This is a genomic window from Fibrobacter sp. UWT3, from assembly GCF_900230125.1.
Classification (GTDB): domain Bacteria; phylum Fibrobacterota; class Fibrobacteria; order Fibrobacterales; family Fibrobacteraceae; genus Fibrobacter.
Window position 1 is genome coordinate 57,672 of the sequence record NZ_OCSS01000003.1, and the last position, 57,671, is coordinate 115,342.

At 55.5% G+C, this 57,671-nt stretch carries 42 protein-coding genes, 1 tRNA gene, 1 other RNA gene and 1 pseudogene (1 of these 45 only partly in view); 24 read left to right on the top strand and 21 right to left on the bottom strand.

Features of this window, described 5'->3' with window-relative positions:
- Nucleotides 1-480: the 5' end (the start) of an ABC transporter ATP-binding protein gene (locus CRO08_RS11855; protein ID WP_255252348.1), read on the bottom strand. Its footprint begins 741 nt before the window's first position; only the first 480 of its 1,221 coding nucleotides appear in the window; it begins with the start codon at nucleotides 478-480; the stop codon falls past the left edge of the window.
- The gene (locus CRO08_RS11860; RefSeq protein ID WP_097036374.1) at nucleotides 473-1,552 is read right to left on the bottom strand and encodes an ABC transporter permease; all 1,080 of its coding nucleotides are present in this window, start codon (nucleotides 1,550-1,552) and stop codon (nucleotides 473-475) included. The genes CRO08_RS11855 and CRO08_RS11860 overlap by 8 nt, the downstream gene beginning before the upstream one ends.
- Nucleotides 1,553-1,608: 56 nt before the next feature.
- On the opposite strand from CRO08_RS11860, the gene CRO08_RS11865 reads away from it, so the two are divergent.
- On the top strand, nucleotides 1,609-2,241 hold the full coding sequence (locus CRO08_RS11865) for a hypothetical protein (protein ID WP_097036375.1): 633 nt from the start codon (nucleotides 1,609-1,611) through the stop codon (nucleotides 2,239-2,241).
- Between the two features lie 223 nt (nucleotides 2,242-2,464).
- Nucleotides 2,465-6,034, top strand: a complete 3,570-nt coding sequence (nifJ, locus tag CRO08_RS11870) for a pyruvate:ferredoxin (flavodoxin) oxidoreductase (protein ID WP_097036376.1) — start codon at nucleotides 2,465-2,467, stop codon at nucleotides 6,032-6,034.
- A gap of 158 nt (nucleotides 6,035-6,192) precedes the next feature.
- On the opposite strand, the gene CRO08_RS11875 is transcribed toward nifJ, so the two are convergent.
- The 3 genes from CRO08_RS11875 to CRO08_RS11885 form a co-directional block, all read right to left on the bottom strand.
- The gene (locus CRO08_RS11875; protein WP_072810333.1) at nucleotides 6,193-6,699 is read right to left on the bottom strand and encodes a PAS domain-containing protein; all 507 of its coding nucleotides are present in this window, start codon (nucleotides 6,697-6,699) and stop codon (nucleotides 6,193-6,195) included.
- A gap of 33 nt (nucleotides 6,700-6,732) precedes the next feature.
- Nucleotides 6,733-7,572, bottom strand: a complete 840-nt coding sequence (locus CRO08_RS11880; RefSeq protein ID WP_097036377.1) for a TIGR02147 family protein — start codon at nucleotides 7,570-7,572, stop codon at nucleotides 6,733-6,735.
- Nucleotides 7,573-7,863: 291 nt separating this feature from the next.
- A complete protein-coding gene (locus tag CRO08_RS11885) occupies nucleotides 7,864-9,489 on the bottom strand; it encodes a cellulase family glycosylhydrolase (protein WP_255252349.1) in 1,626 nt (541 codons plus the stop codon).
- Between the two features lie 686 nt (nucleotides 9,490-10,175).
- On the opposite strand from CRO08_RS11885, the gene ssrA reads away from it, so the two are divergent.
- Nucleotides 10,176-10,535: a transfer-messenger RNA gene (ssrA, locus tag CRO08_RS11890) on the top strand.
- A 117-nt stretch (nucleotides 10,536-10,652) separates the two neighbouring features.
- Here the strand turns inward: ssrA and rpmA are convergent.
- Entirely contained in the window at nucleotides 10,653-10,916 is a 264-nt protein-coding gene (gene rpmA, locus CRO08_RS11895; RefSeq protein ID WP_072810326.1) for a 50S ribosomal protein L27, read from the bottom strand.
- Nucleotides 10,917-10,919: 3 nt separating this feature from the next.
- The gene (rplU, locus tag CRO08_RS11900; RefSeq protein ID WP_097036378.1) at nucleotides 10,920-11,405 is read right to left on the bottom strand and encodes a 50S ribosomal protein L21; all 486 of its coding nucleotides are present in this window, start codon (nucleotides 11,403-11,405) and stop codon (nucleotides 10,920-10,922) included.
- 170 nt (nucleotides 11,406-11,575) lie between these two features.
- On the opposite strand from rplU, the gene CRO08_RS11905 reads away from it, so the two are divergent.
- From CRO08_RS11905 to ruvB, 9 genes are all read left to right on the top strand, one after another.
- A complete protein-coding gene (locus CRO08_RS11905; RefSeq protein ID WP_097036379.1) occupies nucleotides 11,576-14,407 on the top strand; it encodes a glycoside hydrolase family 2 protein in 2,832 nt (943 codons plus the stop codon).
- An 814-nt stretch (nucleotides 14,408-15,221) separates the two neighbouring features.
- Complete coding sequence (locus CRO08_RS11915) at nucleotides 15,222-16,502, top strand: glutamate-5-semialdehyde dehydrogenase (RefSeq protein WP_097036381.1); 1,281 nt, start codon at nucleotides 15,222-15,224, stop codon at nucleotides 16,500-16,502.
- A gap of 46 nt (nucleotides 16,503-16,548) precedes the next feature.
- Complete coding sequence (hisI, locus tag CRO08_RS11920; RefSeq protein WP_097036382.1) at nucleotides 16,549-16,899, top strand: phosphoribosyl-AMP cyclohydrolase; 351 nt, start codon at nucleotides 16,549-16,551, stop codon at nucleotides 16,897-16,899.
- A 92-nt stretch (nucleotides 16,900-16,991) separates the two neighbouring features.
- Complete coding sequence (locus tag CRO08_RS11925; protein ID WP_097036383.1) at nucleotides 16,992-18,320, top strand: histidine-type phosphatase; 1,329 nt, start codon at nucleotides 16,992-16,994, stop codon at nucleotides 18,318-18,320.
- Nucleotides 18,321-18,361: 41 nt separating this feature from the next.
- Complete coding sequence (locus CRO08_RS11930; protein WP_097036384.1) at nucleotides 18,362-19,027, top strand: hypothetical protein; 666 nt, start codon at nucleotides 18,362-18,364, stop codon at nucleotides 19,025-19,027.
- Nucleotides 19,028-19,036: 9 nt separating this feature from the next.
- On the top strand, nucleotides 19,037-19,936 hold the full coding sequence (locus CRO08_RS11935; protein ID WP_097036385.1) for a hypothetical protein: 900 nt from the start codon (nucleotides 19,037-19,039) through the stop codon (nucleotides 19,934-19,936).
- Between the two features lie 9 nt (nucleotides 19,937-19,945).
- The gene (locus tag CRO08_RS17045) at nucleotides 19,946-20,809 is read left to right on the top strand and encodes a hypothetical protein (protein WP_176495142.1); all 864 of its coding nucleotides are present in this window, start codon (nucleotides 19,946-19,948) and stop codon (nucleotides 20,807-20,809) included.
- A gap of 97 nt (nucleotides 20,810-20,906) precedes the next feature.
- Nucleotides 20,907-21,515, top strand: coding sequence for a Holliday junction branch migration protein RuvA (gene ruvA / locus CRO08_RS11945; protein WP_073116259.1), 609 nt, complete (start codon nucleotides 20,907-20,909; stop codon nucleotides 21,513-21,515).
- 80 nt (nucleotides 21,516-21,595) lie between these two features.
- On the top strand, nucleotides 21,596-22,636 hold the full coding sequence (gene ruvB / locus CRO08_RS11950; RefSeq protein WP_097036387.1) for a Holliday junction branch migration DNA helicase RuvB: 1,041 nt from the start codon (nucleotides 21,596-21,598) through the stop codon (nucleotides 22,634-22,636).
- A 70-nt stretch (nucleotides 22,637-22,706) separates the two neighbouring features.
- Here ruvB and CRO08_RS11955 read toward each other — a convergent pair whose 3' ends face one another.
- On the bottom strand, nucleotides 22,707-24,335 hold the full coding sequence (locus CRO08_RS11955; protein ID WP_176495143.1) for a BamA/TamA family outer membrane protein: 1,629 nt from the start codon (nucleotides 24,333-24,335) through the stop codon (nucleotides 22,707-22,709).
- A 28-nt stretch (nucleotides 24,336-24,363) separates the two neighbouring features.
- Between CRO08_RS11955 and CRO08_RS11960 the strand changes: the two genes are divergently transcribed.
- From CRO08_RS11960 to CRO08_RS11980, 5 genes are all read left to right on the top strand, one after another.
- Nucleotides 24,364-26,781, top strand: coding sequence for an MMPL family transporter (locus CRO08_RS11960; protein ID WP_176495144.1), 2,418 nt, complete (start codon nucleotides 24,364-24,366; stop codon nucleotides 26,779-26,781).
- Nucleotides 26,778-27,977: a pyridoxal phosphate-dependent aminotransferase gene (locus CRO08_RS11965; RefSeq protein ID WP_097036390.1), complete on the top strand. Its 1,200-nt coding sequence runs from the start codon at nucleotides 26,778-26,780 to the stop codon at nucleotides 27,975-27,977. The genes CRO08_RS11960 and CRO08_RS11965 overlap by 4 nt, the downstream gene beginning before the upstream one ends.
- A 23-nt stretch (nucleotides 27,978-28,000) precedes the next feature.
- The gene (locus CRO08_RS11970) at nucleotides 28,001-30,076 is read left to right on the top strand and encodes an ATP-binding cassette domain-containing protein (RefSeq protein WP_176495145.1); all 2,076 of its coding nucleotides are present in this window, start codon (nucleotides 28,001-28,003) and stop codon (nucleotides 30,074-30,076) included.
- Nucleotides 30,073-31,575 (top strand): serine/threonine-protein kinase, encoded by a 1,503-nt coding sequence (locus CRO08_RS11975; protein ID WP_097036392.1) that lies wholly within the window; start codon nucleotides 30,073-30,075, stop codon nucleotides 31,573-31,575. Before CRO08_RS11970 ends, CRO08_RS11975 begins: the two co-directional genes overlap by 4 nt.
- Nucleotides 31,576-31,678: 103 nt before the next feature.
- Nucleotides 31,679-32,143, top strand: a complete 465-nt coding sequence (locus tag CRO08_RS11980; RefSeq protein ID WP_097036393.1) for a YraN family protein — start codon at nucleotides 31,679-31,681, stop codon at nucleotides 32,141-32,143.
- Between the two features lie 2 nt (nucleotides 32,144-32,145).
- Here the strand turns inward: CRO08_RS11980 and CRO08_RS11985 are convergent, their stop codons facing one another.
- Nucleotides 32,146-35,385 (bottom strand): FISUMP domain-containing protein, encoded by a 3,240-nt coding sequence (locus tag CRO08_RS11985; protein WP_097036394.1) that lies wholly within the window; start codon nucleotides 35,383-35,385, stop codon nucleotides 32,146-32,148.
- 57 nt (nucleotides 35,386-35,442) lie between these two features.
- Here CRO08_RS11985 and CRO08_RS11990 point away from each other — a divergent pair, with 57 nt between their 5' ends.
- The gene (locus CRO08_RS11990) at nucleotides 35,443-36,036 is read left to right on the top strand and encodes an L-threonylcarbamoyladenylate synthase (protein WP_097036395.1); all 594 of its coding nucleotides are present in this window, start codon (nucleotides 35,443-35,445) and stop codon (nucleotides 36,034-36,036) included.
- A gap of 250 nt (nucleotides 36,037-36,286) precedes the next feature.
- Here the strand turns inward: CRO08_RS11990 and CRO08_RS11995 are convergent.
- The 7 genes from CRO08_RS11995 to CRO08_RS12025 all read right to left on the bottom strand — a co-directional run bounded on the left by CRO08_RS11995 (nucleotide 36,287) and on the right by CRO08_RS12025 (nucleotide 41,857).
- A tRNA-Pro gene (locus tag CRO08_RS11995) sits at nucleotides 36,287-36,360 on the bottom strand.
- 92 nt (nucleotides 36,361-36,452) lie between these two features.
- Nucleotides 36,453-37,475 carry an FISUMP domain-containing protein gene (locus CRO08_RS12000; protein ID WP_097036396.1) on the bottom strand — a complete coding sequence of 341 codons (1,023 nt, stop codon included), beginning with the start codon at nucleotides 37,473-37,475 and terminating at the stop codon, nucleotides 36,453-36,455.
- Nucleotides 37,476-37,530: 55 nt separating this feature from the next.
- Nucleotides 37,531-38,379: an IS3 family transposase gene (locus CRO08_RS12005; protein ID WP_176495014.1), complete on the bottom strand. Its 849-nt coding sequence runs from the start codon at nucleotides 38,377-38,379 to the stop codon at nucleotides 37,531-37,533.
- A gap of 17 nt (nucleotides 38,380-38,396) precedes the next feature.
- Entirely contained in the window at nucleotides 38,397-38,726 is a 330-nt protein-coding gene (locus tag CRO08_RS12010) for a transposase (protein WP_097034692.1), read from the bottom strand.
- 55 nt (nucleotides 38,727-38,781) lie between these two features.
- Nucleotides 38,782-39,261 (bottom strand): hypothetical protein, encoded by a 480-nt coding sequence (locus CRO08_RS12015; protein ID WP_097036397.1) that lies wholly within the window; start codon nucleotides 39,259-39,261, stop codon nucleotides 38,782-38,784.
- A gap of 149 nt (nucleotides 39,262-39,410) precedes the next feature.
- Nucleotides 39,411-40,820 carry a sodium-dependent transporter gene (locus CRO08_RS12020; protein ID WP_097036398.1) on the bottom strand — a complete coding sequence of 470 codons (1,410 nt, stop codon included), beginning with the start codon at nucleotides 40,818-40,820 and terminating at the stop codon, nucleotides 39,411-39,413.
- The gene (locus CRO08_RS12025) at nucleotides 40,817-41,857 is read right to left on the bottom strand and encodes a histidine phosphatase family protein (RefSeq protein WP_097036399.1); all 1,041 of its coding nucleotides are present in this window, start codon (nucleotides 41,855-41,857) and stop codon (nucleotides 40,817-40,819) included. The genes CRO08_RS12020 and CRO08_RS12025 overlap by 4 nt, the downstream gene beginning before the upstream one ends.
- Nucleotides 41,858-41,977: 120 nt before the next feature.
- Here CRO08_RS12025 and sufB point away from each other — a divergent pair.
- The 4 genes and pseudogenes from sufB to CRO08_RS12045 form a co-directional block, all read left to right on the top strand.
- Nucleotides 41,978-43,408: pseudogene (gene sufB / locus CRO08_RS12030) on the top strand (Fe-S cluster assembly protein SufB); the annotation flags it as partial.
- A gap of 129 nt (nucleotides 43,409-43,537) precedes the next feature.
- Nucleotides 43,538-44,974 carry an aldehyde dehydrogenase family protein gene (locus tag CRO08_RS12035; RefSeq protein WP_255252350.1) on the top strand — a complete coding sequence of 479 codons (1,437 nt, stop codon included), beginning with the start codon at nucleotides 43,538-43,540 and terminating at the stop codon, nucleotides 44,972-44,974.
- Nucleotides 44,975-45,024: 50 nt separating this feature from the next.
- Complete coding sequence (locus CRO08_RS12040; RefSeq protein ID WP_255252351.1) at nucleotides 45,025-46,821, top strand: homoserine O-acetyltransferase; 1,797 nt, start codon at nucleotides 45,025-45,027, stop codon at nucleotides 46,819-46,821.
- A 2-nt stretch (nucleotides 46,822-46,823) separates the two neighbouring features.
- Complete coding sequence (locus tag CRO08_RS12045; RefSeq protein WP_097036402.1) at nucleotides 46,824-47,705, top strand: YicC/YloC family endoribonuclease; 882 nt, start codon at nucleotides 46,824-46,826, stop codon at nucleotides 47,703-47,705.
- A gap of 50 nt (nucleotides 47,706-47,755) precedes the next feature.
- On the opposite strand, the gene CRO08_RS12050 is transcribed toward CRO08_RS12045, so the two are convergent.
- The 5 genes from CRO08_RS12050 to CRO08_RS12070 form a co-directional block, all read right to left on the bottom strand.
- Nucleotides 47,756-48,721 carry an IS110 family transposase gene (locus CRO08_RS12050; RefSeq protein WP_097034697.1) on the bottom strand — a complete coding sequence of 322 codons (966 nt, stop codon included), beginning with the start codon at nucleotides 48,719-48,721 and terminating at the stop codon, nucleotides 47,756-47,758.
- Nucleotides 48,722-49,087: 366 nt separating this feature from the next.
- The gene (locus CRO08_RS12055; protein WP_097036403.1) at nucleotides 49,088-49,945 is read right to left on the bottom strand and encodes a hypothetical protein; all 858 of its coding nucleotides are present in this window, start codon (nucleotides 49,943-49,945) and stop codon (nucleotides 49,088-49,090) included.
- A 3-nt stretch (nucleotides 49,946-49,948) separates the two neighbouring features.
- The gene (locus CRO08_RS12060; protein WP_255252352.1) at nucleotides 49,949-54,031 is read right to left on the bottom strand and encodes a C25 family cysteine peptidase; all 4,083 of its coding nucleotides are present in this window, start codon (nucleotides 54,029-54,031) and stop codon (nucleotides 49,949-49,951) included.
- Between the two features lie 32 nt (nucleotides 54,032-54,063).
- Nucleotides 54,064-54,903: a hypothetical protein gene (locus tag CRO08_RS12065; RefSeq protein ID WP_141398360.1), complete on the bottom strand. Its 840-nt coding sequence runs from the start codon at nucleotides 54,901-54,903 to the stop codon at nucleotides 54,064-54,066.
- Nucleotides 54,904-55,641 carry a hypothetical protein gene (locus tag CRO08_RS12070; protein WP_072811171.1) on the bottom strand — a complete coding sequence of 246 codons (738 nt, stop codon included), beginning with the start codon at nucleotides 55,639-55,641 and terminating at the stop codon, nucleotides 54,904-54,906.
- On the opposite strand from CRO08_RS12070, the gene CRO08_RS12075 reads away from it, so the two are divergent.
- Both CRO08_RS12075 and CRO08_RS12080 read left to right on the top strand, forming a co-directional pair.
- Entirely contained in the window at nucleotides 55,636-56,127 is a 492-nt protein-coding gene (locus CRO08_RS12075; protein WP_097036405.1) for a peptide chain release factor-like protein, read from the top strand. The two genes, CRO08_RS12070 and CRO08_RS12075, sit on opposite strands and share 6 nt — an antisense overlap.
- Before the next feature lie 216 nt (nucleotides 56,128-56,343).
- Nucleotides 56,344-57,585: a hypothetical protein gene (locus CRO08_RS12080; RefSeq protein WP_097036406.1), complete on the top strand. Its 1,242-nt coding sequence runs from the start codon at nucleotides 56,344-56,346 to the stop codon at nucleotides 57,583-57,585.
- Nucleotides 57,586-57,671: the final 86 nt, after the last annotated feature.

Sequence of the window (57,671 nt, forward strand, 5' to 3'; positions counted from 1 at the left end):
TCCACCGCAGAACTTGAACACTTCCAGCAACTGCTTCTTGATGGTCACGACCGGGTTCAGGGCCTGCATCGGCTCCTGGAATATGCACGCAATCTCGGACCCGCGGATTTTCTGCAGTTCAGGGAGCGGGAGCTTCGCCAAATCAATCGGCGCGCAGTCTTTTTCCACAAGGCAATCCTCAGCGCCAGCCTTGCCTGCATCTAAATCGCCCGCGGCATCGCGTCCCGCATGGAACAGCACCGAGCCCTCGACAATCTGCGCGCCCGGCCACGGGAGCAGCCGCAGGATTCCCATCGCGGTCACGCTCTTGCCGCAGCCCGACTCGCCCACCAGCGCAAAGAACTCGCCCGCGTTGATTTCGAACGAGACACGGTCCGTCACTTGCAACGGCTTGCGGCCTTCCACCGGCAAGCCTTTCTTATTGAACCCGAAGGCCACCGAGAGGCCGCGCACCTGCAGAACCGGAGAAGTATTAGACATATCTGTCTCCCGATTTTGGATCCATGGCATCCCGAACGCCCTCGCCCACGAACGTGGTCAAAAGCAGCGTCACAAAGAGGGCGGCGACCGTGCTCACCGAAATCCACGGCGCATAAAGGTTGTTGAGTCCCTGGCTCATGAGTTCGCCCCAGCTGGGTGTGGGCGGCTGCAGGCCGAATCCCAGAAAATCGAGCGAAGTAAGGCTCCCGATACCGCCAATCAGCGTGAACGGGAACAGTGTCACCACGGGCGTCATCGCATTCGGCAAAATTTCCTTGAAGAAGATATGCCTGTGCCCCATGCCCAGAACCTTCGCCGACTGCACGTACGTCATGCCGCGAAGCTTGAGGAACTCCGCACGCATATAGTAGCTGAGCGAAATCCAGTTGAACGCCGCCATAATCAAGATGAGCAGCCAGAAACTGCGCCCGTAGATGCTTCCAATCAAAATCACCACGTAGAGCATCGGGAGCGACGACCAAATTTCAATCATGCGCTGCATGCCGATATCCCAGAACTTGCCGAGGTAGCCCTGGATACCGCCGATGACAATCCCGAGGAAAGTCCCGAGCACCGTCAAGAGCAGGCTAAAACTGATACAAATCCTAAACCCGTGAATCAGGCGCGCCAAAACGTCGCGGCCGTTGCTATCCGTCCCGAGCCAATGCCTTGCACTCGGCGCAAACGGAGGCGCACCATCCTCGCTCAAGTCCGCCTTCAAAGGATCATGCGCAATCGGGGGCATAATGGCCCAAACCTCGGGGCATCCGCCCGCGCGGGTAAAGCCCTCGGCAGCATCTTCCTCGCATTCGCGAACCGCCTCGAAAAGCTTGCCATAGTCGGCTTCCGTCTGGTATTCCCCGCCAAAATCCGCATCGCTGTACCGCACGAACGCCGGGAAATACGTCTTGCCCTCGTAACGCAGCACGAGCGGTTCGTCGTTCACCGTCCACGGGCTCGTGAGAGAAAGCAGGTACGCCACCACGAGCACCACCAGCGACCAGAACGCACGCTTGTTCTTGCGGAAGCGCTTCAGGCGGTTCAAGGTCTCTGTCGAAAGGCGAAATTTCATCGGAAGGCAATATAGAAAAAACTCCCTGCAACAGAAAAATTTATTACTTTAGTTCCATGCGCAAAGGAATAAACACCTTAAAATGCCTGGTCACGGCAGCCTTCGTCGCCCTATGCGGGTGTAGCGACCCCAATGAGCTGAAAACTGCGAGCAAAGACTTTATCCCCTCCCAAAACCTACTCCTGGAAGACTATATCGCCGCGGCGGATTCCATGGCCTTTTTCTCATGCACCGAAAGCACACCCCTGCTCGATGAGCAGGCATCCACGCCCCTCGCCTTCGCAGTGTACCAAACCCGACTAAAGAGGGACTTCGACGACTTGACGAAAGCCTTAGAATACAAGGAAACAAAACGTGCAAAAGGTGGCGGCAAATACTTTGACAGGCAATGGACCGCCTACTACGTAGAACTCTATAGGCAAGGCAAGCCCATCGATTCCACTCATATCTATGCAACCCATAAAACACAGGGATTCAGAAAAAACGGGTATATCTACTATTTCGCCGACAACGCCAAGGTTGCAGAATTCTTCGAGTCCCGCAATATCAAGAAAATGCCCTGGGGGTGCTGGCCCGACAAGCGCGGAAACCCGCTAAAGGTTTTTAAGCGCGCGAAGCGCAAGGAGCCAATTCCAGTACTACAGCCAAAACAACCAAAGATTTCCGATTACCGGGGCTACAAACGTTAAAATTTATTTACACCTTTTCCGGCAGTACTTTACATTCTCCGACAACACTGTTTCACCACCCCCACAGATTCCCCGTTTAACGCAATTTTTCAAAAAAAATCCGTTCATTTCCCCTCAATCTTTATATTTTTTCCATTGGATTTTTGCGCCACGGGTGTGCGCCACATGCCCGAGGTGTATATGATCAGATTTTTTCGAAAAAACCTAAAAATTGGAGACACACATGGCAAAAAAGATGATTGCGTGTGACGGTAACGAGGCCACCGCTAACGTAGCGTTTGCTGTTAGCGAAGTTGCGGCTATTTACCCGATTACACCGTCTAGTCCTATGGCTGAGCACGCCGACAACTGGAGTGCTGCAGGCAAGAAGAATATCTGGGGTCAGATTCCCCGCGTTTTTGAAATGCAGTCCGAAGGTGGCGCTGCCGGTACCGTTCACGGAGCGCTCCAGGCCGGTGCTTTGACCACGACCTTCACCGCTTCCCAGGGTCTTCTCTTGATGATCCCGAACATGTACAAGATTGCGGGCGAACTGACCCCCACGGTCTTCCATGTGACTGCCCGTGCCCTTGCCATGCAGGGCCTTTCTATTTTCGGTGACCATTCCGACGTGATGGCCTGCCGCCAGACCGGCTTTGCCATGCTCGCCTCCAGCTGCGTGCAGGAATGCCAGGACCTCGCTCTCGTGGCCCACGCTTCCACTCTCGAAAGCCGCGTTCCGTTTATGCACTTCTTCGACGGTTTCCGCACCTCCCACGAAGTGATGAAGATCGAAGCTCTCGAAGACGGCGTTATCCGTAACGTCATCGACGAAAAGTACGTGAAGGCTTGCCGGCAGCGCTGCCTCACTCCGGACCGCCCGACCATGCGCGGTACCGCCCAGAACCCGGACGTCTACTTCCAGGGCCGCGAAACGGTGAACCCGTTCTACGCCAAGGTTCCGGAAATTGTCCAGAAGTACATGGACAAGGTCGCAAGCTACACTGGCCGTCAGTACCACATCGTGGATTACGTCGGTGCACCCGACGCTGACCGCGTAATCATTTCTATGGGTTCTTCGACCTGCACCATCGGTGACACCGTCAAGTACCTCAATTCCAAGGGCGAAAAGGTCGGTCTCGTGAACATCCGCCTGTACCGTCCGTTCCCGATGGAAGCCGTGGTTGCTGCCCTCCCGAAGACTGTCAAGAAGATTGCCGTCCTCGACCGCTGCAAGGAACCGGGTTCCGCTGGCGAACCGCTCTTCCAGGACGCCCTGACCGCAATCTCCGAAGCCGTGATGGCTGGCAAGATGGCTATGCCGAAGATGATCGGCGGCCGCTACGGTCTCTCTTCCAAGGAATTCACGCCGGCCATGGTCAAGGCCATCTTCGACGAACTCGCCAAGGCCGACCCGAAGGCACGCTTCACCGTCGGTATCAACGACGACGTCTGCCACACGAGCCTCACCATCGACCCGAACTTCAAGCTGGAAAGCGACTTCTTCCAGGCCATGTTCTTCGGTCTGGGTTCCGACGGTACCGTGGGTGCCAACAAGAACTCCATCAAGATTATCGGTAACGAAACCGACAACTACGCACAGGGCTACTTCGTTTACGACTCCAAGAAGTCCGGCTCCATGACCACCTCTCACCTCCGCTTTGGTAAGAGCATCATCGACGCCCCGTACCTGATTGGCGAAAACGAAGCCGACTTCGTGGCATGCCACCACACTCCGCACCTGGAATCCGTGAACATGCTGAAGTACGCGAAGGATGGCGCAACCTTCCTCGTGAATACTCCGCACTCCGCCGACACCGTGTGGGATACCTTCCCGCGTCCGGTGCAGGAAGCCATCATCAAGAAGCACCTCAAGGTGTACGTGATCGATGCTTACGCCGTTGCCGCAAAGACCGGCATGGGCCGCCGCATCAACACCGTGATGCAGACCTGCTTCTTCTCCAAGCTCGGTAACGTGCTCGATGCCGAAACCGCCATCAAGTACATCAAGAAGTACGCCGAAAAGACTTACGCCAAGAAGGGCCAGGAAGTGGTCCAGAAGAACTGGGACGCTATCGACGCCTCTCTTGCTAACCTGTTCGAAGTCAAGGTTCCTGCTACTGTCACCAGCACCAAGGAATTCCGCGCTCCGATCCACGGCAACGCTCCGAAGTTCGTGAACGAAGTCACCGCAGAAATCATCAAGGGCAACGGCGAACTCCTCCCCGTTTCCAAGATGCCTTGCGACGGCGTGTTCCCGACCGGTACCACCAAGTACGAAAAGCGCGACCTCGCCCTCAACATCCCGTCCTGGAATCCGGACGCTTGCGTGCAGTGCGGCAAGTGCGCCATGGTCTGCCCGCATGCAGCCATCCGCGTGAAGGTCGTTGACGAATCCGCCGTGAAGAACGCTCCGGAAGGCTTCAAGTACACCCCGGCCAAGGGCTTCAAGCTCGAAGGTTCCGACAAGCCGGTGTTCGCGATTTCCGTGTCCAGCTACGACTGTACGGGTTGCGGCGTCTGTACGCAGGCCTGTATCGGTAAGGACAAGACCGACGAAACCAAGAAGGCCATCAACATGGTGCCGCAGGAACCCATCAAGGTCCAGGAAGGCAAGTGCTGGGACTTCTTCGTCGATCTCCCGGAATTCGACCGCACCAAGATCAACAAGAACCTCGTCAAGCAGGCCATGCTCCTCGAACCGCTGTTCGAATTCTCTGGCTCCTGCGCAGGCTGCGGCGAAACCGCTTACGTGCGTCTCGTTTCTCAGCTCTTCGGTGACCGCATGGTTGTCGCCAACGCTACGGGTTGCTCCTCCATTTACGGCGGTAACCTCCCGACCACTCCGTGGGCAAAGAACAAGGAAGGCCGTGGCCCCGCTTGGGCAAACAGCCTGTTCGAAGACAACGCCGAATTCGGTCTCGGTATGCGCCTCGCTATCACGAAGCATGCCAAGCAGGCTCTGAGCCTCCTCGAAGCCGTGAACGTTCCTGCCGAACTCAAGGAAAAGCTCACGACCCAGAAGCAGGACGACGAAGCCGGCATCAAGGCCCAGCGTGAAAACGTCGCCGCCCTGAAGGCAGCCCTCGCCGGTGCAACCGACGAAGCTTCTGTAAGCCTCCGCGACGAATTCGCCGACTACCTCGTGAAGAAGTCCGTGTGGATCTTCGGTGGTGACGGTTGGGCATACGACATCGGCTACGGTGGTCTCGACCACGTGATGGCAACCGGTGAAAACGTGAACATCTGCGTCCTCGATACCGAAGTGTACTCCAACACCGGTGGACAGGCTTCCAAGGCCACGAACCGTGGCGCCGTCGCCCTCTTCGCTGCCGCTGGTAAGCGCGCCGGCAAGAAGGACCTCGGCCTCATCGCCATGAGCTACAAGAACGTTTACGTCGGTCGCATTGCTCTCGGCGCAAACGACGCTCAGGCCCTGAAGGTTCTTCAGGAAGCGGAAGCACACAATGGTCCGTCGCTGATCATCTGCTACTGCCCCTGCATCAACCACGGTTTCGATCTCAACAGCCAGCTCAATCACCAGAAGATGGCGGTGGATTCCGGCTACTGGACTCTGCTCCGTTACAACCCGGCTCTCGCCGCCGAAGGAAAGGCTCCGCTTATCCTCGACTCCAAGAAGCCGACGATCCCGGTTGCAGAATACATCTACACCGAAAACCGCTACAAGCAGCTCACCCGTAACAATCCGGAAGTGGCCAAGAAGCTCGCCGACGACCTCCAGAAGGAAGTTGACGCCCGCTACGCATTCTATGACGCCATGTCTAAAGATACGGAAGGGCTGATCAGCCTGTAATCGGTTGACGATTGATTAAAACGCCCCGTCACGATGAGTGGCGGGGTGTTTTGTTATTTACTCACGGAAGCATCTTCTAACGAAAAAAATCCGGAAGTGCGCGTGCACCTCCGGACTTTGCATTGTTCTATGAATAAGTTCGGCGCAATATTACAGTATTAGACCTGGGCGGTAATGTTGAACGCTTCGGGATAGGCCTTCGCGGCACATGCATCGCAGAGCACGCGCATGCGGGTCTCGGCGAGCGTGTTCACGCGCACCTGGTCGCCGCAGTGGGCACAGCGGGTAATGAACACCACGGAGCGGTTCTCGGCAACAGGTGCAGCCGCCTGTGCAATCTCGGGTTCGCCGAGCCTGCAGATGGTATTGCGGAAGGTAATCTTGCCTTCGGCATCCTGCACGATTTCGCGGGTAAGGCAGCACTTGAAACTGCGCCCCTTGCGGTTACGCATGCGGAACACGAACTTGTTCTGCGAAAGGTCGCTGCAGTTGCTGAACAGTTCCCAATCCCTGGGGTAACGGTAGCAGTCGGTAATGTAATGCCAGGTCACCTCGGATTCGTTGAACCCGAACATGCGGCAGAACCGCTTGTTGCCCGACAGGATACGGCCGCTCTGATTGACTTCAAAGCAAGCGATGTCAAGAGAATTTTCGTTTTCGGTCATATTGCGCCTCCCTTGATATAGTTAGCGTAAGTACTAAACATTGTCCCCTCCCTTCTTCAAGTCCTTCGTAAGCGGGAAGAGTTGCACATTCAAGCGGTAAATGCGGTTCTCGTTCGTATCCTGCATGGCAATCGCAGTAATGCGGCGGCGGAAATCCGCAATTTCCTTTATAATGCGCTGGTACGCTTCTTCGGAAACACCGAAGGTCATACCCGAAACGTTACGTTCGTCCACCGGCACCTCATCGAGCGAGCGGATAGCAAGTTCGCCCATCTGGCGGTGCATCTCGCGGACGGAAAGGCTTGTGAACTCGAGATTACCGGTCGTAATCGCCTTGGACGCCTGCTCGTACTTGCCATCGGCAGTCTTGTTCAGGAGCCCGACCTTCTGGAGCAGCTGCAGGGCCTTCTTGACTTCTGCCGCCTGCGCACCGAAGGTAAGTTTGTCCGCCATCTGCGCGGGTGTCGAGTCCGAGACATACGGAGCCATTTCACGAAGCACCGGGTTCACCCAGGATTCGTAGTAGTCGTACTGGTCCTCGCCCACGAGCGTAATCTCGTTTTCCTTTGTGATGGCACGGAGTTCCTTGAAAATTTCGCGCTTCTTTGCGGCGTCCTTTTCTTGGTTGAAACGTACCAGGGTGCGGAAATACTGGAGGTCCACACCCACGAGACCCATGGCCTCAGCGACGCGTTCCATCCCTGCGTCGCTGAGGTTTGCGGTCCCATCACACACCAACTTCAAGAATACCGGCGAGGAATACCCGGCCTCCCTGGCGAACTCTCGCCAGGGAAACCCGGACCGCACTTTGCGTTCCGTATAGAAGTCGCGTATAAAAACGCGAAAATTCTGGTATTCCGTCACGGGTTTCATACAACAAAGAATATAATCATTTTTAGAGCGGAATGCAACTATTTTATGATACAATAGTGCCTAAATTTGTTTAAAATCACACTTTAAACAGCCTTTTTTGACATTTTGTTCCATTTTTTATGATACAAGCGTGTTAAAAAACGTTGACATTCCACACTATGTAAAAATGAAAATGGAATATCGCGTGATTTTTCTCGTTCAAAAACGCACGAACGGCGGACCACCGCCCGCCGTCATGATACATATATAGGTTCGTTTAAATAGTTGCTTTAAAACCGCGCGATCAGTCGCCTATCCTGCGACATCCTTCACGACCATGATGCCGCCCTTCTCGATCTTGGGGTAGCTGCGCATGCCCTCGCCGCCGCGCCCGCGGTCAAGGACCTCTTCGAGTTCGCCCTTCGCGTTGTAGAGGTGCAGTTCCCACGGACCATTCGGGGCATTGAAGTAGCCGGAGTTCTTCTGCACGTTGCGCTGGAAGGTGCGGTTGAGGCGGTCCGCGATACTGCGGGCCTGCACCAGGCTGATATCGGCAAGCGACCACGATATGGGAACGCCGCCCATGTCAAAAATCAGGAGCGCCTCGGGGTCGGTATCCTCCTTCATGGTGAACTTCCAGCTGAAGTTCTGCCAGCTGGTACTCAGGTCGAGGATACGCCCGTTCGCGTACGGAGTGTACTGCTCGGCGTCGCGCTTGATGTTCACGTTCAGCGTGCGGGGCTTGTCGGCCTTCGCGCGCATGCTGAAGATGTAGGTCACGCCGTTGCGGAGGGTCAAGTGCTGCTTGAACTGCAGGCCCCAGGTTTCCTTGCCCGCCTGCTTGATATTGAAGTGGAGCACGCCGTCCTTGACGGTCACTTCTGCCTTGCCGCCCCAGAAGTCGGTCGTCCAGCCGTCGAGTGCGTTCTCCGCAGAAAAGTCGCCATTCTCGATGATGTTCGCGCCGCCACCGAGCGACCCGGTGGTAAAGTCCTTGTTCTGGATGAATGTCGGGATAACGCTCGTGTTCTGGATACCCAGCGGGCTATCCACCGCAACTTCCTTGCCCCAGCCCACCAGCGTGTTGTACGAGCCATGCTCCGTCATGTCCATCTCGGGACTGTCGGAGTTGCCCGGGCCCCAGCTCCAGCAGAGCCACCCGATGTTCAGGCGCTCGCATTCGCCCATGATGTGCCTGTACGGGATTTCGCGTGCACCCGCGACCGCCATCGGGGCAAACTCGCCCACCACTAGCGGGAGCTTGATTTCCACCGACTTCTCGAGGCAGGCGGTAACGCGTTCCTGCACGGTCGCAAACCCGGTCGTCTTCGCGTCGTGGCGTTCGCTCGGCCACCACATGTGGATGGAGAACAGCAGGTTGTGCTCGGGGTCGGCATGCAGCAGGCGCGGGCCCACCGCAAGGATGTTCTTTTCACTCTGGCCCCAGTTGTCGGCGTCTATCATGATGGGCACGCGGATTCCCACCGCGCGCATCTTGGTCACTATCATGTTGTACATGCCGAAGAACTCGTCCGGGGCAATCTCCTGCGCGCCCGGCTCGTTGCCCACGTTCAGGATAAGGTATTCCTGGTGATTCGTAATCATCTGGAGCGTCTCTTCGCGCAGCCAGAAGTCAAGCACCTCGGGCAGGCGCTCCCAGTTGCCCGTCGTGTCGTGCATTTCCACAATCGGGATCATGCCGTTCGAGATGCTCTGCGCCACGATGGAATCAAGGTCGCTCACGCGCCCGCGCATGTTCCACACGATGCGCACGCAGTTCGCGCCGGTCTTCGCGATTTCGGGAATGGTCTTGCCTTCGCGGTCAGTCCAAATGAACATGTGGTTTATGCCACGCAGAACGACCTTCTCGTTGACCTTGCTGTAAAGGAAGCGGTCCTGAACAAAAAAACCGGGCTTCGCGCTTGCAAAATTCATCATAATCTCCGAAATCTTGTTTTTCAAGTACAAATATATATAAATGGGTCGCAGGGGGAACTGCAATTTTTAGACAAAAAAGGCGGGCGCCGCGGAATAAAGAGAATGAAGCGCAGGATTCAAGCGGAATACCGCAAAAAAGCCTGCGGAAAAAGTAGGCAAATTGCCGAAATGTGCGAAATTGGGTACCAAAAGGGCCTTTTTGAGGGTGTTTGGTACCCATTTTGTTAACTTGTTCAAAGCTTTTTGGGTGCCGCGCCCGCAACAGTGGGGATAAAAAAGCCTTTTCCGAGGGAATTAATCCCCAAAATCAGCAGAAAAGCGAGCTTTGCTAGGCTTTTTGCGTTAGTTTGTGTGTAAAAAAGGGTACCAAAATGCGATTTTTCAGGCATTTAGTCCCCATTTTTGCTTCTTTCGGGCTTTTTTGAAGGCAAAAAAGGCAGAAACTTGACAAACCTTCCCTTTAGGGCGATAAATTTATATATTTGGGAAAACACCGATGTTTATCAATCAATAGATATCGGTTTCCCGATATCAATCGGGGGTGCCTTGGTTTGCCAAAATCACTGCTACTCGCAGCGATTTTGCCCTACGGGCCTTGCGCTCACTTCGTGAGCTTAAGGGCCTAAATGCTCGCCGGCTCGCATTTAGTCGACAAGTCTCAACCAGATCACCCCCGGTGAAACACCGGGGGTGATCTGGTTTCGACAGGGTTACCGAAGTGTTAGTTGCAAGCCGAGGTCTCAGACGAGGGCACTCGTAAAAAAGTCTGAAAAAAAATAAGTGCTGACGAAAACTACGCACTCGCTGCCTAATTAGCGGCAACGCCGGGCCTCATTCCGCTCCCATCGGGATGAACGTCCGGACGAAATATGGGATAGGATTCTCGCATGCCTGGGGCTAGAGTCCGAGATTCACTAGGCTGGCTGAAATCTGCGCCGACCTTCTTGGGCGTGGACAAGGCGAGACCTTAAATACGAAGGGAAAGCTTGTAGGAATGGACATGGACGTGATTTTGGACAGGGGTTCGACTCCCCTCACCTCCAGAAAAAAAGACCCACTTTGTGTGGGTCTTTTTTTGGAGGTGAGGTTTATGAGACCGTTCGCATATATACAGAAAACCGGGCGCTTGCGCGTCCGGCCTTCAAATTCGGTTTTAGCGAACCTTAGTTGGCTTCTTCCGGATAGACGGAAACCTTCTGGCGGTTGGCATCGATGTGTTCGAACTTCACCTTGCCGTCAACGAGGGAGAACAGGGTGAAATCCTTGCCCATACCGACGTTCACGCCCTTGTGAAAGTGAGAACCGCGCTGACGCACGATGATGTTACCGGCCTTGACGGTTTCGCCCGCGAACTTCTTCACGCCGAGGTACTTGGCGTTACTGTCGCGACCGTTACGTACGGAACCTTGACCTTTCTTGTGTGCCATGGATTAAGCCTCCTTAGCCTTGCGAAGGGAGTTCTTCTTGACCTTAGCAGGCTTCTGAATACCCTGGGCAATCTTTTCCTTGCGAGTAAGGGGCTTGTTCTGCTCCTTCTGCTTGGCAAGGGCAGCCACGCGAGCGCGGTTGCGGGTAATAACTTTGGGATCTACGACTGCGGATTCGGCGCCGGAGCGGAGTTCCGTGACGAGCACCTCGGTATAGCCCTGACGATGACCGTTACGGCGTTCGTAACGGGTGCGACGCTTCTTCTTGAACACGATGATGGTGTCGTACTTGCCGTGGGCAAGGACTTCAACCTTCACGGAGGCGTCGTTCAGGACAGGGGTGCCGACTTGCACTTCTTTTCCTGCGAAAAGAAGGACGGACTTGAGCTCCAGTTCAGAACCAACAGCGGCGTCAAGAGTGGGGACCTTGTAGGCCTTGCCCAGCTCGACTTTATACTGGAAACCACCTGTTTCAACAATAGAATACATTTTGTAATCCTTTTTTGGTTGCTATTGGGACTCCAAATGTAGTAAAATTTGCGAAATTGTAAAGGGATTATGGAATTTTTCGACAATTTCGGACTATTTTCCGATAATAAAATGCATAGTTTCCCCTATATTTTCTAAATTTAGCGGGAAAATTTCATAAAGGACCCTACATGAATAATATTTTGAGTCTCGATGGCGATTGGCAGATGAAATGGGATACCGAAGATTCCGGCATATCCAACCGCTGGTACGCCACCTACCCCGAAGATACGGAAACGGTGACGGTTCCCCACATTTGGGAAAGGACGTTTGAAAAACTGCTTTTGTCCCAGGACTGCGCGTTCTACTTCAAGCGTTTCACCATCGAAGACGAAAAGCAGGTTGCCAAGCGTATTTTCTTGCGCTTTGAACGTGTGGCTACACATGCGACCATCTGGCTCAACGGCAAGCTTCTCGGCACGCATTTCGGCGCATACACGCCGTTTGTTCTCGAGACCCAGAAGGCCATCAAGATTGGCGAAGAGAACGTGCTCTGCATCCGCGTGGCAAACATGGGGGCCGCCAACAGCCGCATCGACTTTGGCCGCGACAGCAGCGATGACGCGGACGACCGCTACGTACACCCGAGCGAAGTGCCCGTTGGCCTCCCCTGGACGCAGTACCCGTTCGGCGGTATCTTTGGGCATGTGGACCTGGTGCTCGGCAGCAGTGCCTTCATTTCGGACCTGCACGTGGAACCGGATGCCGACTCCGAGTGCGTGAACCTCGAAATTGCTTTCAACAACCCGCGCGGCTACAGCCCGCGCCTGCGCATCCTCATGCGTAACCCGAGCGGCGACGTTTGCGAGTGGTTCAAGGACTGCCCCAAGCTCGACAAGGAAAACGCCACGTTCCGCATCGGCCTCAACATCAAGGACTGGAACCGCTCCAAGTTCGTCTGGAGCCCCGAAAAGCCCAACATGTTCGCGGTCGAAGTGCAGATGGAACTCAAGAGCGGCAAGGGCAAGGCCCCGGAATACGCCTTCCCCATCATGCGCACGTTCGGTTTCCGCAAGTTCGACTGCCTCAAGGGCGACTTCTACCTGAACGATGCCATCGTCAAGCTGCAGGGCGTATGCTACAACCAGCAGTGGAGCGAAGGCGGCCTCTGGACCACGAGCAACCCGGCCCTCAGGAAGGACCTCCTCGCCGTGAAGGCGGCAGGCTTCAACGCCATCCGCAGCTGCGGCGCACCGCTCAGCACCGAGGCTCTCGACATCTGTGACGAGATCGGTCTCCTGGTGTTCCAGGAATTCCCCATCCACACCATGAGGTCTACCCCCGCCGGCCTGGAATACGCGAAGAACCTCATCAACGACATTGTCAAGGAACAGCACAACCACCCCTGCATTGCCGCCTGGGTGATGGGTTCCGAGAACGGCACGTTCATGCTCCAGAACGGCAACAAGCTGCTCAACGCGATTAGCCCGGTCGACATGACCCGCGCCGCAATAAGCAACCTCGACAGCATCTACCTCGACAACGAGGGTACCTTCCATGCCGACACGGGCAAGCTCCTGCCGGTATCTGTCGACCGCATTTCGCAGTTCGCGTCGCTCGCGGTGCGCCCGAAGATGAACCCGGGTGCAGCCTACACGCACTACCTCGCCCACTGCTTCAACAAGGACGAGGAAGAACTCGTAGTACCCGATTCCGGACTTGGCGACAACCAGTTCCAGGATAGCGAGGATAGCGACGCCGCCCGCATCGACAACAAGATGCTGGTGACCATCAAGAACCACACGTTGCTCCCGAATTCGGCGACGAACATCAAGGGCCCCCGCTCGGTCAAGAACCAGAAGGCAATCAAGAACGCGTTCAAGGCCATCGACAGCTTCGTGGCAGGTCCGCTTTCCGTATGGAAGAACCTTTCGGAATTCATCGCATGCGCGAACGCCATCGCTACCAAGAGCAAGCTCGACCAGATTACCGCATTCCAGAGCAACCCGCAGATTTCGGGTTTCTTCCTAGAACAGTGGGCGGATTTCAGCACGGACTTCTGCGGCCTTTGCGACGAAAACCGCAAGAGCAAGGGTTTCGACGCATTCTGCAAGGAAATCAACGCCCGCAGCCGCGCCCTCGTAAGCGAACTGGAACACGTGGTCGCACCGCAGAGCGAAGTCAGCTTCCAGGTGACGCTCCTGAACAACGACCGTCACGAGAACGTCTCTGTCGAAGTGAGCCTGATCGATTCTAACGGCAAGGTGCTCTCCACGCAGACAATGACTCCCGACGAACCGGCCGGCAAGACAAGCCTTACCCAGCTCGGCAACTGCACGCTCAACTCCCCGCGTGCCACGGGCAAGTACAAGATTCGCATTGTGCTGAAGGACGGGAACCAGGAAGTCCATGCCTCCGAAGAGGACCTTATCGTCATCGAGCCGGCAGACGTGAAGAGCTCCATGGAAAAGGTCTGCTTCCTCGACAACAGCGAAGAATCCAGCGACGCGCTCGCCGCACTTTCCGGCCCCGAGAAGATTATCTTCACGGCAAACCTCTGCTCCTGGCCCGATGAAATCATCGACAAAATTGTGGAAGTGACCAAGAACGGCGGGAAGACGCTCCTGCTTTCGGACATGTCGCAGGAAGACATCGACTTCGTGAACCAGAGCCACACCTTCGACTGCACGCTCGAGGCCCACTGGAGCACGGGTGCAAACGGCGCAAGCCTGCACTACCTGCCGGCGGATTCCGCGCTCCTGCCCGTATTCGGCGGGGCAAGCGTGCTCGACCACAATGCGGCTGCGGTGATGCCGGGACTTTCCCTGAACGAACTGCCCGACGCAACGGTCTACGCGCGCTCCGTCAGCCTGAAGGATGGCGAGGTGAAGACCGGCGTCGACCTGCAGATGATTCCGTTCGGCGCAGGCAAGATCGTGTTCAACCAGTTCAGCGTGTTCGAAGGTCTCGAAACCAACGCGCTCGCCGACGCGCTGTTCACGGCCATCGTGAAACTGCTCTAAAACATTGCTTTTGAGTCTCTAAAGCCTCGCCCCACGGCGGGGCTTTTCGCGTTTTTTACGGCGGGAATTTTGCGCGGTTTCTTGATGCGGGGAGTCGCCACGCGGGACATTAAAATAGGGCATTTTGCGCGGTTTATAGCGCGGGCGTTTTGCATTTTTTATGAGGGCATTTGAGCGTTTTGACAGACCAAATCGCGAAAAAGAGCGCATTTGGTCTGCCAAATTTCGAACAAATTCACAAGAAAGAGCCCCAAAAAGGCGATTTAAGGTTCATTTTGCCCCCTAAGCGCCCTCCAAAACGACATTTTCGTTCATTTTTGCACAAACAAACTAACAAAAAGCAGACCAAACACCCTCTGAACAAGCATTTAGTCTGCCTTTTTGAAAAAAAAGCCCAAAACGACGAACGAACGGTCGCACCGTGAACGGAAAAGGCTCGTATTAACGAGCCTTTGTAGTGAGAGTGAGTGAGAAACCGGAGGTTCCATACCTGAAACGACGAACGAACGGTCGCACCGTGAACGGAAAAGGCTCGTATTAACGAGCCTTTGTAGAGACCTTTGACCACTTAGCGCTTCAGCGCTTATGTGGACATGGCCACCTTTAGGTGGGAGTGAGTGAGAAACCGGAGGTTCCTCCCCCGAGACGACGAACGAACGGTCATAAAAAGACCTGGTGTGGAGAGAACACACCAGGTCTGAACACCCAAGTCCGATATCCTGCGACTATAAGACCTTGTCGCGGATAAAAACAAACCTGTAATATTAAAATATACTCCGGTGCGATAAAAATCAAGTTTCTATATTGTAAAATCATGAAAAACACGTCTATTTCATATTCCAACTTGGAAGAATACTCCGACATCCTGGCCCAGAACGCCAAGAAGGCAAGCAAGAATCTCCGCACCCTCTCGGGTGAAAAACGCAGCGCCGTGCTGAACCTGGTGGCTAAGTTGCTCCGGGAACACAAGCCGGAAATCATGGCCGCGAACAAACTTGACCTGGAGGCCGCCGCCGGAAAGCTCGACGACGCCAAGATGGACCGCTTGACCCTGAACGACGCCCGCATCGAGGCGATGGCCAAGGGCGCCGAAGAAATCGCCGCGTTTACCGACCCGCTGAACCGCGTGCTCGAAAGCCGCGAACTGAAGAACGGCATCAAGATTAGCCGCGTGGCAGTACCCATCGGCTCAGTGTTCTTTATTTTTGAAAGCCGCCCGAACGTGACCATCGACGGCGCATGCCTCTGCTTCAAGGCAGGCAATGCCGTAATCCTCCGCGGCGGTAAGGAATCGCTGAATTCCGCCAAGTGCCTCGCCGGGATTTTCCACAAGGCCCTCGCCGAAAACGGCATTGACGAAGACGCCGTGCAGCTCGTGACCGAAACGAGCCACGACCTGGTGGGCATGCTGTTGCAGCGTAGCGACTGCATCGACCTGGTAATCCCCCGCGGTGGCGAACGCCTGATCCGCGCCGTGGTGGAACAGAGCAAGATTCCCGTCATCAAGCACTTCAACGGCATCTGCCACGTGTATGTGGACAAGTCCGCCGACATGGACAAGGCCGTAAACATCTTGATAAACGCGAAGACACAGCGCACCGGCGTGTGCAACGCCATGGAATGCGTGATTATCGACCGCCATATCGATGACGCCAACGTCAAGAAACTCCTGGATTGCCTCGCCGACCGTGGCGTGGAACTCTTCGGCAACAAGGATGCCCAGAGCCACGACAGCCGCATCGCAGACATCGGCGATGACTCCAACTACCACCACGAATACCTGGCCCTCAAGGCAAGCGTCAAGTTCGTGGACAACGTGGCCGAGGCCTGCGACCATATCGAGCAAAACAGCAGCCGCCACACCGAAGCGGTCGTCGCCGAAGACGCAACCGTGCAGGACTACTTTGTCGCGAACGTCGATAGCAGCAGCGTGATGGTGAACGCCAGCACCCGCTTTGCAGACGGCGGCGAATATGGGCTCGGAGCCGAAGTGGGCATTTCTACCGACAAGCTGCACGCCCGCGGCCCCATGGGCGTGGAAAGCCTCTGCACCTACAAGTGGGTTCTGCGCGGCAACGGCCAGGTGAGGGCATAACTAGACGAAAGAACGGCGCTTTGCGCCTACAGACGAAAGGCGAAAGATGAGCTTTGATGAATTAATTAAAGAGATTAAATTCGAAGTGGTCGTAGACGGTGTTGCACTCGCGCCGGCAATCGTGCAGGACGTCGACAAGGGCGACGTGCTGATGATGGCTTGGATGAACGAGGAAGCACTCCGCCGCACACACGAATGTGGCGAGATGGTATTCTGGAGCCGTAGCCGCAAGGAATACTGGCACAAGGGCGACACCAGCGGCAACGTGATGACGGTGGTGGAATGGGCCGCCGACTGCGATTCGGACGCATTACTCTTTAAGGTCCGCATGCAGGGGCCGCAGGTCGCCTGCCACACGGGCGCAAGAAGTTGCTTCTTCAAGACGTGCGAAGGTTAACCTTACCCTGTCACCCTGGAAGGCCCCTGGAGTGCAACGACAGGGGACTGATAGGGTCCATAGATTTTATCACTCCCTACGGTCGCTCCAGAATGACACATAAACTCATCCCTCTGCTAGTACTCTTCTTTGCCTGCATTTCCTTTGCACAGGACCGTCACCAGATGGGTAGCAACTACTACGCCTACCCCACTCCGACTGTCAAGTACACCAAGGCACCCGCAGGCTACAAGCCTTTCTACCTGAGCCATTACGGCAGGCACGGCAGCCGCTTCCACCAGCCCGCCGACCATTACCACGCTCTATACAACACGCTTGCAAAGGCAGATTCTGCAGGCAAGCTGACCGAACTCGGCAAGAGCCTGCTTGAACGCGCAAAATACCTGGACGAATACGCGGCCCCGCGCGCAGGCGATCTCACGCAACTCGGCGTAGCGCAGCACCAGGGAATCGCGAAGCGCATGGTGAAGAACTTCCCCGAACTGTTCAAGAACAACGCCTACATCGAAGCCTATGCCAGCACCTCGACCCGCTGCGTCGTGAGCATGGCGGCGTTCCTCGAGGAACTGCGCGCGCAGAAGCCCAAGCTCGACATCCACCAGGAATCGGGCAAGTACCTGATGGCATTTATAAGCCCGCTCGACTTCGGGAAAATCATCGGCGAATCGAACACGCCCGCATGGCAGAAGGAAAACGAGAAGCTCTACAGCCACGTGAACCCCGCGCGCATGATGAACGCAATATTCAACGATTCGACATACGTGCAGAAGAACATCGACGCGGGCGACCTCTTCAGCAAGATTTATGAAATCGGCAAAAGCCTGCAGGGCAGCCCCGAAATCGAGTTCAACTTCGACGACCTGTGGACAGACGAGGATCTCGCCGCCCGCTGGCACGCGCAGAACGCCTGGTGGTACAGCGTGCTGGGCAACAACCCCTTCGGCAAAAAAGAAGGTCTCGAAAATGCACGCCCGCTATTGAAAAACTTCCTTGATGTAGCAGACAAAGTAATTGCCGCCGACACGACAGCCCTCGCAAAGGTCGACAAAACAGCAAAGCCCGCGAAAAAGACTACGGCCACACTCCGCTTCGGCCACGACACCGTCATTTTTCCGTTCGCCACGCTCCTGCAATTGGAGAACGGCACGCAGAACACCGGCATCGAGACCGCCGACATGGAAAACCTGCACAAGGCCTGGCGCGACTATGAAATCAGCCCGATGGCAGCAAACGTGCAATTCGTCTTCTACAAGTCAAGCAAGAAGGGCGCCCCCATCCTCGTGAAGGTGATGCTCAACGAAACCGAGCAGAAGCTGCCCGTAACCTGCGACACGGCGGCCGTGAAGAACTGCCCCGCAGCCCCCTACTACCGCTGGGAAGATTTCCGCGATTTTTACGGTAAAATCGCAACAAACAAATAAAAAAGCAACACCCCCGCTAATAATTTGTATATATTATAGGCATGGAGAAAATGCTCATGAAGTTCCGTCCATTGCCTTTAATCGCGGTAGCGCTGTACGCGGTCGCGTCCCTGTTTACGGGCTGCGCAAACCCGACGCACTCCTACCTTCCGACAGATATTCCCGAAAGGTCCAAGGGCGAATATGTCAAGTACGAAGGCGTCAAGATGCAGCCCCAGGGAACGCGTATTTCTTTCGAATCCAAGATGGGCGACAGCCTGACTATGTTCCAGACCACCGGGTTCTGCTACGACCCCCAGAACGACTACCTCGTGTTCCCGACATCCCGCTCAGGCGAGGGATACTACATGATCATCCCCACGGACAGCGTCACGCTCTGCAAGAACGGGGAAGTTTGGAACAACTCCTACTTCTCGAGAAACCACCTGCTACGCGGAATAGTCATTGGAGGCATTCTCGGAGGCGGAATCGGAGCCTTCGTGGGATTCCCGATGGCGGCAATATTTTCCTTAATGGGCGACGGTTCGAATTTTGGACTCCTTTGGGGGTTCTTTGCAGGATCGGTCGCCACAATCGGGGCAGCGACAGGAGCGATTGTCGACCCGGCAATCCACCAAAGTTTCGTCGACGACATCAAATTTGGCTGTCCCTCTTACTATACCGAAGAGGAACTGCAGGAATACCTCAACAAGAACCTGTGTTACTAGGAGAATATCATGAAGCACTACATTCTAGGCATTCTCCTTCTAGCGGCATCGCTCGCCTTCGCACAGGATGCTTCGACTGATTCGGCAAGCTCATCAACCGGCTCAGCAACCGTAGCTGAATCCACTGAACAGGCCGCGCCTGAAGAACCCGCCGAACAAACTGCACCCGAGCGCACTCCTGAAGGCTACCGCATTATCCGTATCAGCACCGAGGAGACAAAAGTCTACAAGGATAGCGTCGCCGAGGTTCAAAAGGAAAAGGAACTTGAAAACCGTAAACCAGTTCCCCTGAATTTTTCTGCCGGCCTAATGGCATCTATCGGCTTTACCGGCATTTACGGAGAACGCGACCTCCATTACTACGCGATAGACTCCCTTAGTGGCATGTTCTTCGGATTTCAATTCACGCTCGGGGCAACAGCGCTGATTCCGATAAACCAGTACAACTTCGCCATAAGGACCGGAGTCCTCCTTGATTACGCAGACATGCCGACCCAAACAGACGTATTGGACCGCATCATGATAGACCGCACTAAAAATGGAGGAGTTGAATATAAGGAGGAGTCTGACGGGAACCTTACACGGGCGCTTCTGTCGTTCCCGGTACTGCTCGCAATGAAGACAATGAAAAGCCCCGTAATGTTCGATATCGGGGCCCGCTTCTCGATTCCCCTCATCGAAGAAATCGAGGAAAGAAGCACCAAAGACGACCTGATTGACAATGGCGTTCGCTCGCCGCTTGACATCGCCCTGCTTGTCGGGGGCGAAATCATCGTGAGCCCCAGGTTCCTGGTATTCGCATTTTTCGATGTCCAGATGAACGAGCCCTATAAGGAAGGCTTTTTCGTGGGCATTAAAGACATAGACAACTTCGGGTTGCGCCTCGGGCTCATCTACAACCTGTTATAAACCCGCCCCATGTCGCGCTTACTGTGTCTAGCATTAGCCCTGCTCCTGGCCTCGTGCGCCTCGCTCGAAGAAACGAGGCGACATGCGGAACTGGACACCGTGGAAACAAAGGCAAGCCCGGCTCCGGAATTTCGCGGTGCAGGCACGTATGTCGAAAACAGTTCCATTGTCCTGGAAGGTCATGTAACCTACCGCAACGAGCTTAACGCGGAAAGGGCAAGAGAGAAAAAACAAGAAGACTACAAACTTATATACGATCTCGGGAACACCCCCGTCGAAGGTGCTTTCAGCGTGCTGTTCAAGGGCGAAGGGCCCTTTATCAAGATAACGGCCGGCGCAGATTATTTCCCGTTCGTGGGACTTGTTTTGGGCGCCAACACGAAGCATTTCGAAGCTGGCGGATTCATTTTTGACCACTTCTGGGACCGCACCTACCGTATCAGGGGGACCCTGTACGAAGAAACCTCCTATTACTCCGGAAGTACAGACTTTAATTGCCTTTGGAATAACGGGGCTTGCACCCTCGACTCTGTCGACAAGAGCCAAAAAGATCTTGATTACGAAGAATACCTGATGACCCACCATTACGGGCTAGGCGTGTTCGCCTCCGTTTTTCTAGGAGACTTTGTCCTGGAGTATTCCGGCAGTTTCTATACAGTGAAGATAACGGAAGACCCCGAAGTCGAAGAGGTAAAACTCGGCAACAAATGGCCGCTAGTGACGACACAGCGTTTTTCGCTTGGCTACAACTTCACCCCGAACTATTCCCTCCGACTAGGCGGGATTCACGTTGCGGGCGACTTTGACGGCACCTACTGGGCGCTATCCGCCGACTTTACCTACAGATTCTTCCTCCGGAAAAAGAAAAAGTAATCAGGCCGTCAAAAAAGGCTTGACAGAGCCCCCGATTTAGTATATATTTGTGCAGTAGCACAAAAGTGCATATACGAAAGTTCTATCCGGAGGCTTCATGATCGAGCGCATTCGCGGTATCCTGGCAGAGAAATCCCCCACCTTCGTGGTCGTGGACGTGAACGGCGTCGGTTACGGCGTGAACATTTCCGCATACACGGCGGGCAAGCTGCCCGAGGAGGGTTCCGAGGTCACGCTTTACACGAACCTCGTCGTGCGCGAGGATTCCATGACGCTGTTCGGCTTTGCCGACAAGACAGAGAAGAACATCTTCCTGATGTTGCTTGATGTGAACGGCGTGGGCCCCAAGATGGCCCAGCGCATATTGAGCGGGGTTACGCCCGCAGACCTCCTGAACATGATTGCGAGCGACAACAAGGCCGCCCTATCGAAAATCAAGGGACTCGGCAAGAAAACCTGCGAGCAGATGACACTCAGCCTCAAGGAAAAGGCGGGAGCGCTATTGCAGGCGCTCGGCGACGTGGAAGGTTCGGGTATCACCGGCATGGGAGCCCTTACCGGCGCCAAGATGGAGGCCGTCCTCGCCCTGCACACGCTCGGCGTGAAGGACCCCGCGGCAGAGAAGGCGGTCGTGAAGGCGGCGGAAATACTTGGAGATTCCGCAGACGCGGCAGCTCTTATCCCCGAGGCATTAAAGTATCTTTAAAGCAATGAGCCCGATAGATTCTATCGCTACGCTCCAGAATGACAAGCAGGAATCTACGCTCCAGGATGACAGGTCATAGAATGGAAGACAACCGCATCATTTCACCGCAAAAGAGCGCATTTGACGAGAGCGACACCGACCGCAACCTCCGGCCGCCCAGCCTTGCAGAATTTACCGGCCAGGACGATATCAAGGAGAGCCTCTCCATCGCCATCGAGGCGGCCAAGCACCGCGGCGACGCGCTGGACCATTGCCTTTTTGCAGGGCCGCCGGGCCTCGGCAAGACAACCCTCGCGGGCATCATTGCAAAAGAGATGGGCGTGAACATCCATATCACCAGCGGGCCCGTACTCGAGAAGGCAAGCGACCTCGCGGGCCTGCTCACGAGCCTGCAAGAGAACGACGTGCTGTTCATCGACGAGATTCACCGCCTGAACCGCACCGTAGAGGAATACCTCTACCCCGCCATGGAAGATTTCAGGCTCGACATCATGCTGGATTCTGGCCCTGCCGCCCGGAGCGTAAACCTGCCGCTCAAGCACTTTACCCTCGTGGGCGCCACGACGCGAAGCGGCCAGCTCACTGGCCCGCTCCGCGACCGCTTCGGCCTGCAATACAGGCTTGAACTTTACAACGAGAAGGACATCGTCAAGATCCTGATGAGGAGTGCGGGTATTCTCGGGGTAGAACTTTCCGAAGATGCGGCCAAATTGCTGGGCGGGCGGTGTCGCGGCACGCCCCGCATCGCGAACCGCGTGCTCCGCCGGTGCCGCGACGTGGCGCAGGTGCGTGGCACGGGAATCATCGACGTGCAGGCGGCAAGCAAGACGCTCGACATGCTCGGCATCGACAGCGAAGGGCTAGACCCGACGGACCGTCGCATACTCACGACGATGATCGACATGTTCGACGGCGGGCCCGTAGGCATCGGCACCATCAGTGCAGCCATGGGCGAAGAGCCGAACACCATCGAGGAGGTTTACGAGCCCTACCTTATCCAGAAGGGGCTTTTAAACCGCACGCCGCGCGGGCGTATCGCCACACGCAACGCCTACATGATGTTCCACAAGACAATTCCCAAGAACAAGGAAATTGAGGGCGACCAGCTGAACCTGTTCTAGGCAAGCGGGTTCCGCAAACACATAAACTCGCGCGGACCTGCTCAAACGTTGCAGGCGAAGCGCGGGCTTTCTAGCGGAATTCCGGCGCGATGGTAAGCACGAGGTTCACGCCGTGCAGGCCGTGGAACCCGAGCTGAACGCGGAACCAGTACATGTCTGGCCTGCGCACGCGCACGCCGAATCCCCACGAGTTGTAGAACCGCTTGAACGACCAGTCCGTAAACCCGGGCGCATGCATCATGTATTCATCAAAAAGCACGCCATCCACGTAATAGTCTATAGGCCAGCGGTATTCGGCGCTCAGGCTCATCACGTGCCTTGCCGCCCACGAATCCTTGTACCCGCGCATGGGGAACCGCGTGCCAATAAACGGGAACGCATCAAAGCTCGCCGAACCCTGTTCCATTTCCCAGATATCGACCAGCCTGTACTGCAACGCAATCACGCGCCTTTCGAACAAGGTTTCGCGCACGTTCTCGGGCCGCCACATGCGTAGCGCCGCATCCCAGTTGAAGTCCGTATAGAACCGCCTGTTCTGCCGCGCCTCCTTCTTCGAGAAATGGAAGGTTTCCGCCTTGCCGAAGTAGAAGTAATGCTGGAACATCAGGTCCGTACGCATATAGTCATGGTTCTTTCCGTTATCCCCGAAATCGTCACGGTTCCTGCGCCCGAGCGACTTTGCCAGTTCGTCGTTCGAAAGCCCGTCGTAGTCGCTCACGAACACGTACCTTACCCCAAGTTCCATACGGGACCCGCGGCTCGGCGTAAACGGGAAATCCAGGTTGTCGTACAGGAGCGTCATCTTCAGCGGGTATTGCCTGAACTTCTGGTACAGCCCGCGCCCGGAGATATCGAACTTCGGGTCCACGAGAATGCTGTCCTGCGCCTTCTCGGGCAGGCTCCTATCAATAAACTCGACACTTCCCGAGAATTCCAGGCTCCAGCGTCCATCTTCGGTCAACGGGAAGCCCGTGCGCAAGTCGATGTATGTCGAAGAATCCGGCATCACGAACGATTCCTTGGTGCCGGGAATAATGAAAACGCCATCGCGGTCCAGGTACTGCCTCAAGCGCAATCCGCCGAACAGGCGCGTACCGAAGAGTTCGTGTTTCGTATAACGTAAATCGCCGTAGAAGTCGCCATTCGCAAAATACTGCGGGGAGACCACCAGGTAGTCCTTGTTCAGGAAAACACTCCTGTGACGGTAAGTAAAGCCGAGCATCGTAGAATTGCCCGGTTTCAGGTTCATGATGGGGTAAAGCAGCACGTTTCGCTTTTCACCGAAAGTAATCATGTCCACCGCTGTTTCGATAACGCCGTTATCAAGGGCATAGCGGATGGGTTGCGCAATCGGGTAGACGACGCCGTTCAGCACGGGCTGGACAATGTGCTCGAAGGGCCAGTAAAAAACGCGTTTCCACCCGCCAGAAGACTGTTCTTCCGGAGCGGCCTGCGAAGTATCTGCAGCAGTCGAATCAACCTGCGCGGAATCGACAGGTGCGGCAACGTCCGTCGAATCAACCTGCACGGAATCGGCAGGAGCGGCAACGGCAGCCATCTGCGCGGAATCGCCCGGAGCGGGAGCGTTCTCGGCATGCACTACACAGGCCAACAGGAGCAACGCGGACACGGCCCGGAGAAGGCAAACCTTCCCAAGGCGCTTATGCATCGTCGTGTTCACTCCCATGCGATTCATCATAAAGCAATTTATAATTATATTGTACACGATGTTTTCGCTTATCAGCAAAATAGTCAAAAGACTGACTCGATTTCCGATAGCCATCCTGGTTATCGGCACGATTTTCGCCATTCTGTCAGTCCCGCCCATCATGAACCTGCGCTGGGATATCCAGCTACAGGACACGCTTTCGTACAACGGGGAAGAAAACAGCGACTACAAGAAAATCGAGAAGGACTTCGGCGGGCTCGGTAGCCTTACCGTAGTCCTGCATTCAAGCGACAGCCTGCTCAACTACAATACGGCGAAGGCACTTGCGGGCAAGCTCCAGAACGACTCCCTCGTTCACTTCGTGGAATTCGAGACCGAAACGGACTTTTACACCAGGAACAGCCTGCTCTACATAGACGAGAGCGACCTGGATACGATTATCGCACGCGTGGCCAAACTGAAAAAGCAGGCCATAGAAGAGAATAACCCGTTTATCGTGGAACTCACAAGCGAGGATTCATCCAGAACAACCGCAAGCGATACGGGCCGCACCTCGGAAAACTTCGGCGACCTGCAGAAGAAGTACTTCGACATGATGGCGCAGAGCCATTCCAGCGCCGACGGCACCATCCGCGTCGTGGACATCTACCCCACGCAATCGCACACCGACCTCAAGGCTAGCCGCGCCCTGCTTGCACTCACGCAAGACCACCTGGCCGAAATCAACGCAGGGAACGACATCCAGGTGTACTACACGGGCAAGGTCTACGACACCATCCGCAAGGGAAAGACGCTCCTGCCCGAAGCAAAGCTCGCAGGCAAGCTGACCGCCCTCCTGATTCTTCTCCTATACGTCATCAACTTCTACAGGCAGCCGCAACTCATCGTCGTCTCGTCCATCGCGACGGCACTCCCGATTCTCTACACGCTCGCGCTCGCGGGCTGCATCTACGGCCGCATAAACCTGTTCACGCTGCTCCTCGCCCTCGTGCTTCCCGGCCAGGCGTGCCAGGTCGTGAGCCACGTACTCAAACGCTACTTTATCGAGCGGGCGCGCAACCTGAGCCCGCAGCTCTGCATCGAGAGTGCGGTACTTGGCATCGGGCCTTCGACCGGCGCGTTCACCTGCATCATGGCGGCGCTGTTTGCCTGCATGTTCTTCGTACCGCTCCCGGGCCTACAGGAACTTGCCGTACTCGGTTCACTCGGCACTCTGCTCAACTGGTTCGTCACCATCCTAGTCACGTCTTCGCTCCTCCTGGTTTTCCAGAAGCACAAGCCCTTCGCCGTGAGCAACTTCCGTTTCAGTCGCGAATACCAAATCCAGTTGCTCCCGCAAAAACTGAACGTCGTGCTTATCGCAATCATCTCGGTCATAAGCCTCGTCTGCCTTATCTACGGCGGCAAGAACCTCAAGTTCTTCTACGACTTCGACAAGACCGAAATCCAGAAGCAGCCTTCTGCAGCAGACTCGCTCATCGCGCAGACGGGGTTCCCCGAATATGACCCCATCATCATCCAGGTGCCGGACGAGGCATCGGGCAAGGAACTCTACCGCAACTTCACCAAGCTCAAGGAGCGCGGAGGAATCCCGAACATCAAGAAGATGTACACGCTCGCGCAGTTCTCGCCGCACATGAGCGAGAGCCGGGCCGCAAAGCTCGATTCCCTGCAGGCGATGCTCACGCCGAACGTCATCTCGCAACTGGATTCGGGCCAGCTCCGCACATTCACGCTCATCCGCGAATCGCTCTACCGCAGGAACCTGGACGCACACGACCAGCCCAAGAATATCCTGAGCAAGTTCAGCGACAAGAACGGGAACAACGGGGTGTTCGCATTCCTGTTCCACAACATAGACCCCGACGACGGTCTCCAGTGCAGGCACCTGAACAGCGATATCAAGAAGTTGCAGGGCATACAGGACGGCGAATACAGGGTAACGGGAATCCCCGTCATACGCGCGACCGTGCTCGACGTTATCCTCAAGAACCTCGACAAGACCATTACCGTCGGGAGTTTCCTCGTGTGGTTCTTCCTGCTCCTTTACTACAACCGCTTTAGCCGCGCGATATTCACGATTCTCCCCTCGCTGTTCGCGATGAGCTGGCTTCTCATACTGATGCGCATCCTGGGCATAGAACTTTCCGTGTACAGTTCGCTCGCATTCCCCATCATCATCGGGGCAAGCGTTGATGGCTCATTGCAGTTATGGACCGCGTTCTACAACAAGCAAGAAGGCACCGCGCTCACCGTGATGCAAAAAAAATTCTCGGGCATCGCGATTAGCCAGATGGCATCGCTCATCGCCTGCTACGTGCTGCTGATTTCATCGCACCCCGGGCTACGGAGCATAGGCCAGGTCATGCTTGTCGGGCTCATCTGCATATTCACCGCACAGTTCACGATATTCCCGCTTATCGCGGGTTCACTCGACCACTACCGCATCTGGAAAAAGAAACGAGAATCAAGATGACACGCGCTCTTTCTACCCGCACAGAAAACATTGCCGCATCGCTTACAGTCGCCATAGATACCCTAGCAAAACAGATGATTGCCGAAGGCAAGGACGTCGTGAGTCTCGGGGCGGGCGAACCCGACTTCCCTACCCCCAAGCCCATACGCGACGCCGCCTGCAACGCGATAAACGAGGGCAAGACCCGCTATACGGCCCCCGTGGGGATTCTCGAAGTCCGCAAGGCGGTTTGCGATAAACTAAAACGCGACAACGGACTCGATTACGCGCCCGAGCAGATTATTATGACGAGCGGGGCGAAACACGCCGTATTCAACGCACTTGCCGCCCTCATCAATCCCGGCGACGAAGTGATTATACCCGCGCCCTACTGGGTAACCTACCCCGAACTGGTAAAGTGGCTCGGGGGCTGCCCGGTGTTCGTGCAGGCGGGCATCGAGAACGATTTCAAGATTACCGCAGCGCAACTCGAGGCTGCCGTTACCGAAAGGACAAAGGCAATCCTCATCAACAACCCGTGTAACCCCACCGGGAGCGTCTATACGCGCGATGAACTCGCAGCCCTCGCGAAGGTGATTGTCGAGAAGGATATCTACTGCATCTCGGACGAGGTTTACGAATACTTTGTCTACAACGGCGCGTTCACGAGCATCGCCTGCTTCGAGGGCATGCCGGAACGTTCCATAGTCATAAACGGTTTCTCGAAATCGCACTGCATGACGGGATGGAGAATCGGTTACGATGCCGCACCCGCACCCATCGCAAAAATCATCGGGAAAATCCAGGGCCAGGCGACGCACCACCCGAGCAACATCGCGCAGTACGCCGCCCTCGGGGCACTCCAGATGGGCATGGGCGAAGTAGAAAAGATGCAGGCCGCATTCCGCAAGCGCCGCGACTTCATGGTATCGCAAGCCTCGCGCATTCTCGGCACGTCTGTCGCAGCACCCGCGGGTGCGTTCTACCTGTTCGCGCCCGTCGCAAAGTACTACGGCAAAAAGACTCCCGCGGGCGCAACCGTCAGCGGGTCCATAGACTTCTGCAAGTACCTGCTCGAAACTCAGGGGCTAGCCATCGTGCCGGGCGCCGCCTTCGGCGACGACACATGCGTGCGCTTCTCGTACGCCGCAAGTGACGAGACGCTCGCGAAGGCATGCGAACGCTTCGAGAAGGGAATTCTGGGCCTGCACGAATAAAACGGCACAAGAAGGTTACGCGAATGTTCCGCATCATCACACCCGATAAGGCAAAGCCGTTCACCATCGGACGCAAGGAAGGCAGCGACCTGCTCTTCACGGAACGTTTCGTATCCCGCGAACACGCCATCATAGAATTTAGCGAAGATGCGGGCGGCAGCGCCTGGCACATCCGGAGCCTCACCAAGAACAGCTTTACCCTCGTGAACGACGTGCAAGTAGAAGAAACCACCCTGCGCGACGGTGACGTTATCGGGATCGGCGTAAAGCAGTTGCACGTAAACCTCAAGGGAACGGAACTCACCCTGCTCCTCTTCGACGCAAACGACGAGGTGGAGCGCGTGACGCTGGGAGATGCGCCCGAAACGCGGAAGGTGGGCGACGAGGAATCCCCACGCGAAATTACCGTCAGCAAAAAGGGAGACGGCGCCGAAATCGCATTCCGGCAGGGAGCCGTCGACGAGAACGGGAAAACACACCGCAGGCTCGTACTCGCCCCGGGCGAAACCACGCGATACGACCAGACCGAAATCACCGCGAAGGACGGCGAAATTCTGCTCCGCAAGGCATCTGCGGGTTTCGACATCCACGTGCGCGACCTGGACGTTTTCGCGGGCAAAAAACAGCTCCTCTCGGGCATAGACTTCGACCTCCCCGCGGGCGAAATTCTCGCCATCATCGGGCGCTCTGGCCAGGGAAAATCGAGCCTCCTCAAGCTATTCGAGGGCAGTTACCGCAAGGGGGAACGCAGCAGCGTGCTTATCGGCGGTGTAGATTACCGGCACCGGGAAGTCCGCAAGCACATCGCCATCCTGGCACAAGACCCTCCCCTCCGTCAGGACCTTACCGTAGAGGAGACGCTCCTTCACGGGGCGCGCATCTCGATGGACCGGCGGGAATACGCGGCAACCTCAAACGCAAAGCTCGAAAAATTCTGCGAACTCTTCGGGCTTTCTGCCCGCAGGCAGAACCGCATCAAGACCCTCAGCGGCGGTGAACTCCGGCGCACCGCCCTCGCGGCAGAACTCATGGGTAACCCCGGGCTCATCATCCTCGACGAACCGCTCTCGGGCCTGGACCCGTTCAACTCGCGCATACTCTGCTCCCACCTCAAGCAGCTCGCCTTCCTCGGGCACACGATAATCCTCACCACGCACAGTTACGAGGCGCTCCACATCGCGAACAAGGTACTCGTGCTGCACGCGGGCGAGCAGAGTTTCTACGGTACGCCGCAGGCCGCCTACCAGTTCTTCAAGACGAACGACCCCGAAAGCATCCTCTCGGGCCTGAACCAGGATTCTTCCTCCGTGTGGAAAAAATCGGGCTCCGTGAGCCGCGATACGGTAGAGAGCCATTACGGGCACATCTATTTCACAAGGCAAAAGGCAAAGGCATCGCTCGCCTACGGTATGGCACTCACGCTCCGGCAATGGTTCCGCGACAAGGGCAAAACGGCGGCTCTGCTTTTGCAGCCGTTCATTATCGGATTCCTCTTCTCGCAGATTTTCTCGAAGACATCCTCCCTCTGGACGGTATCCTTCGCCATCATCCTCTGCGCGAACTGGTTTGCGCTATCGCTTTCCATACGCGAAATCGTGCAGGAGAAGGGCATACTCCGGGGCGAATTCCGCAAGGGCGCGAAGGTTCTCCCCTACCTCGCGGGCAAACTCGCGCTCCCGACCGTAGCCGCGTTCCTGCAGACCGCCATCGTGTACGCGTTTGTCGCCTACCGCATTCCCGTGCACCCCTCGCCCGCCCTGCTCGCGGTAGCGTTCGCCTGCACCGTGGCACCCGCAGTAGCCATGGGCATCCTCGTAAGTTCGCTCTCCCGGAATTCCGGGCAGGCAAACGCGTTCCTCCCGCTGCTCATTATCCCGCAGGTGGCGCTCGCCGGCGCGCTCGTGCCCTTCGACCAGATGCAACAGGTAGGCAAGTGGCTTTCGACCGTCGTGTGGTCGCGCTACAACCAGAGCACGCTCCTGAACCTGCTGCTGGAACGCCCCGATGACGTTTGGAACAAACTTTCGGCGCTCATCCTCGCCCTCATATTTTGTATTATTACCGCATTCATTCTACTTAGATCGAAAAAAGCAAAATGACCGAACATGCTGCACAGAATTTTCCGCGCCCCTTTAACGAGAACTACGACCTCATCGGCACTCTCGGCAAGGGCGGGATGGGACTTGTTTACAAGGCACTCGACAAGAAGCTAAAACGCGAAGTCGCATTCAAGATTCTAGACGCATCCGCCGACGAAGAGGCCATCCAGAGATTCTATCTGGAAGCCCAGGCCATGAAGGAACTCGACCACCAGAACATCGTACACGTGTTCGACTTCGGTAAGCAGGACAACCAGCTGTTCATCGCGATGACCTACGTTCAGGGATTCTCGCTTTCTGACGTTCTGCAGCGCCAGAGCAAGCTCCCCTTCGACGCCATCGAGGTCATTATCCGCCAGATTGCACGCGGCCTCCTCTACGCCCACAGCAAGGGAATTGTCCACCGCGACGTGAAGCCCTCGAACATCATGCTCACCCGCGACAACCGCGTGTACGTGATGGATTTCGGCATCTCGTACATCCAGGAAATGGAAAAGGACAGACTCACCAAAACGGGTATGACCATGGGTACACCCGAATACATGAGCCCCGAGCAGTGCCACGGCGACGAGGTGACGCTCCAGTCCGACATCTACAGCATGGGTGTTATCTTGTACGAAATGACCTGCGGCCGCCTCCCCTTCCAGGGTAACCGTCCCGTAGAAATCGCGCTCAAGCACGTGCAGGAACCGCCCCCCGACCCCAAGCAGTTCCGCCCCGACATGCCGAAGGGCCTTTCAGAACTTATCCTCAAGTGCCTCAAGAAAAAACTGAACGAGCGATTCCATGACATGCAGGAATTCCTCGACGAATGCGACCAGGTGTTCCCACCCAAGGACGCGCACAGCAACACGAGATTCGGCAAAAAACAGTCGCTGCTCAGGCACCCGACCTCCATCGCCGAGGCCGCCACGCGCATACCCGCGAGCGTGCGCGTTATCCGCAGGCGACTCACCGCACTAGCCATCTCGCTGTTCCCGCTGCTGATTCTTTTGATGGTGCTCCTGATGCTCACGTACAAGCCCGAAAGCACGCTCCGCGAAATCGAGTGGGACGACGCCCTCGGCAACTTCGAGCAGTCGGCCATCGAGGCAGACATCTCGGGCGGCTACCCCATCGACAACCTCGTGGATGGCGACCTCAAGACGGCATGGCTCACCGCGATGCCCGCAAAGCCGCAGAACCCGGTGCTCACGCTCTTCTTCGAGAAGAAGACGCTCATCACGCACATCGGATTTGCCGTCGGCTACCAGAAATCCGTCGACGACCCGTTCGGCGACCGCTTCCGCATTTTCAAGAAGCCCAAGTCGCTCACCCTCGAAACAAAGGAAGGATTCAAGCAGAAGATTAAGCTCGAGAACGTGAAGGGAATGCAGTACCCGGTGCTCCAGGCGATGGAATCCAGCGAAATCAAGATTTACCTCGACGAAGTATACGAGGCCGACAACAAGGATTTCGCAATTTCCGAGGTGAGGATGCTCGGCATGGAACTACCCTAGTCACGAATTGACATAGCCCGCAGGGGCGACCTTATTAGAACATGCGATACGCTCGCGTGTTCTTTTTTTTGTAAAACATCAACGACGCAAAAAGGAACAAAACATGGAAATAAAGAACAAAGTAAATTTGCAAACCATTCGCAAATTCAAAAACAGGCAAAACGGGGGCAACAAGGCAACGAACCGCCCGAAAGGGAACTTCGTAGAGACGCAGGCCGCCGCGTACTTAAGCCGCGAGGGCTACCAGGTAATCGCTCGTAACTACGCCTACTGCGGCGGAGAACTCGACATTGTTGCAAAGCAGGGCGAAACAATCGTGTTCGTGGAAGTAAAGTCGGTGTGGAACGCGGGCGAAGGCAACCCCGCCGCGCGAGTAAACGCGCAGAAGCAGAAAAAAGTCTGGAAGACGGCATGCCACTTTCTGCATACGCACAGGGATGCCGCCCCCAAGGGGTTCGATCAGCCCTGCCGTTTTGACGTGCTCAGCGCGCGCATGTACATAAAGCCCGTGCAGTTCGAACACTTCAAGAACGCATTCGAGGGAACGCAGGTGATTCCGCAGTGCTGATTCTAGTCCTGGACGCAGCGGACGGAGAATTGATTAGTCGGACTATGGTGCGCACCTTTTATAAAATACCAGTGATTAGTAATAGCCATAATCCCATATTCAGAGGGGAGCCAAAAATAAATTGCTTGCTCTATCTGACTATAAAATTGGCTCCAAAATCCCCCTGCAGGCAACGCCGAAAAAGAAACTTCATCCCACCGATCATCAAATGTCTCTCCTTGCCAACTATTCTTCGCTTTTAGTTTATACGCCAACGTGCTATCATAATCGGCATCGGCAACATACAACATTTCCATCCATTCTGCTTTTGTTGGCAGATGCCAACCTGTGGGGCATATAATCCTCGAAGCATCTCGAGAATAAAGACGACCATACTTATCACAGTTAGATTGTTCGTGCTTATAACAACTGCTAGAATAAGTGTAGAGAACAGTATCCTTATTCGAGTCAATTAGACGGACCGTTCTGCTTTCACCAGAGTCTGCGCCTGTCATACGATTGAGGTTCTGCTGCATCCATTGAAGTTCACCAATCACAACCGTCTTATACTCCTGACCATCGGATGTCTTCAATGTTCCCATAAGGCGCCCATTAGGGCGAGTCCATTCTTTGTTAACGCACTTGCTAAACCCTCCATTCACTTTAAAGATATGATTCTGGATATAACCCACGCAAGCGCGATTCGCAGTTATTTCCGCACTAGTAGCCGCCCTAAATACACCATTCTCGCAAACATATTTATTCTGCTGGTTCACACGACCAACCAGAATCGTTCCATCGCCATACTTGCCGAACGCCTTACATTCGGCTTGTGAACCGATAGTATCGTTGTAGATGTCCGGCGCAACCACCCACTTGCGCAAGGTATCAGGCGTAGATTGCGGAGTGCACACATAGTATTCATTCTTGTAGTTGCTTGTTGAGGTATCGCGTCTTGCAGCCTTGGTCTCTGTACAAGCTCCAAGATAACGGTCCAAAGCCGTACCATGCCTCCAACTGCCATTTTCAAAGACATAAATCAAGTCTTTGTTCACATTTCCGGGCTTGATTTGTCCCGTTATAATACCCTTTCCCCAGCCCACGGTATCCTTCTCGATATCCGTCGCCTCGCGCCATGCATAGGGCAACTGCATGCCATTCACATAAATAATCTTGTTCACGGCGCAAGTATACCAAACCGAAGAATTATTCGTTATAGGCAATCCCTGTACCTTATTCAACCAATTTTTGGTACAGGGACCCAAATCAGGAACAAGATCAAGATCCGTCCCGCGGCGCCATGCGTAACCGCCCTTTCCCGAGGTATCTTCATAAACGTAAATGTGGGACTCGTCTACATTACCGACCCTTGCAACCTCCCCATCGGGGGTGCCAAATCCAACGGTATCCGCCTCGGCAGTTGTCGGCGCGCGCCATGCGTAGGGAACAGAGGCATTGCCCTTGCCGCAGATATACCACATGGTTTCTTCGTTTACGATTATGCTGTCAGCCTTGCCGACACTGTCCGCAACACAGCTGTTTTTTAGCGCCACGTCAAGTTCGGTGCCACGGCGCCAAGCACCTTCCTTCACATACACGAAGTTGGTATTGACATTGCCGGACATCGCTGCAGCATTGGCAATAGATGGATCGAATGCTGCAGTATCCTTCTCGATGTCAGTTGCAAAGCGCCATGCGAACGAATTACCGGAAGCCGCGCAAATCAGACGCACCAGGCTGCTGTCGCCGTCGGTGTATGCGGAATCGTTCGCGGCATAGTAGGCGGAGTTCTTGTTTTTGACGGCGAAGAGCGCGCCTTCGTTGTCGGATGAGCACGTGTCCACGCCGAGTTCTTGCATCCAGAAATTGGTTACATGGCCTTCAAATGCGGGGGCCTTGCTGTCGGCAAGTTTCCAACCCTCGACATTCGCGCGAATCTTGGGGAGGCCGCCATTCAGGTCGGTTTTCATCGCCCAGTCCGCAATCTGCGCGCGCTGCTTCACGTTGTCCCACTGGCCGTTGTCGCCCAGGTCCACGCTCAGTGATGCAAGGAGGGCAGTCAGTTCGGATTCATTGCGGTCGCCCTGAAGGAGAACGGAGATTGCGAGCAGGGCGGCATTGCCCTTGCCTTCCTTGAGCACGTTTAGGTCTTCGGCCATGCCTTCGAAACCCGAATTGTTGATGCCGAACGCAGTGAAGAGTTCCTTCTCGGCGGCCATCTTCGCCTTGGTTACAGAAGAATCCTTCCTCGTGACAAGATACTGCACGCGGTCATACTCAAGGTGAGTCACCAGGTTGATGTTCGCGGAGGAGCGTCCCTTCAGGTTCGTCAACGCGCGCAGCTTGATGGCGGCGGAACTGTTCTCGCCCGTCACCTCGTTGCGGTAGAAGCCGTCCGCCACAATGTAGGCAAACGCGCTGTTCAATTTTACCGTCTTGATATCGAAGGTACCGTCGGCGCGTTCAATCTTGCCGCCGAACGTCTTGCCGGTCTGCTTGAGCGAGCGTCCGTTCTGCAGTTCGTATGCCGTAATATCCGTGCCGGTAACGAACGGGCCCTTCTGGCTCACGCCGCTTAGGCTAATAGCACTATCCAGAGTAGCGCAGTCCTCGGCACTCACGTTAGCGTCGCATACCTCGGGCTGATCCGCATAGCCTGTCAAATCCATCGTGAAGGTCTCGGAACCGCAGGCGATGGTCGCAGTGAGCGCAGAGGCTTCCTGAATCTTACAGCCCGTGCCATTCGTACCGTTGGTGCCGTCCTTGCCGTTCGTACCATCGGTGCCCGGAGCGCCGTCCTTGCCATTGGTTCCGTTGGTGCCCGGAGCGCCGTCGTCACCCTTCTCGCCCTTTGCGCCGTCATCGCCCTTGTCACCCTTCGCGCCGTCTTTACCGTCGGCGCCGTTCTTGCCGTTACGCACCGTGCCGATGGATTCCCCGTTACAGAAAATCTCGAAGCCCGTGCCGTCGTTCAGGCTCGTGGAGGTACAGACGTTGTCGCCCACGCTCACCGTGTTCACGCCAAGCGCCACCCATTCCTTGCCGTCGCAGCCCAGGAACTCGTGAGTCTCCTTGACGAACGCCGTCTGGCCCGCGATGTCCTCGGTACAGGCAGGCAGATCATCAGTGGACTTGATTGCGCCCACGTTCGCGTTGATTTCGGTGATGTCGTCACCGCACGCTGCAAGGAGGAGGGCCGCAAGGGCAAGGGAGAAATGTACGGATCCTCGCCTACGCGAGGATGACAACGCAAAAGGTTTCATAAGGGTTCCTTTCTCTTAAATCGCACCAAAATGTAATAAATTATTTATATTATCGCCATGCGTTTTGAAGTACATCCCGTAAACCCGCAGGCGAGAATCGTGAAACTCGCCGCAGCCGCCCTCGAAGACGACGCGCTGGTACTCTACCCCACCGAATCGGGCTATGCCATCGGCTGCAATGCAGAATCCCCGAAGGCAATCCACAAGCTTTACGCCCTCAAGAAGCCTATGAAGAAGTTCTTCATGGCGCTCATCGTACCCGACATCCGCAGCGCGACCGAATATGCCCGCATCGACAACTTCGCGTTCAACATCATGAAGCCGCGCGTGCCCGGGCCCTACACCTTCATTCTGCCCGCCGACCCGCACATCGCCCGCAGGCTCGACGTGAAGCGCCCCGAAATCGGCATCCGCATGCCCACGCACCCGTTTTTCAAAGAACTCTTCCAGCATTTCGACAAGCCCATCCTCAGCACGGCGGCAAAACTCAGCGAAGAGGACATCTTCGAGCCCGACGTAATCTGGAAGACCTTCGAGCATTCCGTCGAGATGATGGTCGACTGCGGCCCCATTGAGATTAACCCGACGAACATAATAAGCCTCATCGGCGGAAACGTCGAGGTAATCCGCGGCGAGCTGCTGGACCCGTAAGGTTGCGTTATTTTTCGTTCCCTTTATACGCAAAAGGCCTCCCATAGGGAGGCGTTTTGCGTATCGGGGTAGCCAGATTGCAAAATGTCGCTTTGCTCCATTTTGCCCTACGGGCTTATGCTAGCGCATAAGCTCAAAAACACCTTTACTTTCGCTTCGCTCAACGGTGTTTTTGTCAAACTGACTCCATCAGTTCGATCTGGCGATACCCAAGATACACAAAGGTCCCCATAAAGGGGACCTTTGTGTATCGGGGTAGCCAGATTCGAACTGACGACATTCTGCTCCCAAAGCAGACGCTCTACCAGGCTGAGCTACACCCCGATAGCCCAAATATAGTAAAAACTATAGAAAAAGGCGGGAGGCATAAGTTTTTTGTTTGACTATCCTGGGGGTATCAGCACCCGGAATTGCGGCTAGTCCTGTACGCAACGGACACTATACGCGTTCGGTTTGGTTAGGTCAGCATCGCCATAGGTCACGTCATTTTCACCCGTTTTCAAAATCAAATATGCCGCTCTCGTAGCACCAACATTCGCATTTGACGTAGAAGTCCAGAGTAAGGCCCAAGTACCAAAATTATAGTAAGCATTAGAAGAAGCAACATAATAGCCCGCAGGTCGGGCATCGAAGGCAACAGCATCACTGCCGTCCCAATGCCAATAACTTTTCAGGGCTCTTCCCTTTCCAGTAGAAGAACCATTTGTTGCCTCGTTCATCAACGTATGATATTCTGCTCGCGTCGGCAAGTGCCAGCCAGCAGGGCAAGCCTTCATTGCAGCGCCAAAGGTATAAAGACGTCCATACACATGGCAACTATCCGATTTGTAACAATAACTACTATCAACATTGTAGTAAAGATTCGATCTCATCCATTGCTGGTTTCCAACCACAGTAGTATTGTACCTGTTTCCAGCGCCATCCTTCACATATCCTATCGATCTGTCTTCTGTACGAACCCATCCGTTATCGGTACACGTACGGAATACAGCTTCCAACCTAGCAATATAACCCTTTATAAATGTTACACATGCGCGGTTGTAACTTATTTCGTCACTATTTGCAAGCCTGAAATTACTTGCGCTCTGGCACGCATAGAATTTATCCTTATTTACACGGCCAGCCATAAGGGAGCCATCGCCATACGCTCCACTCGCACTGCAAGCAGAGCGCGATTCATACGTATCATTGAAAAGGTCGGGAGCAGGAACCCACTTGCGTACGGTATCCCCTGTCGACTGAGCAGTACATACATAATACAGGTTATTGTATTTGTAGGTCTTCAAGGTATCGTTATTTGTTATACATGCTCTGTAGCCCGCTTGCTTGAAGATGTAATCCAAGGTGGTTCCGTGCCTCCAAGTAGAATTTTGGCGAACGTAAGTCAAATTTGGATTTGTAGTTTTTTTAATAGTGGGTTCATGAACAACCATATTCATTACCGGTTAAGTTAAATATATCCTTTTTTCTTGTTAAGTGGTATACCCTTGTGGTCTAGGCAGCCTGTTTTGACAGCCTATATTCAACCGGAGTCATGTATCCCAGCGAACTATGGAGCCGTTTCCGGTTGTAGAACAGCTCGATATACCTGAAAGCGGCCTCCCGCACGTCTTCGATGTCCTTGAAGTCACGCCTGTAGGCCATCTCCTTCTTGAAGCTTGCGAAGAAGCTTTCCATGCAGGCGTTGTCGTAGGGGCAGCCCGGTGCGCTCATCGAGGGCGTTATCCCGTTCTCCGAGAGCATCGTGCGGTAACCCATGCTACTGTACTGCACGCCGCGGTCGGAATGGAAGATGAGCCCGTCGTGATGGCCGCGTTGCATGATGGCATTGGACAACGCGCGCTTGACAAGTTCCGTGTCGATGTTCTTGCTTACGGCGTAGCCCACCGCCTCCTTGTTACACAGGTCCAACACCACGGCAAGGTACACCCAGCCAAGCGTAGTCTTGACGTAGGTGATGTCGCCGGCCCAGACGGCGTTCAGGCTGTCGGGATCGAACTTACGCTGCACCAGGTTCTCGCTGTACATGGCGTCGCATTTGCCCTTGCGGTAGGGTTTCCACTTCCTGAGTGTGACTGGATAGAGCCCGTTCTCGCGCATGATGCGGCGCAGTTTCCACACCTTTACCTCGACACCCTTGTCTTGGAGTGCCGCCAGCATCTTCGGGCAACCGTACACGCGGTGGTTTTCTTCGAAGGTGTCGCGGACCTTCTGGACAAGCCGTTCTTCGCGGGCCTTCTTCTCGGCACGTTTTTCCTGCTGGCGCGACCACTGGTAGTAGGAACACTGCGGTATTCCTAGGGCTCTGCACATCTTCCTGACTGAGTATTTCTTGCGGTTCACGTGTATCGCCTCGCATTTCAGTCGTGTGGTCGCATAAAGATGTGCAGGGATTTTTTTAGGATCTCTACCGTCTCCTTCTCGTCCGCAAGCTCCTTTTCACGCTTCTTCAGGAGTTTTTCCAGTTCCCTGTTCTTGGCGGCGAGTTCCTCGACGGACACCTTGCGGATTCGCCGTTCCTCGCGGTAGCTCGGCAGGTTGTGTTCCTTGCGGTACTCGTTTACCCACCGACCGACTGTATTGGGCCCGATTCCGAGTTCCTTGGCTATTTGGTTTGCTGACTTTTCGCCTTTCAGGACCAGCTTGATGACCTGTTCCCTTGTCTCGGAGCTATAGTTGATTTTTGCCATTGTTTTACCTTTTGGGGGTTGCGCAATGAATATAGTAGCTTATGCTACCCTCTTATTAAACTCCTGCATGGTCCACCATTCGCATGGAACCAAGCCTTACCTCACCGGTCAACTCCATGTAGTCATTTTCGAACGTGGGAAGTTCTATCTCGTAGAACCTGGCACAAGTCGTATCGAGCAAGTCGTTCAGCGAAACAGAAGAGCACCGGTCATTCATCTCTGCGATGCGGTTTGCTCGCTTCAGGAGGGCCGCCACTTCCGGGTTGGAGTCGCCCGCCATGGTCTGCAAGTTCTTGATGTCGTCCTTCAACTTCTGGATTTCTTCGGGACTTTTCACGAACACGGAAACCGTTGTTCCCTTGCCATCGGAAGCGGTCGCTTCGGAAGAAGGCGCCGGAGCAGGAGCCTCTGTAAACTGCGTCGGAGCAGGTGCAGGCGCTGCAGCGGGTTGTGCAGCCGGGGCCGCAGTGGCAGGTTGTTGCAAGACGGGATCCTGGGCAAACGCGAATGATACCGCAAACAAGCCCAGAAGCATTTTCCATTTATAAAACATGGTTTGGCGCTCCGTTATAAACTTTTTGTAACATGAATATATATTTATATGGAATACAAATGTTAACTATCCGCCTAATTTGGTTGTAAAAAAGGCGGGGAAAAAGGAATTATTTACCTGTCAGGCGATTTTTAGCCAAAAATTCTGGTATAAAGTCCCGGCGCAAACTTCTCGATATAGCCCATCGCCAGGATAAACACGATTACCGCGGGCAAAATCCACTTGAAGTAGAAGCAGAGCACGGGGTTCGTGGGAATGTTGAAGCCCTTGCCGAAATTCGCCTCGGTGAGGAAGTTCTTCTGCTTCCAGCCGAACCTGTGGTTACAGAAAAGCACAAACACAAGTGCACCCAGCGGCAAGAGCGTGTTGGACACGAGGAAGTCTTCCAGGTCGAGGACGCAGCTGCCCGCACCGAAGGGTTCGAAGCCCGAAAGCACGTTGAACCCGAGCGCGCAGGGGAAAGAGAGAAGCACAATCGCGAAGAAGTTCCAGCGCACCGCCTTCGAGCGTTCCACCCCGTGGGCATCTATCCAGTAGGCAATGATGTTCTCGAACACGGCAACGAGCGTAGAGAGCGCCGCAAACGAGAGGAACAGGAAGAACGCCGCACCGCATATACGGCCCGCAGGCATCTGCGCGAACACGTTCGGGAGCGTCGCGAAAATGAGGCCGGGGCCCGCACCGGGTTTCACCCCGAAGGCAAAGCAACTCGGGATGATGATGAGGCCCGCAAGGAGCGCTACCACAGTATCGAGCAGGCAGATGTTCGCCGCCTCTTTCGGGAGGCTGTGGGTCTTGCCGATGTAGCTTCCGAAAATGGTCATGGAACCGATACCGATACTGAGCGTAAAGAACGACTGGCCGAGAGCGGCGAAGACCACCTTCCCTATTCCAGCCTCCTTCAGTTTTGCGAAATCGGGCTTGAGGTAGAATTCCAGGCCCTCGCCCGCACCCGGGAGCGTAAGCACGCGCACCACGAGCAATAGCATTATAAACAGGAGGGCGACCATCATTATCTTGGTGACGCCTTCCACGCCACGCTTCACGCCGAGCGCCACGATAGAAAGCCCGAGGAACGTAGCGACAATCATCCAGAAGCAGAGAAGCGGCCCGTTGCCGAGCATCTCTCCAAACGCGGCGCCCACCTGTTCGGGATTCATTTCCATGAGGTCGCCCATGGTGACCATGCGATAGAAGTAGTAGAGCATCCACCCGGTGACCGTGGTATAGAACATCATAAGGAGGTAGTTCCCCACAATCATCGGGATACCCGCATAGTGCCACTTGTGGCCAGGCTTTTCAAGCACATTGAAAGCCCTGCCTACCCCCCGCTGGGCTGCGCGACCCACGGTAAATTCCATCACCAGGATGGGAAAACCGAAAATCAGCAGGAACAGCAGATAAATTAATATAAACGCGGCACCGCCGTACTGGCCCGTAATAAACGGGAACCTCCAGACGTTACCGAGACCAATGGCACAGCCCGCTGCAACCAGGATAAAGCCCAGTCGCGAGCCGAATCCTTCGCGATTTTCACTCATTTCTTGTTCACACCGTCAAGGTCTGCATACTGGCCGTAGAGGCCGTTCACCGGAATATACCTGCGGCTACCGTCCGCGGCAATGATAATGGCGACACCCTGCACGTAGCCAAGCCACTTCTTGAGGTCTTCGTACGCCTTGAAGTCAACCGCCTGCTTGGTGAGGTAGGCCGTAAGCGGAGCCACGACCATATCGTGCGATATCATGATACCGATGCGGTATTCCGGCGGGAAAGCGGGCAGAATGTACTGGGTCAGGAGCGCGACGCTCGTTTCCGTAAGGTCGTTGAACGTATCCGTGTATTCGCCCTTGTACATCCAGCTGGCAAACACCTTGAGCTGGTTGGTCTCGAAATCTTCGGCAGCATGCAGGTCCAGGAGAGAATCGTTCTTCACGTAGCCGCCACCCGCAAGTTTCTGCACGACGGTGCTCACGAACTGCGTTGTATCGCCGCCACGGCCCGCAAAGATATTCTTGGCGGTCGATTCGGTGCGCACAAAGTCAGAATGGGCGTAGAATATGGGGTCTGTCGCATTGACAGCCGCAATCATCGCGCCGAGAGTCTGGCACTGGTTCACGCCGGTCATGTGGAGCGGAGTTTCACGCCCCGTGGAACTGCCACGGCGGGCATGGCGCAGCACAAAGACGACGCGTTCCGTAGGCTGGACTGCGGCAAGAACTTCGGCAAGGGGCAAGAGAGTGCCATTGGCCGCACTAGCCTCGACAAACGGGGCATCCTTCGCGATTTCTTCTTCGAGGGTACCGGGAGTATAGCCGCCGCCCTGGGGAGGCACATCCACTTCGGCGCTACTTTCAGGAGCAACGACTGCGGATGAGGACTGCGGGTCGGTCGCCTGCGATACGGGAGCATCGCCCGAGCTGGACGGCACGGAACTGTCCGAAGACGTGGTGACCGGACCCTCCGCAGAGGACTGCGGTGCACTGGGAAGCCCGTCAGAGCCATCATCGCCACAGGCGGTAAGGAACATCGTGGCCACTGCACAACCGAGGAGAACTTTCAGGAACGGAGTTTTCATAATAATTTCCCGTGAAATCGTTTTTTCAAAATATAATAGAAATTTGGGCAATGGCGCCAGGCGAAAGCCGTTTTTTCTATATTTAGCGCCGCAAATATCGCGCGATAAGCGTGCGAAAACAGTGCGGAAACGAAAATGAGCGAAAACTACAAATACGGGTTTGTAACAGATATCGAGAACGAGGCCTTCGAGAAGGGCCTGAACGAAGATATCATCCGGAGAGCCTCCAAGCTCCGCGGCGAACCGCAGTTCATGCTCGATTTCCGCCTGAAGGCCTACGAGAAGCTCAAGACCATGGAGCAGCCCAATTGGGGCGAGCTGAGCTTTAATCCGGTGGACCTGCAGGACATCGTCTACTACTCCGCCCCGAAGACCAAGAAGAGCCACGAAAAAATCGAGGACGTGGACCCTGAGTTGCTCGCGACCTTCGAAAAGCTCGGCATCCCGCTCGACGAACAGAAGCGTCTGGCCAACGTGGCCGTGGACGCGGTCTTTGACTCAGTGAGCATTTATACCAGCCACAAGCGCAAGCTCATGGAAATGGGCATCCTTTTCTGCAGCATCAGCGACGCCATCAAGGAATACCCCGAACTCATCGAGGAGTACCTGGGCTCTGTGGTTCCCGCAGGCGACAACTACTTTGCGGCTTTGAACAGCGCCGTCTTTGGTGACGGAAGCTTCGTGTACATCCCGCCTGGAGTCAAGTGCCCGATGGACCTTTCCACCTACTTCCGCATCAACAACAAGGAAGCGGGCCAGTTTGAACGTACCCTGATTATCGCCGACGAAGGTGCCAGCGTGAGCTACCTCGAAGGTTGCACCGCGCCAGAATATTCGAGCAAGCAATTGCATAGCGCCATCGTGGAGCTGGTGGCAAAAGACAACGCGAGCATTAAATATTCGACAGTCCAGAACTGGTACGCGGGCGACCGCGAGACGGGAGCCGGTGGCGTGTACAACTTCGTGACCAAACGCGGCAAGTGCGCGGGCAAGAACAGCCGCATCAGCTGGACGCAGGTGGAAACCGGTTCCGCCATTACCTGGAAGTACCCCAGCTGCGTGCTGCTGGGCGACAATTCCGTGGGCGAGTTCTATAGCGTGGCCCTGACCAACGGACACATGCAGGCCGACACCGGCACCAAGATGATCCACATCGGCAAGAACACCAAGAGCACCATTATTTCGAAAGGCATCAGCGCCGACTACTCCAGCAACGCCTACCGCGGCGAAGTGAACATCCACAAGTCCGCCACCGGGGCCAGGAACTACACCCAGTGCGACAGCATGCTGGTGGGTACCAAGAGCGCCGCCCACACCTTCCCCTACATTACGGTAGCCAACGCCAGTTCCACCACGGAACACGAGGCTACCACCAGCCGCATCAGCGAAGACCAGCTTTTCTATTTCGAAAGCCGCGGCATCAAGCGCGAAGACGCCATACAAGCGATGGTGGGCGGATTCTGCAAGGACGTGTTCAAGGAACTCCCCGGCGAATTCGCGACCGAGGCAAGGCAACTGCTGACCTTGAAGCTTGAGCATTCTGTCGGGTAACAAATAGACGAAAGAACGCTTCACTTTGTTCGCTTTAGACGAAAGACGAAAGAATTCTTCACACTTCACTACGTTCCGTTCAGAATGACGAGCAAGCGGACTGCTCTAGAATTGTTTAAATTATTGTCAATGAACGACGAAGAATTGAACAGCCTTTTCAAGGCGCAGGGCAAAAAGCGCTGGCAAGTCGCGAACACGACCGCAAAGGAACGCATTTGCAAGTTGAAGGCGCTCCGCAAGGCGATTGTAGAGCGCCAGCAGGAATTCTACGACGCTGTCTGGGAAGACTTCCACAAGCCGAAGACCGAAGCCTGGCTGACCGAAGTGTTCCCTGCCCTCGAAGAAATCGACGACGCGATTGCACGCCTCCCCGACTGGATGGAAGACAAGCCCGGGCGCTGGAGCTGGCTGTTCCCGCTCAACCAGAGCGCAAGCCATTTCGAGCCGAAGGGCCGTGTGCTCATCATGGCGCCGTGGAACTACCCCTTTTTGCTGTTCCTCTCGCCCATCACCGCAGCCATTGCCGCAGGTAATGTCGTCATCGCGAAACCGAGCCACAAGACGCCCCGCGTAAGCGCCGTTCTCGAATCGATTATCGCAGACGTATTCGAGAACGACGAAGTCGCCGTCGTGCAGGGAGCCGGAACGGAAATCGGAGACCTGTTGCTCGCCCTCCCCTTCGACCACGTGTTCTTCACCGGGAGCCCGAAAGTCGGCGCGCACGTCGCGGAATGTGCCGCGAAGGTCCATGCAAGCATCACGCTTGAACTCGGGGGAAAATCTCCCGCCTTTATCCTCGAAGACGTGAATGTCGCGGATGCCGCCCGGAAAATCGCCTGGGGCAAGTGCCTGAACGCAGGCCAGACCTGCATCGCGCCGGACTACGTGCTATGCCCGCGCAACCTCGTGCAACCGCTCGCCGACGCGATTGCAGACAACATAAAGAAAATGTATGGCGATACGGAAGAAATCCGCCGCAATTGCGAGAACTTCGTGCACATCGTCGAGAGCCACGCTACTGAACGCCACAAGGCGCTCTTAGAAGATGCTGTTGCAAAAGGCGCGAAGGCCGTCATCGGCGGGGCGGATTATTGCGATATCGCGGGCAGGTACACGCCTGCAACCGTACTTACCGGCGTCACGCCCGAAATGGACATCATGCAGAGCGAAATTTTCGGGCCCATCCTCCCGATTGTCGCCTACGATTCACTCGAAGAAGCTATTGCGTTTGTCCAGAGCCGCCCGAAACCGCTTGCACTTTACATCTTCGGGCGCAACGAGAAGGCGATCGACCGCGTGCTGCGCGAAACCACCTCGGGTTCCACCTGCGTGAACCACTGCATTCTGCAAATAGAAAACCTCTCCATGCCCTTCGGGGGCGTAGGCATGAGCGGCACCGGCAATTACCACGGGTTTTACGGGTTCAAGACGTTCAGCCACGAAAGGAACGTGATGCACCAGGGCGCATTCGACCCCATGCAGTTTTTCTACCCGCCCTACCACAAGGCAAGCGACAAGGGCTTCCGCGCCAAAATCCAACGGATTGCAAAGAAAATACTGGGGTAAGCCCCAAAAACTATCCAAAAATAAAAGCCGCTTTTACTATATTTATGCATATGAGTGAATATTTGCATAAATCCAGCATCGGCCCCGTTGAGCCGAAGGACTTCGTCAAGGACTATGGCGAGGCCGGTTTTGTGCTGGAAAACGGAAAGACGCTCCCCGCGCTCAACATCCGTTACGAGACATACGGCAAGCTGAACGCCGCCGCCGACAACGCGGTTTGGGTCTGCTCGCCCTTGACCGCCGACGCACACGCCGCCGGCTGGTACACCGAAAGCGACAAGAAGCCCGGCTGGTGGGACGAACTCATCGGCCCCGGCAAGGCAATCGACACGGACCGCTTCTTTGTGGTCTGCAGCAATATTTTGGGCGGGTGCAAAGGCACCACGGGCCCCGCAAGCGTGAACCCGCGCACGGGCAAGCCCTACGGCAGCACATTCCCCACCATTACCATCGGCGACATGGTACATGCGCAGAAGGAACTCGCCGACGGGCTCGGCATCAAGGAATTCTACTGCGTCATGGGCGGCTCGATGGGCGGCTTCCAGGCGATGAAGTGGGCCATCTACTACCCCGAGCAGGTCAAGCGAATCGTGATTATCGCAAGTTCCCCGCGCTTCTCGAGCCAGGCGCTCGGATTCGAAGTCGTGGCCCGCGACGTGATTACGCAGGACCCGAACTACAACAACGGCGACTTCTACGGCGAAGGTGTCGCGAAGCCCGATGTGGGCCTCGCGAACGCACGCAAGCTCGCGCATATCACCTACCTCAGCGCCATCGGCATGGAACAGAAGTTCAAGCGTGCGCAGGCGCAGGAGAACAAGAGCCACGCCGTCACGTACTCCACGCCGTTCGACCTAAACCTGCCTATCGAAAGCTACCTGCGCTACCAGGGCAAAAAGTTCGTGGACCGCTTTGACGCGAACAGCTACCTGCACATCGCGCACGCGACCGACGCTTTTGACCTCGAAACCGAATACGGCAGCATCGAGAACGCCTTCAAGGATATCAAGGCCGAAGTGCTGAACGTGAACCTCTCCACCGACTGGCTGTTCCCGCCGCACGAGAGCCGCCGCATCACGAGCGCACTCCTTAACGTGGGCAAGAAGGTGACAAGCCTCGAACTCGACACGCAGTTCGGGCACGACGGATTCTTGATTGAAGTGGGCGAACTCGGCAAGGCCGTAGGCCGCTTCCTCGATTCAAAGATTATCCCGCAGCAAGGCACGCAGGCCGTGCCCGTGTTCCACGAGGAGAGCGACTTCAAGCTGCTCGGCAAGCTCGTGAAGGAAGACAGCCACGTGCTCGACCTCGGTTGCGGCAGTGGCGACCTGCTCGACTTCCTCATCCAGAAGAAGAACGTCACGGGATTCGGCATCGAGAAGAACATCACGGGAATCCTCGACTGCCTCGAGAAGGACGTGCAGGTCATCCAGCGCGACCTCGACGACAAGGGAATCTCGGACCTGAAGGACGGAAGCTTCGACTACGCGATTATCAACCGCACCATCCAGGAAATCCGCGACCCGGTGGCACTCCTAAACGAACTGTTGCGCGTCGCAAAAAAGGCCATCGTCACGTTCCCGAATTTCGGGCACTGGACCACCCGCGGAAGCCTCATGCTCCACGGTCGCATGCCCAAGTCCAAGGAACTGCCGTACGAATGGTACGACACGCCGAACATCCGCCTTTTGACGGTAAAGGACTTCTACACGCTCTGCAAGAAGGAAGGGTTCAAGATAGAGAACATCAACTTCCAGAGCGACCATACGCTGAGTAAGGTCCTTTCCGCATTCGGACTCAAGAACTTTGGCGCAGAACACGTGATTGCCACTATTTCGAAGGTTTAGACATGTCGATTATTTCCATGACCGGATTCGGAAAGAGCGAATCCACATTGAACGGAACCACCTGCGTTATCGAAGTGCGCAGCGTGAACAGCCGTTTCCTCGAAATTTCAAGCAAGATTCCTAAAAACTTCGCCTACCTCGAAAACGACCTGAAGGCCCAAATCAAGGACAAGCTGGCCCGCGGCTCGGTGAACCTCTCCATCACACTCGGCGAAGGCGCTGTCGGGAATATTCCCGTGTGCTACAACGAAACGGCGGTAAGCAAGTTTGTGGAAATCACCAAGGCCATGCAGGCCAAGTACGGCATCGCGGGCGAAATCAAGCTCGAGCACATCCTCACGATTCCCGAAGTTTTGCAGTTTACCGACGCGGGAGCCGATAACGAAGCTTGGGAAAAGCACCTGAAAGCGGAACTCGACAAGGCGCTCGACGGCGTAATCGCCATGCGCGAAAAGGAAGGCGCGAATCTCGCGGCCGACCTCACCAAGCGCGTCGCCCACCTGGAAGACGTGCTCGCGAAAATCGAGGTGCTGGACCCGCAGCGCATCGACACATGGAAGGTCAAGTTCAAGGAACGCATCGACAGCCTGATGAAGGACAGCGAAATCGACGATGTGCGCCTGCTGCAGGAAGCCTGCATCATGGCCGACAAGCTCGACATCCACGAAGAAATCACGCGGTTCCATAGCCACAACAAGCTGTTCCTGGACGCACTCAAGAAAGGCGGCGCGCAGGGCAAGAACCTCGGGTTTATCCTTCAGGAGATGGGCCGCGAGGCAAACACCCTCGGGACAAAGTGCCAGAGCGCAGAGATTGCGGCGCTTGCCATCGAGCTCAAGAATGAAATCGAGTGCATTAGGGAGCAGAGCCTCAACATCGCATAAGGCGAGCGTCGCGCCCATACTTGTATGGGCATGACATACTGTATTAAATGTCAAGAGGCTTTTGTACAAAAATTTGGTACATAGGCCTCTTTTTTCGTAAGGACTGCATAAAGTTGTCGAAGCAGCTTGTTCGCCACTGCAATCAAGGCTACTTTGCTAGGCTTGCCCGATTCCTTCAATCGTGTATAGAATGACCTGCAATCAGGATTGTATTTTATCGCGACGACTGCACACATATAGAATTGCCCTCGCAGCCTTGTGCAGCCCATTCTCGAAATACTTCCGTTTTTATGGATGCTTGTCCCTGATTGTGCATTCCGTGGAGTCAGGCCTATCCAGGAAATCAGGCTTCTGGAACTGCCAAACCTTTCGATGTTCCCAACGTGTGTGAAAAACTTCAGCGATGTTTCCAGACCGATCCCGGGAATGGAGCATGCCAAGGCGATTTCTTCTTTCTTGCCGGTCTCGACCATTTCAAGTTGCCTGTTCCTGGCTTTTTCCATGAGGGCTTCCAGACTGGATATTGTTTTCTTGATGATGGAAACGGCCTGGTCGTCTCGTAAATTGACCTGGGTTAGCGAATGCAGTATGTTCTTGCTTTGACGGATCTGTTTCTGCAAGTTGTCTATAACGGCATCAAGATGCTTGAGCCTTATTTCGTCGTCTGTCGGGCATGTCCAGCAATCGGTATTCTTTTCCGCTGCGAATTTCGCTATCGAATAGGCGTCGGCCCTGTCGTTCTTGCAACGCCTGAGGTCGCTTTGCATATGCATTTTCACGGCAAATGGGTTCAAGACAGCAACCGGATTTCCGCGGCTGGATAGGTATCTGGCACAGTTCAGGTGATATTCTCCTGTAGCTTCCATCGCAAAACGGGACTCAGCCGGCACTTCGTTCAGAAGACGTTTGAAACCGTTGGAACTATTTTCCAGCTTCAGATGATTCTTCTTGCCGTCCATAATCCAGGCTGCGTCGAAAGTGTCCTTGGAGATGTCAATGCCGACCCATGTTTCCATTTTAAGATTCCTTTGCTATATTGTTAACGGGTAATCACCCCACGCCCCATTGTCCAAAGGTATTCGGCATCTGCGTTTTGCCAGCATACTTGTTCGGGGTCCTGGGTTGAGGGAGATGGGTCCCAATGTCATGCACTGCGTCTAGCGCTACCGAGCCGGCGGGTTGCCCATCTCCTACCCATTTCTAAAAATAGACTAATGAAGGAGTGATTTTCGTCCTTTTTAAATATAGGACCGAGCCTAGCGATGTGCGCTACGAAGTAGCGCCATATTGCATAAAAGATGCCCGCCTACGCGGGCATGACATTACGCGGGCATGACATTATGCAGATATGACATTACGCAGGCGCGCTTCGTTAGCGCGCTTTATTTTTTGGAAGACTTCTTCTTGTCCTTCATCTCGACGCGGCGGCTACCCGCACGCAGGCGTTCCCACGGTGCAAAGGACGACACCGGAACGAGGAACACGAAGAACCACACTACAAACAGCAGGTACCTGAGAATGCCGTAAATGACGTTCGCCTTCCCGAGCATATCGACAGTTATCGCCGCCTCAAGAAGCAATGCCCCCACAATCACGGGCACAAACAGCTGCTTTGCAGCCTTCACGATGGCACCGTTCTGCGGAGCGCCCGCCCCGAGATGCTTACCCGCTACAACGGCAAACGCCATCGCACTTGCAAAACCAAATGCCGACTGCACGCCCCATACCAGGTTCATGGGCTCTTCCGCAGGCCACGGGATGGCGGTCAGTATCGCACACAGGAAAAGCCATGCGAGCGCAAACGGAAACAGCACGCAGGCCACGGACAACTTCGCAAACAGAAGCAACAGGAGCGATACCAGAGCAAGAATTCCATACATCGGGAGGGCAAGATCCTCGCTACCGCCCATCACCATGAGCGCACCGCCCAGGAGTGCAACAGAAACGACAGAAGCGATGCCGGCACGCACGCCACCGAATACAAAGAACATGACCAGGCCCGCAAGCGCTGCAACCGCAAGGTACTGCGAAGACGCCCAAAAACCTTGGACATTGTCAATACCGGCAAGCCACATGCCAAGCCCCTCGGAAGCGGCTATCGGGAGTCCGACAAGGAAATCCCACGACTTTGCAAGTACAGTTACCGTCACAATGACCATGACCACTACCGCAATAAGGCGGACGCGGAGCATCAGTTCCAAAAAGTTCTGTACCTTGCCCGGTTTTTCACGCAAATCCATCAATTACCTCGATATTAATAGTTTCTGTTTCTTGGTCCACGTCTTGGACTTCAAATCTGCTGTCGCCGAGACCTCGTTACGCACAACATAATGATAAAGTCCGTTGGCGAGAAGCCTTCCGTGATTATCGCGGCCGTCCCAGTGCGTCACGCCCGAAACGGCATCCTTGATGACCTTCACCAAACGGCCATGCTGGTTGTAGATAAAGATATTTACCGTAGATTCACGCCCCACCGCAAGATTCTTGAAGTAGAACGTGGTTCCCTTCTTGCCCACCGGATTCGGAACGTTGAACACGTCGGCAAGGCCGGACTTGAGATCTTCTGTAATTTCCAGGTTCAGCGTCTTCACGGCGGTATTGCCCAGCACGTCGAGGGCACGGACCCTGAAGGTGTATTTCCCCTCCGGGTACGATTCCGCAGTAAACGACTTGTGAACTACCGCCCGCTTCGAGGACTGTTCCAGATACGGGTACGGATGGTAGGGATATTCGATTCCCTCGACCTCGAGCGATATACCCTCATCTGCATATTCGCGGAAATCAAGCGCTGTCGAATCTTCGATAATCACCTGCAAACATGCGGGAGACTGCAGGCGCACCGTCTGCCCGTCGGCATACGAGTTTTCCGAGCCCTTAGCAAAGCAGTTCTGGATAGAAATTGTCGGAGGGACGGTATCCTGTATGGAATCCGCATACGCAGAGAATCCGGAGATGGTAATGCCGCCCGCCCTGTAACGCCCGATAGCGCGTTCGTCGCTGGAATACGCCCATGCAGTGAGTTCCACCGCCGTATCGCCAAACGAAATCTTGCGCGGAGTTATGAATTCCGTCTCGTAGCGGCCTCCCGTTACCGGCACCTTCTCGGAATACACCAGCGTGCCGTCGTACACCACCTCGAGAGAATCCGCCGGATGCTCGGGGTCTCCCAGGAACAGGTTCTTGTTCCGGCGGCTTTCTCGCATGGAAAGTTCTATCACGCCATTATCCATTCCCGAAACGGAACCGGAAAGCTTTACCTTGTCAAGCGCCTTGAGCGTATCGATTTTCTGGTCGAGCGTCACCTTGAACCCGTTGCTCAGTATTTTTATCACGGGTTCGCCAATAAGCACGTAGTGCTCGTTATTATAACGTTGTCTGTACTGGCTTGCATTGTTCAGCGAGGTCAGCTGTTCCGCATTCGTATTTTTAGCCCGCATAAAGGCCTCACCTATCGTGATGCCGTCGTTACGGAGCAGGTTGAACACGAAGTTCCTGCCGAACTTTTCGTTGTTTGTCGCAAACGTCTCACGAGCAGCGCCCACCGAGGCAATGGAGCCCGCCGATTTCGCAACAACGAATTCCTCGGAAAGCGAGCGCTTGATACCCTCGTCAAAGCGGCCCACGATGCAGGAGAACGAATTGAGAATGGTGTAGCGGCCCGTATTCGAAATTCTGGAGAGGTAGCTGGGCTTGAGCAGGCCTTCTGCCGCCCAGTCCGTCTTGGAACCGTGCCCGAAATACGTCGTCATCAGGGCGCCCTGGTTCAGCACGTTCAGCAAATCTTCGGTGGCGGCCTTCTTCTGGCCCGCGGCATCTTCCTTGTAGTCGAGCAGGTAAACCTTCTTCTGGCTCCAGCGGTAGTTGAGATCTTTCGCAAGCGAATCGATGGAACGGGAAAGCCCTTCCTGCAACGTGGTGTGCCCGGTCCTGTCGACCCCCGTACCGTTCTTCGCGTCGTCCGCCGTCAGCAGCAATGTATTGCGCCATTCGGAATGGTCGAACCGGCCCACCATATCGTAATCCTTCGCCTTCTCGAGATAGGCGGAAAACTCGACGGGTGTACTTATCGGGAGTCGCCCGACAGCCAAGTCCAGGTCGTAGAAACCGGTACGCACCATCTCGCCCGAATCGAGCACGGCAAAGAAATCCTCCGTCACGTTGTCTTCCATCTCGAAGGGAGGCATGTAGTTCTTGCCCAACTTTTCCTTGATTCCGCGATAGTCGAAATGTCCCGTACCGACAAGCAGTACGAACCGGAGATCGGGGCACACGGAATGCGCGTAGGAGATGTAGTTCCTTAGGGCTACCGGCGATGCAGAACCGCCCGTATAGTGGCGGTAAATATCCTCGGCATTCACTACAGTCGTCGCATACGAGGCTATTGCCTTCCCTTCCGAACGGAATCGGCCCAGGGCAACAGCGCCTTCGATAAACTCAGGTGCAGAAATTATGAGGTATTCCGTCTTCGAGTTGATTTTCGCGACATCGAAAAGAAGGTCATTCGATTCTTCGGTCAGGCCCTCCACGCGAACAGCAGTCCTGTACGAGCCGTTCCTGTAGGCAAGGTACCTCACGTCTTCGGAGGCACTCACGCTATCGACCGCATAGCCGCCCTCGCTCGCAAGCACTCCCACGGGTTGCATGTTGCGGAACTTGAGCAGGCTCACTCCACTTGGAACCGGAAGGCGAATCAAGCCCGAGACACGGCCCGGCAGGTACCATTCAGCACTGTCCACCACCGGGTTCCACTGGTAGGCAATCGTATAGCCGTCAAAGCGGTCGTACTGCCTCGAGTTCGGGAGCATCGTCAGCTGGAACCTGTTGCCAGAATCCTCGAGCGGGACACCCGCCACCTGCATGGTCCCGTAGGCGACAAGCTTCATATCCGCATCGGAATAGGTTTTCCCGTTGACGGAGAAATTGTAGCGGATTTCCTTCATGCGTTCCAGCATGCTGGATGTCGAAAGCATCACGCTCGGAATCTGGTCCTTTTCGCGCTCCACGAACGAATCCCAGGTGGAGCGGTGCGGGAAATACGAGACCTGCAAAAGAGTCTTGCCGCCCTCAATGCGGCCCGGAAGGCTAGAAACATGCGCCATCCCGATATCGGACTTGACTGCAGTATCGAGGCGGCAGTTCCAGTGCCAGAACCATTCCTTGCCCGAAGATTCATCCCACTCGATTCCCTTGCCGTAATACGTGTCGCGAAGCCGCACATCCTTCTCGGCTCGCAGGTAGCGCATCAGCGGAACATCCTTCGCAGAGCCCTTGTACGCGGGAAGAGTCTTCGAGAGGCGCTGCGCATCGCCCGAGCCATTCCACCCCAGCTGGAAATACTGGTAGAACGAATACGGCGAAACGGAATGGTAGTAGACGCTATCTTCAAGTTTCCATATCGACGTGCCATAACCGACAAATACGATTGTATCGCCATCATCGAACGTTCCGTTGGCAGGCCCCGAACCGCGCTTGGAGTGGTCACGGATTTCTATGGGAATTTCAAAGAGATGCGCGGGAGCGACATCGCGCGAACCAGGAACTACCGCCGGCAGGGTATCGGGAGAGGCGCCATACAGCCTGAGCTTTTCGACAGGAATGCCATTCAGGCTATCCTGCATCGTGTACGGGAGGGCGTTGTGGATTGTCCTGTAATCCACCGCATAGAGGCCGTCTTCGCTGTGGGTTGCCACATCCTTGTCGCCCACAAGGAAGCGCGCAAGGAAATGCACGTCGGAAGAACCGACCGATGCAGTACGCCGGAGCGACTTGCGGAACACATTCTGCGACACGCCAAAACGTGCAGCCCCCTGCGTGTTTACAACCCGCGCGAGAGCGCGCTTGCCGGGGTTCGTGCCCGAACCAACCATGGAGAAATCCACCTCCAGGCGGAAATTCTTGCGCAGCCTTACCGAATTGCCGGAGCGCTCGTACAGGGGCACGCGCACATCCACCATCCAGAGGCCGTCCTTCAAGAACGGGGCAGATGCCCTTACCGGCGAAAACTTGAGGGTTGCGCCCTCGCAATAAGATGCCCCCAGCGGGATGGTCTTCTTGACGGAAACGGACACCCGGGGCCTTGCACCCGCGGGGATAGCCACGCGGTACGTGCGGTAAGGAACATCACTCGAATCGGCGAACGTCGAATTCTCGGGAGCAAAACGGCTACCTGGAACCGCCTCGCCCAGCTCGTCGATACACCCGTAAACCGAGGCATCGAGCACTTCGTCGTCGGCAACAAAGCGCGAGCGGGAATCCTCCACCACATTCATGGCGAAAGAGGCTACAGCCAGGAGCAAAACCGCTATTATGGACGACTTAAACTTCACTTTCTAAAAATACAAAATAGGCACATGAAAGATTACGGGTTCGTGATGACCATTTCGTAAAATCCGTTGCCGTTGGTCTTGAATTCTACCCACTGGCCGCCCACCGCCTTCGTCCGGAATATGGTATAGGACTGCGGGGGCACGCCCTTCTTGAAAATCGCCGTAAGTTCGGCATCCGAAATCATGGCCTTCGCGTTGAACGCGGGCATGTACCAGTGCCACGCCTGCCAGTTGAACAGCGCACGGGTGGACTGCACGAAGGCACGGAGCATCAGGGCGTACTCGTACTCGAAAAACGCACGGTAGTTGTTTATCTCGTTTTTCTTCTCGACGGTCGTCTTCTTCTCGAAATCGCTGTCAAAGCGGAGCGGGGTCGCATCGGGCTTGGAATAGCTGAAGCGGATGTACTTGTCGTTCGCCGAGACCTTCAAGTTCGGCCTGTCCAGATGCACGAACTCGGATGCGCTCACCTGCCGGTAGTCGCGGAACACCACTTCGGGGTTCAGCACGCGGTTCATCTCGAGCGGCACGGGCTTGGCATCAAGGGCTTTAAGCTCGTAGAACACCAGCACCTCGCCCGCCCCCTTCGGGAGCAGCGCGCACAGGAGCGGCAACTTGCGTTCCGAAAGCACCCACACCATCTTCGACTTGTTGCTTGACTTGAGCAGAGGGTCCAGCACGCCCATCACGGAGGGGTCGCGGATACCGTTCACATCCCATTCCATCCAGGTTCCGGGGCCACCGACGGAATCGAGAACCGCAAAGAGGCGGTTCCCGCTGAATTCCGCCTTCGAATCGACCGCGCCCACCAGTTTTGTCGGAGCGGCGTGTACGCAAATGGCGGCCAGCAATAAAAGAAAAACGATACGCATCTAGAATCCGATAGGCTCAAGCAAGCTCTCGTCAAGGCGGGAATACGTCATGCGGTATTCCTTCTCTATCCAATAGAGCGCGAGTTTCCTTGCCGTCCAGTTCTTCTTGACCGCGATGGATTCTATGCCCTTCGTGATAAGCGGAATCGTTTCGGGCAGGTTGAGTTTCCATTCCTTGTCGTCCCATTCGAAAATCATGATGGGCACCTCGGGGCTCTTGGCAAGCCCGATGCTCCCGCGATCGTTTTTCACCTTCATGGGGCCAAGCGGCAAGTTGGTGAGCCTGTCGAACATCCCGCTCTTGCTGAGCATCATGAACAGCATGCGGTCCTCGTCGGTGGCCCACAGGTGCTCACGCTCGTAAAGGCGGTAGAGGATAATGGAATAGGCCTCGTAGAACTGGCACGTGTCAATCGCCTCTGCATTGTAGGTACGAGCATGGTTCTCGAGCGTATCGAGCCAGTATTCCGAAGTATCGGTCAGGAAGGCGTAAAGGGTATCTGCGGGGGCACCCTCGCGCACGGCTGCGATAAAGTTGTTGAACATGATTTCGAGCAGGGCCTGCTTATCCTGCTGCTGGCCCTCGTACAGGGCATCCTTCACCTGGGCAGAAACCTCGTTCGAGCCCGAGGCCGCATCCTTGGCTCCGGAATTTTCGGACGTGCCCGCACAGGCGACAAAACCAAGCGCAAGCAGAGCCACAAGCGCCACAACTATTTTATTTTTCAGGTCATGCATCGCGATACCTACCTCAGAATGACATTGGACCAGCTGCTCGCCGCCTGCACCCAGAAGGGTTTCCAGGGGTCTGGCCCGGGCGGGCAACACCGCAACAAGACCAATACCGGAGTCCAGCTGAACCTTCCGCAGTACAATTTAGAAATCAAATCCTGCGAAGCGAGGAGCGCGAAGGAAAATAAGACCCACGCGCTGCACCGCATGCAGATGGCTATCGCCCTGAACGTGCGTGAAACGCCACCCGCGGCAGAAATCCCCTTCCCCGGGAGCAACGGGCACATTCAGACGAGCAACGCTCTGTTCCCGCTGTTCGTGGCACACGTGTTCGACATCATGGCGACCAAGAACGGAGACACGAAGGCTGCGGCACAGGCGTTCGGCATAAGCCCGAGCGCCCTCGTGAAGATACTCAGGCAAGACAAGGCCTGCGCAGAAAAGCTGCAGAACCAGCGCGTTGCCGGCGGGAAGGCGAAACTGAAACTGTAGGCCAGTATTAATTCGCCGGTTTTAAACTGAGTTTGTCGGTTTTAAACTGAGTTCGTTGGTTTTAAACTGCGCCGGCGATTAATCATATCGATCAACTGCTGATTAGACGCCCGTAAAGGGGCGTTTTTTATTGCTCCAAAAAAATTTTTCGACGATTTGGCTCATTTTCCGTTTTAAACCGTTTTAAGGGTAGGACCACCCAACACAGGAGGTTTTATGAGTCCTACCAAAATGATCAAGAAGGCCGTGTGCACGCTCGCCATGGCCCTGTGCGCAGTCCCGTTCTGGAACTGCGGTTCCGAATCGCCCGAAGGTGCACCGACAGGTTCGCTCGAAGGGAAAACCGCAAGCGTGGCGCTCCGCGTCACCCACGTCGAAGTGCCGCTTATGGACAGCATCGTCGTGGAATGCGTTGGCGCGGATTCGCTCCACCTCACGGCAGGCGCGAAGGACGCTCGCTTTGACCTGGACCTTTTCCCGCATGACCACTGGAAGTTCAGGGCGATGCTCTACGCGAACGGGGCGCTGATGCAGAAGGGAGAAATCGAGATGAAGCTCGAGGCCGGCAGCACCGTGGATGTATCTATCCCGATGCACGCCCTCGTCGGCTTCGTGTACGTGGAAATCCCCCTCGGGTTCGGCAATCCGGCGGGTATCGCCTCGGGCACACTCACGCTCGCCTCATCGCAGGCCACGTTCTCCTACCCGATGGAAACCTCGGGCCTGAACGCCACCTTCAAGAGCGAGATGCTGGCGCTCGGGCTCGACTATGCGGTTACGCTCTCCCTGCGGGATTCTTCCGGCGTGGAAATCTACAGCATGCTGGACACGCTCCGTATAGACGAGAACACTCCGGTACCGGAACTCTCGATAAATTCCCTCCGGGCCAAGACGAAAATCGCCCTGCAGGTAGCGGACGACGTGGAACTGCAGATTCCGCTCACGCTCCCCGCCACCCGCAGGAAGGCGAAGGAAGGCGATCTCGTGATCAGCGAATTCCTCGTAAATTCAAAAAACGATTCTATCGCCTTCGACTTCGTGGAGGTCTACAACGGGAGCAACGATACACTGCTCATCGGGGACTGTTTTATCGGGAAGACATCCGCCCTCAAGGAATCTGCCGCAATCCGCCCGGTGGAACTGCCTCCCCGGAGGGCGCTTGCTATCGGGAGCGATTCCAGCGAGGTGGTGCCCGAGGAGTTCCGGCTGGTGGAGAAGATGCCGCAGTTTAACAAGTCGAATTCTTCGACGGCATCGTCCATCGTGTTCCATTGTGATGGCGACGTGCTCGATTCCGTGTATTACGGGAAGGTGGACAGCCTGCACCTCACCGCAGTGCCCCTGAACAGTTCGTCGGCAACGGTTGCCCGCAGTTCGCAGCTGAACATCGGCGCGTGGGATGACCGCGAGAATCCCGAGAACTGGAGTCTGGGCTCTCCTACTCCGGGCAGTTTATGAGACTAGGGAGGGGCGCTATGGGCGGCCCCTCCCTAAGACCCTCCCGACACGCACAAACACGCCAAGCACATATTAAACAGCAAACC

Bases quoted from the DNA above. Each gene is read 5' to 3' on its own strand.
- CRO08_RS11965 (WP_097036390.1), top strand. From the start codon at position 26,778: ATGACACGCGCTCTTTCTACCCGCACAGAAAACATTGCCGCATCGCTT.
- CRO08_RS12035 (WP_255252350.1), top strand. From the start codon at position 43,538: ATGAACGACGAAGAATTGAACAGCCTTTTCAAGGCGCAGGGCAAAAAG.
- CRO08_RS12020 (WP_097036398.1), bottom strand. From the start codon at position 40,820: ATGAGTGAAAATCGCGAAGGATTCGGCTCGCGACTGGGCTTTATCCTG.
- rplU (WP_097036378.1), bottom strand. From the start codon at position 11,405: ATGTATTCTATTGTTGAAACAGGTGGTTTCCAGTATAAAGTCGAGCTG.
- CRO08_RS12000 (WP_097036396.1), bottom strand. From the start codon at position 37,475: ATGAATATGGTTGTTCATGAACCCACTATTAAAAAAACTACAAATCCA.
- CRO08_RS12075 (WP_097036405.1), top strand. From the start codon at position 55,636: ATGCATCGCGATACCTACCTCAGAATGACATTGGACCAGCTGCTCGCC.
- CRO08_RS11925 (WP_097036383.1), top strand. From the start codon at position 16,992: ATGACACATAAACTCATCCCTCTGCTAGTACTCTTCTTTGCCTGCATT.
- CRO08_RS11960 (WP_176495144.1), top strand. From the start codon at position 24,364: ATGTTTTCGCTTATCAGCAAAATAGTCAAAAGACTGACTCGATTTCCG.
- hisI (WP_097036382.1), top strand. From the start codon at position 16,549: ATGAGCTTTGATGAATTAATTAAAGAGATTAAATTCGAAGTGGTCGTA.
- CRO08_RS12015 (WP_097036397.1), bottom strand. From the start codon at position 39,261: ATGCTTCTGGGCTTGTTTGCGGTATCATTCGCGTTTGCCCAGGATCCC.
- CRO08_RS11875 (WP_072810333.1), bottom strand. From the start codon at position 6,699: ATGACCGAAAACGAAAATTCTCTTGACATCGCTTGCTTTGAAGTCAAT.
- CRO08_RS11990 (WP_097036395.1), top strand. From the start codon at position 35,443: ATGCGTTTTGAAGTACATCCCGTAAACCCGCAGGCGAGAATCGTGAAA.
- ruvA (WP_073116259.1), top strand. From the start codon at position 20,907: ATGATCGAGCGCATTCGCGGTATCCTGGCAGAGAAATCCCCCACCTTC.
- CRO08_RS12010 (WP_097034692.1), bottom strand. From the start codon at position 38,726: ATGGCAAAAATCAACTATAGCTCCGAGACAAGGGAACAGGTCATCAAG.
- CRO08_RS12065 (WP_141398360.1), bottom strand. From the start codon at position 54,903: ATGCGTATCGTTTTTCTTTTATTGCTGGCCGCCATTTGCGTACACGCC.
- CRO08_RS11860 (WP_097036374.1), bottom strand. From the start codon at position 1,552: ATGAAATTTCGCCTTTCGACAGAGACCTTGAACCGCCTGAAGCGCTTC.
- CRO08_RS11915 (WP_097036381.1), top strand. From the start codon at position 15,222: ATGAAAAACACGTCTATTTCATATTCCAACTTGGAAGAATACTCCGAC.
- CRO08_RS12050 (WP_097034697.1), bottom strand. From the start codon at position 48,721: ATGGAAACATGGGTCGGCATTGACATCTCCAAGGACACTTTCGACGCA.
- CRO08_RS11985 (WP_097036394.1), bottom strand. From the start codon at position 35,385: ATGAAACCTTTTGCGTTGTCATCCTCGCGTAGGCGAGGATCCGTACAT.
- ruvB (WP_097036387.1), top strand. From the start codon at position 21,596: ATGGAAGACAACCGCATCATTTCACCGCAAAAGAGCGCATTTGACGAG.
- CRO08_RS12055 (WP_097036403.1), bottom strand. From the start codon at position 49,945: ATGGATTTGCGTGAAAAACCGGGCAAGGTACAGAACTTTTTGGAACTG.
- CRO08_RS12080 (WP_097036406.1), top strand. From the start codon at position 56,344: ATGAGTCCTACCAAAATGATCAAGAAGGCCGTGTGCACGCTCGCCATG.
- CRO08_RS12045 (WP_097036402.1), top strand. From the start codon at position 46,824: ATGTCGATTATTTCCATGACCGGATTCGGAAAGAGCGAATCCACATTG.
- rpmA (WP_072810326.1), bottom strand. From the start codon at position 10,916: ATGGCACACAAGAAAGGTCAAGGTTCCGTACGTAACGGTCGCGACAGT.
- CRO08_RS11955 (WP_176495143.1), bottom strand. From the start codon at position 24,335: ATGATGAATCGCATGGGAGTGAACACGACGATGCATAAGCGCCTTGGG.
- CRO08_RS11880 (WP_097036377.1), bottom strand. From the start codon at position 7,572: ATGAAACCCGTGACGGAATACCAGAATTTTCGCGTTTTTATACGCGAC.
- CRO08_RS11935 (WP_097036385.1), top strand. From the start codon at position 19,037: ATGAAGCACTACATTCTAGGCATTCTCCTTCTAGCGGCATCGCTCGCC.
- CRO08_RS12070 (WP_072811171.1), bottom strand. From the start codon at position 55,641: ATGCATGACCTGAAAAATAAAATAGTTGTGGCGCTTGTGGCTCTGCTT.
- CRO08_RS11975 (WP_097036392.1), top strand. From the start codon at position 30,073: ATGACCGAACATGCTGCACAGAATTTTCCGCGCCCCTTTAACGAGAAC.
- CRO08_RS17045 (WP_176495142.1), top strand. From the start codon at position 19,946: ATGTCGCGCTTACTGTGTCTAGCATTAGCCCTGCTCCTGGCCTCGTGC.
- CRO08_RS11885 (WP_255252349.1), bottom strand. From the start codon at position 9,489: ATGATGAATTTTGCAAGCGCGAAGCCCGGTTTTTTTGTTCAGGACCGC.
- CRO08_RS11980 (WP_097036393.1), top strand. From the start codon at position 31,679: ATGGAAATAAAGAACAAAGTAAATTTGCAAACCATTCGCAAATTCAAA.
- nifJ (WP_097036376.1), top strand. From the start codon at position 2,465: ATGGCAAAAAAGATGATTGCGTGTGACGGTAACGAGGCCACCGCTAAC.
- CRO08_RS12025 (WP_097036399.1), bottom strand. From the start codon at position 41,857: ATGAAAACTCCGTTCCTGAAAGTTCTCCTCGGTTGTGCAGTGGCCACG.
- CRO08_RS12040 (WP_255252351.1), top strand. From the start codon at position 45,025: ATGAGTGAATATTTGCATAAATCCAGCATCGGCCCCGTTGAGCCGAAG.
- CRO08_RS11865 (WP_097036375.1), top strand. From the start codon at position 1,609: ATGCGCAAAGGAATAAACACCTTAAAATGCCTGGTCACGGCAGCCTTC.
- CRO08_RS11905 (WP_097036379.1), top strand. From the start codon at position 11,576: ATGAATAATATTTTGAGTCTCGATGGCGATTGGCAGATGAAATGGGAT.
- CRO08_RS11930 (WP_097036384.1), top strand. From the start codon at position 18,362: ATGGAGAAAATGCTCATGAAGTTCCGTCCATTGCCTTTAATCGCGGTA.
- CRO08_RS11970 (WP_176495145.1), top strand. From the start codon at position 28,001: ATGTTCCGCATCATCACACCCGATAAGGCAAAGCCGTTCACCATCGGA.